Below are 55,580 nucleotides of genomic sequence, written 5' to 3'. Positions count from 1 at the left end.
TCTCGATTTCGGCGGTGGTGCTGCTGGCGATCATCGTCTTCCTGTTGATCAAGAAGTCAGGGCTGAAGGCGGGCCATGCGATCGTCTGCATGCTGCTCGGTTTCTACCTGGCGTCCTCGACCGTCGCGCCCACGATCAGTGAGCTGACGACGAACATCGCGGGCATGATCGGCAGCATCAAGTTCTGAGCCGCCCGCCCCACTCGGGCTCCGCACCCACCGGTCCGGAGCCCGCCCCACTCACCGCCCGGCGGCGTACGCCACGAACCCGGCCCAAGCCGCGGGCGTGAGCGCCAACCGCGGTCCGGCGACGTCCTTGGAGTCCCGGACGTGGACGGTGCCCGGGGTGCGGGCGACCTCCACACAGGAGTCGCCGTCGGGGCCGCTGCTGTAACTGCTCTTGCGCCAGGCCAACTCGTAGGCGTGTCCGGCGGTCTCGCGGATCATGTCTCTCCCAGCAGTCGTTCGATGAGTGCCAGTGACTCCCGCGGCGGGAGCGCCAGCGCCCGGATGGTGCCATAGCGCAGTTCGAGGACGCGGAGCTGCCTCGGGTCGGACGTCGGCCGGCCGTTGAACGCACCGTCCGAACGTCCCACGGCTGTTCCGTCCTCGAACTTGAGCACTTCGATCCGCCCGCTCAAGCCGGGATGGGCCGCGCTGTCCATCGGCATCACCTGGAGGGCGACGTTGCTGAACCGCCCGACCTCCAGAAGGCGTTCGAACTGCTGTCGCCGCACCATTGTGCCTCCCACCCTGCGGTGGAGCGTCGACTCTTCCAGGACGAAACTGAGAGCAGGGGCCGGTGAGCGGTCGAAGACGGAGTGCCTGGCGATACGCGCGGCCACGCGCCGCTCCAGGTCCTCGGGTGAGTAGGCGGGCTGCCACGATTCCAGCAGCGCCCGCGTGTGTCCGGCGGTCTGCAGCAGCCCGGCGATATTGCTGCACTCGTACACCCCGATCTCGACGGCCCGCGCCTCCGACTGGGCCAGGTCCCGCACCTTCTTCGGGTACCGGACCTTCCTCACGTCCTCCTTCATCGCGGCGAGCAGCCCGCCGGCGCCCAGCACCTCGTCCGCCAGATCCAGGTACTCGGGCCGGGGAATCCGCTTCCCGGCCTCGATCTTGTAGACCATGTCCTCGCCGTACCCCACGGCCTCCCCGAACGCGGCGGCCCGCATCCCGACCGCCTCCCGCCGCAGCTTGAGCTGCCGCCCCACGGTCGCGACGACCGCCAGACCCCAGTCGTCGTCCGGATCCACCTCCCAACCCGGCTCGTCCGCCTCGCTCTTGAGCCGCCGGATCTCCCCGTCCACCGTCATGTCGCGCCCCTCCGTCGTACGGCCGTGCCGCCCCGCTCCGTACCCGCCCGCCCGGCACCGACAAGCCCGGACACCACCGGACAGCCACCGGACAGATCACCGACCGCGACGACTCCGTCACGGAAACGGTAGACGCCGGTCGTGGACGTGGACGACGGGCCGCCCGGTGACGGCCGCCGTGGCCTCGTAGGCTGGCCCCCATGACGGAACTGCCTGCCCGGCGTCTTCTCCTCGTGCACGCGCACCCGGACGACGAGTCGATCAACAACGGCGTCACCATGGCCACGTACGCGGCCGAGGGGGCGCGGGTCACGCTGGTCACCTGCACCCTCGGTGAGCACGGCGAGGTCATCCCCGCCGGGCTGCGCCACCTCACCGGCGCCGCGCTGGGCGAGTACCGCCTCGGCGAGCTGACCGCCGCGATGCGCGAGCTCGGCGTCGAGGACTTCCGTCAGCTCGGCGGTCCGGGCCGTTACGAGGACTCCGGGATGATGGGCACCGCCGACAACGACGACCCGGCGTGCCTGTGGCGGGCGGACCTGGACGAGGCGGCCCGCGCGCTCGTGGACGTCATCCTGGAGGTGCGCCCCCAGGTCCTCGTCACCTACGACCCGAACGGCGGCTACGGGCACCCCGACCACATCCAGGCCCACCGCGTCGCCATGCGCGGCGCCGAGCTGGCCGCCGAGGCCGGCTGGCGCATCCCCAAGGTCTACTGGAACCGCGTCCCGCGCACCGCCGTGGACGAGGCGTTCGCCCGGCTCCAGGCGGACCTGCCCGGTCTGCCGTTCACCAAGTCCGCCACGGCCGCCGACGTACCGGGTGTCGTCGAGGACGAGCGCGTCACCACCGTGATCGACGGCACCGAGCGCGCCGCCGCCGCCAAGGCCGCGGCGATGCGGGCGCACGCCACCCAGATCGACGTGTCCGGCCGGTACTTCGCGCTGTCCAACGAACTCGCCCAGCCGCTGCTGACCACCGAGTACTACGAGCTGGCCCAGGGGGAGCCCGTCGGCGCCCCCGAGACCGACCTGTTCGCGGGGATCGAGGAGACGTCATGAGTTCGATGCTCGCCCGGCCGCTGAAGGCCCCCTCAGCCCTCCGGGTCCTCGCCTACCTCGGGCTCCTCGTGCTCGGCGCCCTGGTCGGGATCGCCGGGGCGCTGGTGCAGCCCGCCTGGTTCCCGGGCGGCCTGCTGCTCGCGCTCGCGGGGGAGGCCGGGCTGATGCTCGGCGCCGCCCGCGCCACGGGCAGCCGGGGCGGGGCCGTCGCCGCCGCCGCGGGCTGGGCGATCACCGTCATCCTGCTCACCGCCAGCCGCCCCGAGGGCGACTTCCTCTTCGGCACAGGCGCCTCCGCCTACCTCTTCCTCCTCGGAGGGATGGCCGTGGCTGTGATCTGCGCCACCCTTGCCCCGCTACGGCAACCGGGTGGTGACGGGGTCCGACTTGGCAAGTGACGTACCACTTCTTCATACCGTGCACGTGCGAGTCCCGTGTGGGTTTCCCAGGCGGTCGTGGGATACGCGTCAGAAGTGGCCAGTATGGTGGTGCGCGCCGCCGAGCCGCCCGACGCAGTGAGGTACGGGCGGCGGAGCCAACCGGGAGAACCTGCCTTGAGTCGTGAAACTGACACTCCGTCCTCCGGGCCCGACGGGCGCGGCGGAGCCGCATACCCTTCGGGGACGCCGCCGTACGGGACCCCCGTGGCTTCCGAGAGCGGTGCGGCCGCGGCCCGTTCGGGCGCGCCGGAGGAACGCAAGACCGAGACCACGCTGACGACCCGCATCCGGATCAACATCCCCGGATCACGGCCGATCCCGCCGGTCGTCGTGCGCAAGCCCGTCTCCGACAGCGGGAAGCCCGGCGCCGCCGCGGACACCCCGGAGCCCCAGGCGCCGGCCGCACCCGCCGCGAGCCCGGCCCCCGCCGAACCGGCGGCCGAACCCGCGGCTCCGGCGGAGGAGAAGGCCAGCGACTGGTTCGCTCCGCGCAAGTCCCCGTCCGCGAAGGGCCCGCAGAGCGGACCGTCGGGCAACGGGACGGCTGCGCCCACCGGTTCGGGACCGTCCGCCACCGGCCCCAAGGGCCCCGGCGCCGGTTCGGGACGCCCCGGTGGCGTCGTCGGCTCGGTGAACGTGCCCGGCGCCCGCACCGAGGGCGGCCCCCGCCCGTCCGGCGGCACCGGCACGGGGCTGCCCGGCGCGACCGGCGGCCCGGTGGCCCCGGGCCACGGCGGCGGCACCGGCTCCTTCGACGTCACCGAGGCGCTCGCGGCCGGACCGCGCGGCGGCACCGGCCCGTCCGGCGGTCCCGGCGCGCGTCCGCCCGCCGGTGAGGCCCGCCGCGACGACCTGCCGTACTTCTCGGAGAACGGCTCCAGCGGTCCGAACGGCCGGCCCGGCCCGAACGGCAACGGCCCCCAGGGCGGTTACAGCGGTCCCGGCAACATCGACCCGGCCGCCGACTTCAACGCCCCGGACAGCCCCGGCGGCCCCGGCGGCATCGACGACTTCAACGGGCCGAACGACTTCGGCCCCGGCGGCCCCGGCGGCGGCCCGCAGGGCCCCACGGGCCCGACGACCGGCCCCGTCACCGGCGACGGCCCGCCCGTGCCGCCGCTCGCGGGCGGCGGAGCCGGCAGGTCCCGCGGGCCCATGGGCTCCGGCCCGGCCGGTCCCGGCGCCCCCGGCATCCAGGCGGGCCCGGGCCGCCCCGGCCCCGCGGGACCCGGCACCGCCCAGTACGTCCCCGGCGGCGGCCTCAGCGACGACACCGCGATCCTCACCCCGCAGAAGCACGCCCCCGAGCCCGGGCACCCGCACTTCGGCGTCGCGGACAACGTCTCCGGGCACACCGTCACCAGCGGCATCCCGGTCGTGTCGGGCGGCCCGCAGGGCGGCTCCCGGGGGCCGGGCACCGGCGCGCCCGAGCCGGCCGCGCCGAGCACCCCTGCGGCCCGCGCGCCGAAGAAGAAGGGCCGCAGCAAGCTCGCGCTGCTCGGCGGCGGCCTGGTCGTCCTCGCGGGCGGCCTGTACGGCGCCGGTCTGCTGATGAACCACACCGACGTGCCCAAGGGCACCACCGTGCTCGGCGTCGACATCGGCGGCGGCACCCGCGACGACGCCGTCAAGAAGCTCGACGACGCCTTCGAGGACCGGGTCGGCAAGCCGCTGAAGCTGTCGGTGGGCGGCCGGACCGTCCCGCTGGACCCGGACAAGGCCGGGCTCCAGTTCGACATGCAGCAGACGGTGAGCGACGCCGCCAGCAGCGACTACAACCCCGTCTCCGTCATCGGCTCCCTGTTCGGCAACCAGCGGGTCGTCGAGCCGGTCATGCCCACCGACGAGGAGAAGCTGCACGCCGCCCTCCAGGCCGCCTCCGGCGGCAGCGGATCGGTGACCGAGGGCACGGTCTCGTTCAAGACCGGCAAGGCGGTCGCCGTGTACGGCAAGCCGGGCGCCGGCATCGACGTCGCCCGCTCGACGTCCGCCGTCGAGGCGGCGTACCGCACCCAGGTGGAGACCGGCCGGGCGGCGGCGGTCCAGGTGCCGACGACCACGCGGCAGCCGACCGTCGGCAAGGCCGAGGTCGACCGGTTCATGAAGGAGTTCGCCGAACCGGCGATGGCCACCAAGGTGACCATCCAGACGGACGCCGCCCACAGCATCCAGTTCGGCTCGCTGTCCCTGCCGAAGATCCTCGGGGCGAAGGCCGTCGACGGCAAGCTCGTCGACACCTACGACCTGAAGGCCCTCAAGACGGCCTACGGCACCACCTTCGCTGGGGTGCAGATCAACGGCGCCAGCGGCAAGCGGGACGTCCTCCCGGAGGACGTCGCCTCCGCCCTGCGCAAGGCACTGCGCGGCAAGACCCCGGCGGAGCGCACGGTCACCATCGACACCGACCCGAACTAGTCACGGCGCGGCGGGCCAGGGGGCACACGGCGGGCGCCGGGTACCCCCTGGCCCGCCGTATGACATCTGTCATCCGGCACACAGGACCGGCGGCACTGCCGGGCACCCCCGCCCGGCGGCCAGGCTGGACCCATGACAACGACAGCCGTGGAAACGGCCGCCGCGGTGGCCGGCTTCGACCGGGTGACCAGGACCTACGGGGACGTACGCGCCGTCGACGGACTGACGCTCGCGCTGCACCCGGGAGAGACCGTCGCCCTGCTCGGCCCGAACGGGGCCGGCAAGTCCACCACCCTCGACCTGCTGCTCGGCCTCAAGCGGCCCGACAGCGGCACGGTCAGCGTCCTCGGCACCGACCCGCGCGAGGCGATCGTCGCGGGCCGGGTGGGCGCCATGCTCCAGAGCGGCGGGCTGATGGAGGGGGTCACCGTCGCCGAACTGGTGCGCCTGGCCTGCTCCCTGCACCCACGGCCGTACCCCGTCTCCGACGTCCTCGCCCGCGCCGGTGTCACCCAGATCGCCGACCGCAAGGTCGACAAGCTGTCCGGCGGGCAGGCGCAGCGCGTCCGGTTCGCCCTCGCCACGGCCGGCGACAGCGACCTGATCGTCCTCGACGAGCCCACCACCGGCATGGACGTCACCGCCCGCCAGGCGTTCTGGGCGACCATGCGCGAGCAGGCCGACCGGGGCCGTACGGTCCTGTTCGCCACGCACTACCTGGAGGAGGCCGACGCCATCGCGGACCGCGTCCTGGTGCTGCACCGGGGCCGGCTCCTCGCGGACGGCACCGCCGCCGAGATCAAGGCGAAGGCGGGCGCCCGCCGGATCTCCTTCGACCTGGACGGCCCGCTCGACACGGACGCGCTGCGGGCGCTGCCCTCCCTGACGCGCTGCGACGTCTCCGGCCAGACCGTGCGCATGCAGTCCGCCGACGCCGACGCGACCGTGCACGCCCTGTACGGCCTCGGCCTGTACCCCCGCAATCTCGAAGTCGCCGGGCTCGGCCTCGAGCAGGCGTTCGTCGCCATCACCGCCGCCGAGGAGGCCCGCCCGTCGTGAACGCCCTGATCCGCCTCGAACTCGCCCGCGCCCTGCGCAACCGCAAGTCGCTGTTCTTCTCGGTGGCCTACCCGTCGATCCTGTTCCTGCTGATCGCGGGCACCGCCGACAGCACCACGAAGGTCGACGGCACCGGACTGACCCTGCCGACCTACATGATGGTCTCGATGGCGTCCTTCGGCGCCCTGACGGCCGTCCTGATGGGCAACAGCGAACGCATCGCCAAGGAGCGGGAGAGCGGCTGGGTACGGCAGTTGCGGCTCACCCCGCTGCCCGGCCGCGGCTACGTCCTCGCCAAGACCGCCGGCGCCGCCGTGGTGAGCCTGCCCGCGATCGTGATGGTCTTCCTGGTCGCCGCCGTCGGCAAGGACGTGCGCCTGGACGCCTGGCAGTGGCTCGCCCTCACCGGGGCGATCTGGACCGGCAGCCTGGTCTTCGCCGCGCTGGGCGTCGCCATCGGCTACCTCGCGACCGGTGACGCGGTCCGGCCCATCACGATGATCACCTACTTCGGTCTGTCCATCCTCGGCGGCCTGTGGATGCCGACCACGACCTTCCCGGGCTGGCTCCAGGACATCGCCGAGTGGGTTCCCACCCGCGCGTACGCTGCACTGGGTCAGGCCATCGAACAGAGTCAGGCCCCGCACGCCGGGGACATCGCCCTCCTCGCCGTGTTCTTCGCGCTGTTCAGCGGCGGCGCGGCCTGGCTGTACCGAAAGGACACGCTGAAAGCGTGAGCAGCGTCGGCATGGGGCAACGCCCGCAGAACCGCAGACAGCAGGTCGTCAAGTTCCTCTGGGTCGGGATCTGGCTCGCCTACCTGGGCGCGCCGGTCGACGACCTGCTCCACGGAGGCCACAGCGACGGGGTCGTGGTCCTCGGATGGATCGGCCTGGCCGCCTTCGTCGCCTGGTACTTCGCGCTGGTCTTCCGCGCCGGACGCGGCGAGCACAACCGCGTCGTGCTCGGTTCCGTGGCGGTGCTGGCCGCCCAGTCGACCGTGCTCAGCCTGACCCTGGGCCGGCAGTGGCTCGTGCTCTTCGTGTACGTGGCCATCGCCTCGGGCGCCGCCCTGCCGTTCCGCCTGGCCCGCTGGACGATCCCGGCCGTGTCCGCCCTCCTGACCGGCGCCGCCCTCGCCGTGCCGGGCGGCACGTCCTTCCTGACCGGGCTGCTCTTCCCGGCCCTGCTCGGCGGCTTCTCCATGACCGGCGTGCGCGAGCTGATCCGCACGACGATAGAACTGCGGGAGGCCCGCGCCACGGTCGCCCGGCTCGCGGCCAACGAGGAACGGCTGCGGCTCGCCCGCGACCTGCACGACCTGCTCGGCCACTCGCTGTCCCTGATCACGCTGAAGAGCGAGCTGGCCGGCCGGATGCTGCCGGGCCACCCGGACAAGGCGGCCCAGCAGGTCGCCGACATCGAACAGGTCAGCCGGCAGGCGCTCGTCGACGTCCGCGCCGCCGTCGCCGGCTACCGAAAGCCCCGGCTCCTGGAGGAACTGGCGGGCGCCAAGGTCGCGTTGACGGCGGCCGGCATCACCGCCGAGCTGCCCGCCGAACCGGACCTCGCCGGTGTCCCGGAGGACAGCGAGACGGCCCTGGCCTGGGCGCTGCGCGAGGCCGTCACCAACGTCGTACGGCACAGCGGTGCCCGGCGCTGCACGGTGGAGCTCCTGCGCCGCCAGACGCTGGACGGCCTCCTCGTGGAACTCGCCGTGGAGGACGACGGTCAGGGCGGTCCGGGCGGTGCTCCTGGGCATGGTCTGACCGGGCTCACGGAACGCCTGGCCCAGGCCGGCGGCACCCTGGAGGCGGGCCGGACCCGCGGCGGTTTCCGCCTGATCGCCCGGGCCCCGGCCACGGGTGTCCCGGCGGACGTAGGATCCGGCGCATGAGCCCGACGATCAAGGTCCTCCTCGCCGAGGACCAGTCCATGGTGCGCGAGGCCCTGGCCGCCCTGCTCGGCCTGGAGGACGACATCGAGGTGGTCGCCCAGGTGGCACGCGGCGACGAGGTACTGGCGGCGGCCCGCGCGCACGACGTGGACGTGGCCCTCCTCGACATAGAGATGCCGGGCGCGACCGGGATCGAGGCGGCCGCCCTCCTGCACGCCGAGCTGCCCGCCGTGAAGCTCGTCGTCCTGACCACGTTCGGCCGCCCCGGCTACCTCCGCAGCGCCATGGAGTCCGGCGCCGACGCGTTCCTCGTCAAGGACGCCCCGGCGGCCCAACTCGCCGAGGCGATCAGGAAGGTGCTGGCGGGGGAGCGGGTCATCGACCCGATCCTCGCCGCGGCGGCCCTCGCCGAGGGCGCCAACCCGCTCACCGACCGCGAGCGGGAGGTGCTGCGCGCCGCGGAGGACGGCTCCACCAACGCCGAACTCGCGGCGGCCCTGCACCTGTCGCAGGGCACGGTCCGCAACTACCTGTCGACGGCGATCCAGAAGCTGGCGGCCCGCAACCGCGCGGAGGCGGTGCGCATGGCGAGGGAGAAGGGCTGGCTGTAGTCCGGCCGCCCAGGGGTCAGTTGAGCAGGGCCCGGGCGGCGCGGGCCTCCGCGCGCACCTGCTCCGCCGCCCCCTCGTCCACCACGTCGATCAGCTCGGCGTACTCCTCCAGCTCCACGGCCCCCCGCACGAAGTCACCGCGCAGGACCAGCAGCTTGCCCCGCTCGAACCGCAGCCGGGCCGGGTGCGCCGGCAGCAGCAGCGACAGCTCCACCGCCCACAGCGCCACATCCGTCCGCTCGGGCCGGGCCGCGGCCCACGCGCGCACGTTGTTGAGGATCCGCGTCACCACCTCCAGCGGATCGGCCGGCGTCAGCATCGACGGCTCCAGCGGCGCCCCCGTCGCCCCGGCCACCAGCACCTCCGCGTCGGAGCCGGTCAGCACCCGCCCCCCGTCGAACGGGTCGGCGAGCACCTGCTCCCCGGCAGGGCCGAACCCGACGACGAAGTGCCCGGGCAGCGCGACCCCGTACACCGGGGCCCCGGCCCGCCGGGCCACCTCCATCCACACCACCGACAGCAGGATCGGCAGCCCCCTGCGCCGCAGCAGCACCTGATGCAGCAGCGACGACTCCAGCCGTTCGTAGTCCGCCGCGCAGCCGCGGAACCCGTGCCGCTCGCCGAGCAGGTCCCGCAGCGCCACCGCCCACGCGCGCGGCCCGCCCGGCCGGTACGGCAGCCGGCCCGCCAGCTCGTCCAGCTCCAGCTGCGCGGCGTCCATGCCCGCCTCGTCCAGCTCCCCGTCCGCCTCGGCCCCGATGAGCAGGCAGAGCGCGGACAGGTCGGGCCGCTCGGACCGCGCCTCCTCGGCGAACCGCCGCCGCAGCTCGGCGGAGCGCTCGGGGGTCGGGGGATACAGGGGACGCATAGCCGGCTCGTGCCCTTCCACGGTGATCGGTACCGCCGCTCAGGCGGATCGGTAGTGGTGGTACGCGTGGTGCGCGGCGAAGCCCATCCCGGCGTACAGGCCGCGCGCGCCCGCGTTGTCCGTCTCGACCTGGAGCCAGGCCGCCGACGCCCCCTCCTCCAGGGCCCGCGCCGACAGCGCGGCCATCACCCGCCGGGCCAGCCCCCGCCGTCGCATCGCCGGGTCGACCTCGACCGCGGAGAACCCGGCCCACCGGCCGTCCACGACACAGCGCCCGATCGCGGCGGGCGCCTCGCCGTCCCCGGCGGGGACGGACGCGAACCACACCGACGGGCCGCTGCCCAGCACCTTCAGGGCCACGTCGCTCACTCCCTTGCGCTGATACCGCGCAAGCCAAGCCTCGTCCGCTTCCCGGCTCAGCACCACTCCGGAGCCCTCGTGCCGGTCGGCGACCGGGGCCGGCGCCCCGATCCACAGCTCGGCGGTCACCTCGCGCTCCCAGCCGCGCCGCTCCAGCTCCGCGCACAGCCGTTCCTGGGTGCCCTCGGCGCCGGTCGCGGTCTGCAGGTAGGCAGGCAGTCCCCGGTCGGCGTACCAGCGGCGCACGGTGTCGAGCGCGGCGTCCAGCGGCAGCCCGGGATCCCCCATGGGCAGGACGGAGTTGGCGCGGCGGGTGAAGCCGGCGGCGGCGCGCAGCTCCCAGCCGCCGAGCCGCTCGCTCTCCACGGGCCGCCACGCGCGCGCCGCGACACGCGCGAGCTCCTCATAGGTCGCGGCGGGGCCGCGGCGGCGGGCCGGAGCGGCCGGCACCACCTTCCCGGCGACCAGCGAGGCTTCCGGAATGTGGACGGTCTCACCACTCTTCCGTGTGATCAGCAGCACTCCGTCGTCCCACGATGCGAGCACGCCCACCGTGTCGGTGAACTTCTCACCCGGACCAGCGGCATCGGCCAGGCGGCGTACGGAGACCCGTTTGCCCACGTCAGCAGCGGTGATACGGACCTCAAGGCGCCCGGTCGCAGAGATTTCCACAGGTCAGTTCACCCCTCCTGTTCGGATCATGCCCAAGAACGGAGATACTAGGGGCGGGCATCGACGACGCCGCGCTCCCGCGCGCCAGGCGGCGGAGCCTGAGGAGGCCCGCCAGCGCCCAATCGAGGAGGAACGACAGCGTGACCTACGTCATCGCGCAGCCTTGTGTCGACGTCAAGGACAAGGCGTGCATCGAGGAGTGCCCGGTCGACTGCATCTACGAGGGCCAGCGGTCCTTGTACATCCACCCGGACGAATGCGTCGACTGCGGTGCCTGTGAGCCGGTCTGCCCGGTCGAGGCGATCTTCTACGAGGACGACACTCCGGAGGAGTGGAAGGACTACTACAAGGCGAACGTCGAGTTCTTCGACGAGCTCGGCTCCCCCGGCGGCGCCAGCAAGCTCGGTCTGATCGAGCGGGACCACCCCTTCATCGCCGCGCTGCCGCCGCAGAACGGGTAACCCCCATCGGCGACCCGCCCAGCGTGCCGCCTCGGTCCCGTACGGCCTCGACCGCCGTACGGGACCGGGGCGTCGGCGTTTCCGGCCGTACCAGAAAGTGAGCGACATCCCGTGTCCGCAGTCTCCGACCGCCTCCCGACCTTCCCCTGGGACAAGCTGGAGCCGTACAAGAAGACGGCCGCGGCGCACCCGGACGGCATCGTCGACCTCTCCGTCGGCACCCCGGTCGACCCGGTTCCCGAGCTGATCCAGAAGGCGCTGATCGACGCGGCGGACTCCCCGGGCTATCCCACGGTGTGGGGCACCCCGGCGCTGCGTGACGCGATCACGGGCTGGGTGGAGCGCCGGCTCGGCGCCCGCGGTGTCACCCACCGGCACGTCCTGCCGATCGTCGGCTCCAAGGAGCTGGTCGCCTGGCTCCCGACGCAGCTCGGTCTCGGTCCCGGCGACCGGGTGGCGTACCCGCGCCTGGCGTACCCGACGTACGAGGTGGGCGCGCGGCTGGCCCGCGCCGGGTACGAGGTGTACGACCCGGAGACATTCGCGGCCGGCGCCTCGGGGGCCGAGCTGGACCCGCGCGGGCTGAAGCTGCTCTGGCTGAACTCCCCGTCCAACCCGACCGGCCAGGTCCTCTCGAAGCAGGAGCTGACCCGGATCGTCGCCTGGGCCCGCGAGCACGGCGTCCTGGTCTTCTCCGACGAGTGCTACCTGGAGCTGGGCTGGGAGGCCGAGCCGGTCTCCGTCCTGCACCCGGACGTCAACGGCGGCTCGTACGACGGCCTGGTCGCCGTGCACTCGCTGTCCAAGCGCTCGAACCTCGCCGGGTACCGCGCCGCCTTCCTGGCGGGCGACCCGGCCGTGCTGGCCCCCCTGCTGGAGATCCGCAAGCACGGCGGCATGATGACGTCCGCGCCGACCCAGGCGGCCGTGGTGGCGGCCCTGGGCGACGACGAGCACGTCCGCGTCCAGCGTGAGCGCTACGCGGCCCGTCGCGCCGCCCTGCGCACGGCCCTGGAGGGCCACGGCTTCCGCATCGAGCACAGCGAGGCGAGCCTGTACCTGTGGGCCACGCGGGACGAGTCCTGCTGGTCGACGGTGGCGCACCTCGCCGAGCGCGGCGTCCTGGTGGCGCCCGGCGACTTCTACGGCGAGGCCGGCGCCCGGCATGTGCGGGTGGCGTTCACGGCCACCGACGAGCGGGTGCGGGCCGCGGTCGAGCGGCTGGCCTGAGACACACGCAGCGGCGGGGTCCGGGAAGCGTCCCGGACCCCGCCGCTGTCGTCCGCGTGCGGCCGCGTCAGCCGATCGGCAGGCCCTGCACCGGCAGCGAGCCGGTGGCGGGCAGCCCGCCCTGCGTGGCGGCACCCGCGGTGTCGCCGAGGACGGTGCCGACCGACCCGGCCACGCCGCCCGCGGTCTGCTGGGCGGTCGGCGCGGCCTTCTTCGCGACCTTGCCGCCGGTCTTCGTCACCTTGCCGCCGGCCTTCTTGGCGGCCTTCGTGCCCTTCTTGGTGACCTTGTCGCCGGTCTGCGTGGCCGTCGGCAGCGCCTGGTCGACCGCGCTGTCGACGGCACCGCTCGCGAGCCCGGTGGCGTTCTGGGCGGCGCCGTCGACGACGCTCGAGCCGTCGAGGGCGGAGAGCCCGCCGAGCTTGGACGCGTCGGGCAGTTCGGGGGCCGCGCTGGCGGAGCCGGCCGCACCGACCCCGGCAGCCGCTCCCGCAGCGACGATCAGCGCGGCACGGGCGATCCGGCGGGTCAGGGGGAGGGTCATGATGCTCCTTCGACGGGTAAGTCGGATGAGAACGATGAAGTGTCCGACCAGGCCCGGCAGTTGACCGACAGGCTGTTGATCTCCGGGCTCGGCGCAGTGACTACCGCTCGAAGGCCGGGAAGGTTGCGGCGCGACAATGTAAAGAGTTGGCAATGCGTCGCATAATCGCCTGCGGACAAAAACGGGCATAACGCTCTGCGTCGAAACGGGTGCGGAACCCTTGCATCCCTTTGTTCCCAGGGGTTTTGGCCGCGCGGGACCGGCCGGGCGGAAGCCTGCCCGCCCCGGCGCCCGGCGACACCCGCGGTAACCCCGCGGAGTGAGTCCCTGAACGTCTGCCCGTACTACCGCGACGTGGTGATCCGGACCGCGTCCACCGCGCTCCCGCTGTCCGGGGCGCCCCGCGCCCCGCTCGCCCGCCACCGGCTGTCGGTGTGCCCGGCGGTCCACTCCCGCCCCGCGAACGCCACCCGCTCGATGTGCAGCCGCGACGCGTTGGCCACGGCCCAGTGCGCCAGCTGCCAGCCGCGCTCACCGGCCGCCCGCTTCTTCCCGTCCCGTCCGTCCGCGGCCACCGGCAGCACCACGGTCCGCCCGTCCCCGTCCCGCACGCCGGACGGGGAGGGCGACGCCGTGCCGCCCACCTCGGCGGCGGCCGACTGCAGCGCGTCGCGCCCGAAGTCCCGCACCAGCGCCGCCCGCACCCGGTCCGTACCCGCGGTGGGCGTGGTCTCCGGACGGCCGTCGCAGGTCAGCGTGGCGGCGGCGCGGCCGGTGAGGGCGGCGGCCAGCAGCTCCGCGTCCGCCTCGTGCTTGGCGTACGCCTCGGGGAAACCGCTGCGCTGCACGCGCTGCGCGGCCTGCGTCAGCGGCAGCCGGGTGTAGTCCGGGACCTTGACCAGGTGCTCGTAGAAGGCGCCGGCCGCGTACGTCGGGTCCATGATCTGCCGCTCGGTGCCCCAGCCCTGCGAGGGCCGCTGCTGGAACAGGCCCAGCGAGTCACGGTCGCCGTGCCCGATGTTGCGCAGCGCCGACTCCTGCAGCGCGGTCGCGAGCGCGATCGTCACCGCCCGCTCGGGCAGCCCCCGCCCGGTGCCCACCGCGGCGATCGTCGCCGCGTTCACCGCCTGCTCCGGCGTGAACTCGTACCGCGCCCCGTCCCCCCGGGCGGAGACGACCGCGCAGCCCGGCGTGCGCGCGCCACCGGTGACGTACTGCACGGCGAGGTACCCCGCGACGGCGAGCAGGACCAGGAGGGCCGCCCCCCTGCGGAGGAGGCGGCCACGGCGTGAGGAAGGCGACGTCTTCGGCACGCCTCCAAGGTAGCCGAGGCTACTGAGTGGTAGGAGGACGGTGGGAAAAGAGGGACGGGACCGCGGATCGGGGCCGCGGGTTAGGGTCGGCCCCATGGCCGACACCTCCCTTGACCTCAGCCTCGACGCCGCCCTGCTCACCGCCCGGCTGGTCGACCTCCCCTCCGAGAGCGGCTCGGAGAAGCCCCTCGCGGACGCCATCGAGGCCGCCCTGCGCGCCCTGCCCCACCTGACGGTCGAGCGGTACGGCAACAACGTCCTGGCACGCACCGACCTCGGCCGGCCGGAGCGGGTCGTCCTCGCCGGGCACATCGACACCGTGCCCATCGCGGACAACGTGCCCTCGCGGCTCGACGACGACGGCGTCCTGTGGGGCTGCGGCACCTGCGACATGAAGGCCGGCGTCGCCGTCCAGCTGCGCATCGCGGCCACCGTCCCGGCCCCCAACCGCGACCTCACGTTCGTCTTCTACGACAACGAGGAGGTCGCCGCCGAGCTCAACGGCCTCAAGCACATCGCGGAGAACCGCCCGCAGTGGCTCGAGGGCGACTTCGCGGTGCTCCTGGAGCCCTCGGACGGCGAGGTCGAGGGCGGCTGCCAGGGCACCCTGCGCGTGCTGCTGAGGACGAAGGGCGAGCGGTCCCACTCCGCGCGCTCCTGGATGGGCTCCAACGCCATCCACGCGGCCGCCCCGATCCTGGCCCGCCTCGCCTCCTACGAGCCGCGGTACCCGGTGATCGACGGCCTGGAGTACCGCGAGGGCCTGAACGCGGTCGGCATCTCCGGAGGCGTCGCGGGCAACGTCATCCCCGACGAGTGCGTCGTCACCGTGAACTTCCGCTACGCCCCCGACCGCACCGAGGAGGAGGCCGTCGCGCACGTCCGCGAGGTGTTCGCCGACTGCGGCGTCGAGGAGTTCGTCGTGGACGACCACAGCGGCGGCGCCCTGCCCGGACTGTCCCACCCGGCCGCCGCCGCCTTCATGGAGGCCGTCGGCGGCGTCCCCCGGCCCAAGTACGGCTGGACGGACGTCTCCCGCTTCTCCGCCCTCGGCGTCCCCGCCGTGAACTACGGCCCCGGCAACCCGCACCTGGCGCACAAGCGGGACGAACGCGTCGAGACGGCGAAGATCCTCGCGGGGGAGGAGCGGCTGCGCGCGTGGCTCACCGCGTGACCCGATCGGGGCGCCGGGGGTTTGGGACGACGCGGGGCGGACATGCTGACGTCCCTCGCGGGTAACCCGCGTAGATCTACGCTGAGGTGGAACGTCCTGGCACACGGAGGGAGCGCACATGGCTACCGGTAACCCCGAGGGGAAAAAGCAGCCACCCGACGAGCAGCGGCTGGGGCCGGTGCTGCGCCGGCGCCACCAGGTGCAGGCCGGCACCACCGACCAGCGCCTGCTGGACGAGCGCGCCCCCACCGACTGGGTCCACACCGACCCCTGGCGGGTCCTGCGCATCCAGTCGGAGTTCATCGAGGGTTTCGGCACGCTCGCCGAACTGCCGCCCGCGATCAGCGTGTTCGGCTCCGCGCGCACCCCGGTGGACTCCCCGGAGTACGAGGCCGGGGTGCGGCTGGGCCAGGGCCTGGTCGAAGCCGGCTTCGCCGTGATCACCGGGGGCGGCCCCGGCGCCATGGAGGCGGCCAACAAGGGCGCCCTCGAGGCGAACGGGACCTCCGTCGGCCTGGGCATCGAGCTGCCCTTCGAACAGGGCCTCAACCCCTACGTCGACATCGGCCTGAACTTCCGGTACTTCTTCGTCCGCAAGATGATGTTCGTCAAGTACGCCCAGGGGTTCGTGGTGCTCCCGGGCGGCCTCGGCACCCTCGACGAACTCTTCGAGGCCCTCACCCTCGTCCAGACCCAGAAGGTCACCCGCTTCCCGATCGTGCTGTTCGGCACCGCGTACTGGGGCGGCCTGGTGGACTGGCTGACCAACACCCTGGTGGCCCAGGGCAAGGCGTCCGAGCAGGACCTTCTGCTGTTCCACGTCACCGACGACGTGGACGAGGCGGTCGCCCTGGTCTCCAAGGAGGCGGGCCGCTGACCCCGGGCGCGTAAGGGGCGTGGCGGGGGGGCTCAGGCCAGTCCCCGCCGCGCCACGGCCGGCGGCCGGTGCCCGGCGATCGACGCCACCATGTCCAGCACCTGCCGGGTCTCGGCCACCTCGTGCACCCGGTACACCTGGGCGCCCAGCCACGCGGACACCGCGGTCGTCGCGAGCGTCCCGACCACCCGCTCCTTCACCGGCCGGTCCAGGGTCTCCCCGACGAAGTCCTTGTTGGACAGGGAGACCAGCACCGGCCAGCCCGTCTCCACCATCTCCCCGAGCCGCCGGGTCGCCTCCAGGCTGTGCCGGGTGTTCTTCCCGAAGTCGTGCCCCGGGTCGATCAGGATCGACTCGCGGGGCACCCCCAGCGCGAGCGCCCGCTCCGCCAGGCCCACGGTCACCCGCAGGATGTCCGCCATGACGTCGTCGTACGTCACCCGGTGCGGCCGGGTACGGGGCCGGGCACCCCCGGCGTGCGTGCACACCAGGCCCACCCCGTAGCGGGCCGCGACCTCCGCCAGACCGGGGTCCACGCCGCCCCAGGCGTCGTTCAGCAGGTCGGCCCCCGCCTCGCACACCGCGGCGCCGACCTCGGCACGCCAGGTGTCCACGCTGATCACGACGTCCGGGAAGCGCCGCCGCACCTCCGAGACGAACCCGACCGTCCGGCGCGCCTCCTCCTCGGCGGACACCTCCTCGCCGGGACCCGCCTTGACGCCGCCGATGTCGATGATGGCCGCGCCCTCGGCCACGGCCTGCTCCACGCGCGCGAGGGCCGGCTCGTCGTGGAACGTCGCCCCCTGGTCGTAGAAGGAGTCCGGGGTCCGGTTCACGATCGCCATGATCACCGGCTCGTGCGCGCCGAACTCGCGACTGCCCAGCCTGAGCATCCCCTGTTGACCTTCCCTCGACATTCCCGCTGCGTGCGCCCTTCGGGCCGCCTGCGACCCTAACCGTCAGCGTCGCATGGCACGATCGGACCCTGACACACCCGACCGCTCGCATCACGGACCGTGGGGGCCACAGCGATGCTCATGTTCTTGTTCCTGGTCGTCGCGCTGGCCGTCGTGGTCGGCGCGGTGACGCTCGCCGTGGTGGGCGGCGGCGAGGGCGACGGACCGCTGCCGGAGGCCGCGCCCGAGCGGCTGAGCGACCCGCTGCCGCCGGACCGCCCCGTCGGCCGCGCCGACGTCGAGAGCCTGCGCTTCCCGCTCGCCGCCCGCGGCTACCGCATGGCTGACGTCGACGACGCCCTCAGCCGCCTCGGCGCCGAGCTCGCCGAGCGCGACGCCCGGATCGCCGACCTGGAGTCCGCGCTGGCCGGCGCGCGGACCCCGCGGGGCCAGGTCTCCATGGAGAAGCCCGACCAGGAGGACCGGCGGTGAGCGACGGCTCGGCCCTCGCGGGCCCGGACGGCGCCCGGCGCTGCCCCTGGGCCCTGTCCACCCCGGACTACGTGGCCTACCACGACGAGGAGTGGGGCCGTCCCGTCCACGGCGACGACGCCCTGTACGAACGGCTCAGCCTGGAGGCGTTCCAGTCCGGCCTGTCCTGGATCACGATCCTGCGCCGCCGGGAGGGCTTCCGGGCGGCCTTCGCCGGGTTCGAGATCGCCCGGGTCGCCACCTTCACGGAAGCCGACGAGGAACGCCTCCTCGCCGACACCGGGATCATCCGCAACCGGCTGAAGATCGCGGCGACCGTGGCCAACGCGAAGGTGCTGGCCGGCTGGGCCCCGGGCGAGCTCGACGCCCTCATCTGGTCCCACGCCCCGGACCCGGCCGCACGCCCGGTCCCCAAGACCCTGGCGGACGTCCCCGCGGTCACCCCGGAGTCGACGGCCCTGTCGAAGGCCCTGAAGAAGCGGGGCCTCAGGTTCGTCGGCCCGACGACGGCGTACGCCCTGATGCAGGCGTGCGGCCTGGTCGACGACCATCTGGCGGACTGTGTGGCGCGGGGCGCCGCCTGACGCGGGCGGCGCCCCCGCGCCCGGCGGCCCGGGTGTCAGCGGCCCAGGTAGGCGGGCCTCTCCTTGTTCACGAACGCCCGCACCGCGATCGCGTGGTCCTCGGAGGTGCCCGCGCGCGTCTGCAGCTCGTCCTCCTTGTCCAGGGTCTCCTCCAGGGAGTGCGACAGCCCGAACGCCACCGCCTCCTTGATCGCCCCGTACGCCACCGTCGGGCCCGCGGCGAGCCCGCGGGCCACCCGCTCGGCCTCGGCGCGCAGCTCCGCGGCCGGCACCAGCCGGTTCGCGATCCCCAGGTCGTACGCCTCCTGCGCGCTGATGTTGCGCGGGAAGAGCAGCAGGTCGGTGGCGCGGCTCGGGCCCACGACCCGCGGCAGCGTCCAGGAGATCCCGGAGTCGGCGGTCAGCGCCACCCCGGCGAACGACGTGTTGAAGGCGGCCGTCTCCGCCACCACCCGGTAGTCGGCGGCCAGCGCGAAGCCGAGGCCCGCCCCGGCGGCGACGCCGTTCACCGCGGCCACGACCGGCTTCCGCATCCCGGCCAGCGCCCGGACGATCGGGTTGTAGTGCTCCTTGACCGTGGTCATGGTCAGCTTCGTCCCGGACTCCCGGTCGGAGGCCAGCAGCCCGATGTGCTCCTTCAGGTCCTGACCCACGCAGAACGACCGCTCCCCGGCGGCCGTCAGCAGCACGGCCCGGACGGCGTCGTCGGCCGCGGCGGCCTCCACCGCGTCCCGCAGGGCGACCTTCGCGGCGATGTTCAGCGCGTTCATCGCTTCGGGGCGGTTCAGCGTGATCGTCGCCAGCCCGTCGCTCACCTCGTAGAGCACGGTGTCGGCCATGGCGTATCCCCTCCGGTGTGGCGGCTCCGGGCGTACGCGTACTCGTCGGTACGCCCATGTCTGAGGGACAGCATGGCGGAGATCATGGTCCGCCACGGGCACGGGAGGTGTGACCTGCGTCAAAGAACGCACGCCCGGGCGTGTGCTGCCGAAGTGTGCGGGGTGGCGCAGTATGGCAGCCACATCGCCGAATTGGGTGGTTTTGCTCGCGCGCGTTGCCCAAGCGATGCCTACTGATGTTGGTCATCGGGTCCTGGCATGCGGGATAATGGCTGGGAAGCAATGTGTTCGATGCCGGTGTCGCGTGTCTCACTCGCGATGCGCGTGCCCTCCATGGGGCCGTCGGCTTTGACGATGAGCTGGTTTCAGGAAGGGGAACGAGCATGGCGGCCATGAAGCCGCGGACGGGCGATGGCCCGCTCGAGGTGACCAAGGAGGGGCGGGGCATCGTCATGCGCGTTCCGCTCGAAGGCGGCGGTCGGCTCGTCGTCGAGCTGACCCCTGACGAGGCCGACGCGCTCGGCGACGCCCTCAAGAAGGTCGTCGGCTGACGCGGACGCGACCCCACCCTTTCGGTGGCCCCGGCATTCCACGGATGCCGGGGTCACTGCTTTCCGGGTCCCGGGGAGGCCATGGGGGGGCTCAGCGCTTGACGGCGCACAGCAGGCCGTCGCCCACCGGCAGCAGCGACGGGACCAGCTCCTGGCTCTCCCGCACCGCCCGCAGCAGCTCCCGGACCCGTATGACCTCGGTGGGCTGCGGTCCGGAGTCGACGGTACGGCCGTTGGCGAAGACGCCCTCGAAGGCGACCAGGCCGCCGGGGCGCAGCAGACGCATCGATTCGGCGAGATAGTCGAGGAACTCCAGCCGGTCGCCGTCGCAGAAGACGAGGTCGTACCCGGCGTCCGCGAGGCGCGGCAGGACGTCGAGGGCGCGGCCCGGGATGAAGCGGGCGCGGTTGCTGGCGAAGCCCGCGGCGCGGAAGGCCTGGCGGGCGAACTGCTGGTGCTCCGGCTCCGAGTCCACGGTGGTGAGCACACCGTCGGGGCGCATGCCGTGCAGGAGATGGATGCCCGACACGCCGGTGCCGGTACCGATCTCCGCGACGGCCTTGGCGTCCACGGTGGCGGCGAGCAACCCGAGCGCGGCGCCCGTGCCGGGCGACACCGAGCGCAGTCCCGCCTCGCGGGCCCGGTCCCGGGCCCAGCGCAGGACGTCGTCCTCGGCGACGTAGGCGTCGGCGAACGCCCAGCTCGTCTGCCGGTTGCCGGTAATGACCCTCTCCTGTCCCCGTGGTTGCCTCGGCGTGACTGTATCCGTTGCGCCCGGGAACCCGCAGATGGGACCGCGCGTTTGGAAGGGTGGGAAGACGAGCGGGGGGACACAGTTGGATCACGATGACGAGCAGGGTCACGAGCAAGTGCTGACGCAGGCGCACCAGCCGTGTCAGCCCAGCTCAAACTCAGGGAAAACCGCTTATCCGGAGCTAACGGGCGAGGTGGCTATGGTAGGGGCTCCACTGGACACCACCAGAGCCGATAGGGGAGGTGCGGCTGCGCCTGCGGATCGGGGAGGGGTGCTGCGGCGCTTCCTCGGATCGGCGGGCAGGCCGAAATCCGTGAACGACACCGCTGACCACAGTCACGCCGGCGACTTCGCCCAGACCGCGACCTTCTCCACCGACGCGGACGGGCAGGCGTGGACTCCGCCCACCTGGGAGGAGATCGTCAGCACCCACAGCGGCCGCGTCTACCGGCTCGCCTACCGCCTCACGGGCAATCAGCACGACGCCGAGGACCTCACCCAGGAGGTCTTCGTCCGTGTCTTCCGCTCCCTGTCGACCTACACGCCGGGCACCTTCGAGGGCTGGCTGCACCGCATCACCACCAACCTGTTCCTCGACATGGTGCGCCGCAAGCAGCGCATCCGCTTCGACGCGCTGGGCGAGGACGCCGCCGAGCGGCTGCCCAGCAAGGAGCCCACGCCCCAGCAGGTCTTCAACGACGCCCACTTCGACGCGGACGTCCAGCAGGCCCTCGACACCCTCGCGCCGGAGTTCCGCGCCGCGGTCGTGCTGTGCGACATCGAGGGACTGTCGTACGAGGAGATCGCCGCGACCCTCGGCGTCAAGCTCGGCACCGTCCGCTCGCGGATCCACCGCGGCCGCTCGCAGCTGCGCAAGGCCCTCGCCCACCGCTCCCCGGAGGCGCGCGCCGAGCGCCGCTCCTTCGTGCCGCGCGTGGCCGCTCTGGGGGGAGGGGGCGCGAGCGCGTGAGCGGCCTTCGACCCGACCCCACCGAACGGCTCCTCGCCGAGCAGCACCTTGGCGACCGCCTCTCCGCCCTCGTGGACGGAGAGCTCGGTCATGAGACGCGTGAGCGCGTCCTGGCCCACCTGGCGACCTGTGCCCGGTGCAAGGCCGAGGTCGACGCACAGCGCCGGCTGAAGAACGTCTTCGCGGAGGCGGCACCCCCGTCGCCCTCCGAGAGCTTCCTGGCCCGGCTCCAGGGCCTCCCCGGGGGAGGTGACCTCGACGGCGGCGGCTCGCCGCTCGGCGGGGGCGGATTCGGGCCCGCCGGACGGCCGGGCGCCGCGGGCGTCTTCGGAGTGAGGCGGGACGACGCGTTCGAGTTCGGGTACGTCCCCTCCGGCGGGCACGCCGCCGCGTTCACCGGAGCCGACCGCGGCTTCCGCACCCACCCGGTGAACGGCCGTCAGGACCCCGACCGCCACGCGTCCTCCCGGATGCGGTTCGCCTTCGTCGCGGCCGGAGCCGTGTCGCTGGCCGCCCTCGCCCTCGGCGGGGTCACCGGCAGCGTGGCCACCGACACCGAGGCGCGCGGCGGCTCCGGCGGCAGCAATGTGACACCGGCCCGCTCCCAGGGCACCGGCGCGACCACGGCCCCGGACACCCAGCGCCGCCGGGGCGCCGGCCCGCTGTTCGCGCAGGGACAGGCGTCCGGAGCGGCGCGGACCCCGGTCGCCCCCACCAGGACGCCCGCACCGCTGCTCCCCGGGATGCCGGCCTCGTCGGCGGTCCAGGACATGCGGACGCTGACGGCCCCCGTGGTGGCGGGCGCCGCCGCCATGTCCCCGCTGATACGTCCGCTGAGCGCCACCCCGCCGCTCAGCCTGACCTCCTGGTCCAAGGACCCCGGGACCACCGCCACCCCGGGCCTGCTCGCCGCACCCGTCCCCGGCACGACCTCCTCACCCTCCGCCTCTCCGGCCACCGGCCCCTGACCCGGCCCTCTGCGCGGCGGCCCACGAACCTGGTTGAATCCGGGGTGGGCCGCGCGTCCGCGTGCCCGCCGGACGGGTGGCCGAAGTGAGTAGGAAGCAGCGCATGAACGAGGGGAAGCCCACGCGGGCGAAGTGGTGGAACCGCCCCCGGCCGCAGGAGGGTTCCCCGGGCCTGTCCGGCGGTTCCACCGACGGCGACTTCGAACTGGCCCGCCCCGCGCGGCCCGAGAACACACCGGGCACGGACGACGACTACACCCTCCCACCCGCCACCGCCGACGGCGACTTCGAACTCGCCGGCCCGCAACGGCCGCCGGTACCCCAACCGCGCGAGGCGGAGGGGGAGTCGGGGGCGGACCCGGCAGCGGAGACGCCGCTCACGCCCGCCTCGGGCCCCGAGTCGCCGGCGGGGGACGCGGGGACGGGCCCGGAAGCCACGCCCGCTCCCGTCGCCCCCGCTGAGGCTCCCTCGGTACCCCAGCCCCGAGACGGCGAGGGGAGCGCCGGGGCGCAGACGGCAGCGGAGGCGCCGGTCACGCCCGCGTCGGCCCCCACCACCCTGGCGGGGAACGCCGGCTCGGGGCCGGAGGCGGCGCCGGCTCCCAGCAGCGCCGCCGAGGCCCCGATCGCCCCCGCCGACGCCCCCGTCGCCCCCACAGCGCCCCAGGACACGAGCCGGCGGCCCCTGCACGACCCCGACCCCTACAGCACGCCGCCCTACGGTGAGCCCGGCCCCTGGGCGCCCGCGCCGCCGGTCCAGCACCCGGCGGCCACCCCGGCCCACGGCACCCCGGCAGCGCCCGGACTCCACGGGCAGGTGACCCCTGCCCAGTCGGCGCCGCCGTCGGGCCCACCCGCACCCCGCCAACACGCCGCCCCCGTCCAGGCGGCGCCCGCACCCCACCACCCGGCGCCCCCCGCTGCCCCCGCCCACGCCGTGCCCGATCCCGCGTTCGCGGACGCGCCGCCGCCTGCCGCTCCCGCGGCGCCCGGGGCTCCCGGCGCTTCCGGTGCCCCCCTCGACCCCTGGCGGAACTACGACCCCTGGGCGCGCGCGGCAGCGCCACTGCAGGAGAGCGGGGCCAAGGTGCGCCGGCGGAGGCGGGGGAAGGGGGCACTCCTCGTCGGCGCCCTCGTCATCGCCCTCGTCTCCGGCGGCGTCGGCGGAGCCCTCGGGGCCTACCTCGAACGCAACGGCGGCCTGGACACCGTGAAGCTGCCGCAGGCCGGCGCCGAGGCACCCGGCCGGGCCCCCGACAGCGTCGCCGGGATCGCCGCCCGGGCCCTGCCCAGCGTCGTCACCCTGCATGTGAGCGGCCGTTCGGAACAGGGGACCGGCACCGGGTTCGTGCTCGACGACCGCGGCCACATCCTGACCAACAACCACGTCGTCGAACCCGCCGGGGACGACGGCGAGATATCCGTGACCTTCCACAGCGGCGACACCGCCAAGGCCACCGTGGTCGGCCGGGACAGCGGCTACGACCTCGCGGTCGTGAAGGTCACCGGCGTCAGCGGCCTGCGGCCCCTGCCGCTCGGCAACTCCGAGAACGTCCAGGTCGGCGACCCGGTCGTCGCCATCGGCGCCCCCTTCGACCTCGAAGGCACCGTCACCTCCGGCATCATCAGCGCCAAGCAGCGGCCCATCACCGCCGGCGGCGAGAGCGGGGACGGCACCGACGTGTCGTACGTCGACGCCCTGCAGACCGACGCGCCCATCAACCCCGGCAACTCCGGCGGCCCGCTGCTCGACGGTGCCGGCCGGGTCGTCGGCATCAACTCCGCCATCCGTTCCGCGGGCAGCGGCGCCGAGCCCGACGGCGGCCAGGCCGGCTCCATCGGCCTCGGCTTCGCCATCCCGGTGAACCAGGCCAAGCGCGTCGCGGAGGAACTGATCAACACCGGCAGGGCCACCCACCCGGTGATCGGCGTCACCCTGGACATGGGGTACAGCGGCGACGGCGCCAGGGTCGGGACGAAGGACGGCGACGGCGGCCCCGCAGTCACCAAGGGCGGACCCGGCGCCCAGGCCGGCATCGAGCCCGGCGACGTCATCACCGAGATCGACGGGGCACGCGTGCACTCCGGCGAGGAACTGATCATCAAGACCCGCGCCCATCGCCCCGGCGACCGCCTGGAGCTGACGCTGAAGCGGGACGGCAAGGAGATCACGCTGAGCCTGACGCTGGGCTCGTCGAGCGGGCGGTGAGACTCACACCGGTCTCACACCGCCCGGCACAGTACCGGTCGTGGTGGATCGCCGGGTAACGTGGGGGCGGCCCGGACCACGGAAAGACCCGCACGCGACCACCGAGGGCCGAGGACCGAGGACATCGCAAGGAGCTTCAGGTGTTCAATGACATAGGACCGCTCGAGCTGGTGACGCTGATCGTCCTCGCCGTGCTCGTCTTCGGTCCGGACAAGCTCCCCAAGGTCATCCAGGACGTCACGCGGACGATCCGCAAGATCCGCGAGTTCTCGGAGAGCGCCAAGCAGGACATCCGCAAGGAACTCGGCCCGGAGTTCAAGGACTTCGAGTTCGAGGACCTCAACCCCAAGACCTTCATCCGCAAGCAGCTGGACAACGAGGAACTGGGGCTGAAGGAGATCCGCAACGGCTTCGACCTGAAGAAGGAGATGGCCGAGGTCACCGACGCCGTCCACGGCCGGGAGACCGAGCCGCCGGTCACGCCTGCCGCCGGGGCGGCCCCCTCGGTGGGCGGCCGGGTCGACATGACGAAGAAGCCGGAGACCCCGCGCGTCGAGCACCCGCCGTACGACGCCGACGCCACCTGAGAGACCCGGCGCCCCGCCCGTACGTGACGCTTCTCATACTCCGGCCGGACCCCCGCACGGCCTGAACCGGCCGTCCGCGCGCCTCGCGCGCCGGGCGGCTTCCCGGCTGTCAGCAGCGGTGTGGCTATGCTGCCGAGTTGTTGTGCGGACTGGACGAGTACGCCCGAAGGGGGGCGGGCCGGGCTGGTCCGGCGAGATCGAGGAGGCGTCCGGGCACATGGAGACGACGAGTCAGACGACGAGTCGGGCGGCCGCGCAGGCATCGACCGAGGAGGGCGGCCGGCCGGTCCCCTCCGCCCGGCGCACGGTCGACGGCTACCTGCTGGCGCCCTTCCCCTGGTACGGCCTCGACGAGGCGTTCACCGGGCCGCGCTGGCTGATGCAGGTCGGCACGGCGGCCGACGGGGCCGTGGAACACGGCTCGATCGGGCACGGTGACGAACCGTCCGTGCTCAACGAGGCGGCGGAGGGCCGCGAGAAGTTCGCGGTGGTCGTGACCGTCGCGGCCAACCCGTCCCGCCGCAGCGCCGACGGCACGGGCCTGCTGGAGGCCACCACGGTCTCCTCGGCGGCCTGGCTGGCCGGCGTCGGACTGCTGTCCTTCACCTGGCCGGGCCAGATGGACCACTCGCTGCGGGACGACTGGCTCGACCAGCAGACCGAGACGGCCTGGGCGCTCGCCGACGACCTCGACGGGCCGGACTGGTCGACGCTGTCCCTGCCGGTGGACGGGGTGCCGACCCCGTTCCACTACCGGGAGTCCGAGTTCGGCTGGGTCCTCGCGGGCTCCACCCAGGAGGGCGTCCACCTGGGCGCGTACGGCCGCGGGATGAGCGCGTACGGCCTGGGCTTCGCCATGATCAAGGACATCGCGTCCTACGCCTGACCCGTACGACGAAGGGGCGCCGCGAACACCGCGGCGCCCCTTCGTCACGCGTACGCCCGTGAGGGCGGGACGGACGTCAGAACTCGATCTACTTCGCCGAGAGCGACCTGATCCGCTACCGCAAGCGATTCGTGGCGCCGAAGCCCGACGAGCCGCACCTTGTCTACGACGGGGACCCCGAGTCCGTACTCAAGACTCTGCATTCGGAGCTGGACCGCTCATAGCCGGGAGCACGACGCCACCAGGGCACGAGTTACAGGTTTCTCTACCTCATCAAGGCCCGCGCACGGCGCGGGCGCGCGCCGCCTCTGCGGCGCGGCCTGCCTCCTGTCTGCGCCCCGGCTGGCCGCGCCCGGCGGCTGCGGGCACGAAGTGGGAGACACCCTCTGTGGCTGGGGCGGTCGGCTCCACGGCTTTAGGCAGCCACTTTGGGGCGAGCCTCTAAGATCATGGCCCCAACGTCGTGCTTTAACGGGCAGGTCCACAGACTGCCCGACGCGCCGGAAGCTTACGGGGCCATGATCACTCGCCCCAAAGCAGCTCCCGCCCAAAGCCGCTCCACCGACCTCACGTACTCCCGTGCGGTCCCTGTGGGCCGACCGTGGCCTCTACGAGGAACTTGTCATCAGCCGATGCCGCTCATGTCTAGCACCTTGGCCCTGTCCGGGGGCTGCACGTCCAATGGCTCATCGAAGGCGCTGAACGACGTAGTGGTGTCGAACTCGTCGTCCTTGTAGACGACCTTGAGGATGTACGGCTTACTCTCAGCAGCGACGTAGAAGGTGAAGGAGCCATCCTTCTCGTCGGTTACCTTCAACGGAATCACTGGGGCGCCGTTGACCTTGGTCGGTTCGCCCTTGTCCACCCGCCCGAAAGAGGCGAACTCATGCGTGCACTGGGAGAGCCCGTCTCCCGGCTGCGACTTGCTGGCAGGGGTTTTGACCCAACGGTCCTGCTCGTCCGCGCCGGCCATGCGCCGGCCCGACTCCTCAAGGTAGATCCGATTTGGGCGGACGTAGTCCGTCCCGTCGATCCGGATTTGTTCGAGGCTGGCACCCGTGGCCGAGGTCGACTTGAACGCGCACTTGCCCTTGAGGTCGGTCGTCAGACGGCTGGAGAAGTCATCACCCCCGGTCACCTTGGTGACCGTGTCGATGGTCACTGATTTCAGAGCACCCATCGTGGCATTCGCGTCGTCAAACATCTGATCAGCGGAGAGCGGCTCCGCCGCGCTGCCATCTGCACAGCCAGTCACGGCGATCCCCACGACCAGGCAGGCCAGGGCCGCCGTCATGGCGGTCGGTATCGTTCGCACAAGAACCCCCCTCAGGTCTGAGCCGGATCATGCTAAGGGACTCGGGCCGCCCCGCAGCCGTCGAGGGACAGTTGCGGTGTAGCAGCGCAGTACAGCAACCACCATGACCGCAGCAGATCCTCTGCGCCCTCAGGCAGCCGCCTGGCCATCCTGACAAACCTCAGCAACCGCGACGCCCATAGTTCGCATCGAGGGGGAAGGCGCGCCACGCCCCCGCTCGGGCCGTCTCTGGGCCGTGCGGGGGCGCCTAACGACCACCAACGTTGACAGACGTCGACGGCTCCGCCGCTGGTCAGAAGTTTGACCAGTGACGGAGCCGCAGACCGCAGACGTGCGAGTTCAGAACTTGTTCTTCGGCGTGATCCCCAGCGACAGACCCGACAGGCCGCGCTGCCGCCCGCCCAGCTTGCCCGCGATCGAGCGCAGGGCCGCGCCCGCCGGGGAGTCCGGGTCGCTCAGGACGACCGGCCTGCCCTCGTCGCCGCCCTCGCGGAGGCGGACGTCGATCGGGATGCTGCCGAGGACCGGGACCGTCGCACCCGTGGTGCGGGTCAGGCCGTCGGCGACCGTCTGGCCGCCACCGGTGCCGAACACGTCGACCATCTCGCCGCAGTGCGGGCAGGGCAGGCCCGACATGTTCTCGACCACGCCGACGATCTTCTGGTGGGTCTGCACGGCGATGGAGCCGGCCCGCTCGGCCACCTCGGCGGCGGCCTGCTGCGGGGTCGTCACGACCAGGATCTCGGCGTTCGGGACGAGCTGCGCGACCGAGATCGCGATGTCGCCGGTGCCGGGCGGCAGGTCCAGGAGCAGGACGTCGAGGTCGCCCCAGTACACGTCCGCGAGGAACTGCTGGAGCGCGCGGTGCAGCATCGGGCCGCGCCACACCACCGGTGCGTTGCCCGGGGTGAACATGCCGATGGAGATGACCTTCACGCCGTTCGCCGACGGCGGCATGATCATGTTCTCGACCTGGGTCGGGCGCCCGTCGGCACCCAGCATGCGCGGCACGCTGTGGCCGTAGATGTCGGCGTCGACGACGCCCACCTTCAGACCGTCGGCCGCCATGGCCGCCGCCAGGTTCACCGTCACCGAGGACTTGCCGACGCCGCCCTTGCCGGACGCGACCGCGTACACGCGGGTCAGGCTGCCCGGCTTGGCGAAGGGCACCTCACGCTCGGCCTGGCCGCCGCGCAGGGCGTTCGCCAGCTCCTTGCGCTGCTCGTCGCTCATCACGTCGAGCGTGACGTCGACCCGGGTGACGCCCTCGACGCGGGAGACCGCGTCCGTCACGCGCTGCGTGATGGTGTCGCGCATCGGGCAGCCGGAGACCGTCAGGTACACGGTGACCGCGACCGCACCGTCCGCACCGATCTCCACCGACTTGACCATCCCCAGCTCGGTGATGGGGCGGTTGATCTCGGGGTCGTTCACCGTCGCCAGTGCCTCGCGCACCGCGTCTTCCGTAGCCATAAGGACGATGGTACGGCCCGGTAGCCATGCCCCGGTAAGGCCGTCAGCGGTCGTCTACGTCACGTCCCGGCGACCGTTCCGCCGGGAATACCCCGCCCTCGCGGTGCCCGTTCTGCCGCTCCTCCAGCTCTTTCATCAGGTCCTGCAGCTCCGAGCGCATCCAGTCGCGGGTGGCGACCTCGCCCAGCCCGACCCGCAGCGCCGCGACCTCGCGGGTCAGGAACTCGGTGTCGGCGATCGACCGCTCGTTCTGCTTGCGGTCCTGTTCGAGGTTGACCCGGTCGCGGTCGTCCTGCCGGTTCTGCGCGAGCAGGATCAGCGGGGCCGCGTACGACGCCTGCAGGGACAGGGCCAGCGTCAGGAAGATGAACGGGTACTCGTCGAAGCGCAGCTCGCTGGGCGCCGCGATGTTCCACAGCACCCACAGGATGATCACGACCGTCATCCACACCAGGAACCGCCCGGTGCCGATGAACCGGGCGATCCGCTCCGACAGCCGCCCGAAGGCGTCCGGGTCCCACTCGGGCAGGATGCGGCGGCGCGGCGGGCGCGGCTGGTCCAGCCGGGTCCGCGGTCCCCGTCCGGCGGCGGTCGCGCCCGCCGTCGCGCGCTCGCGTCCGCCGCTCTCGCGCTCAGGAGCCATCCGGGCCCCTTCCCTCGCCGGAGTCCTCGTCCAGGTGGAACTCGGTCTCCCGCCAGTCGTCGGGCAGCATGTGGTCCAGGACGTCGTCCACGGTCACCGCGCCCAGCAGCGACCCCGAGTCGTCGACGACGGGCGCCGCGACCATGTCGTACGTCGCGAAGAACCCGGCGACGACCGGCAGGGTCGCGTCCGGCTCCAGGGCCTCCAGCGCCTCGTCCACCATGGAGCTGACCAGGGTGTACGGGGGGTCGCGCAGCAGCCGCTGGAAGTGGACCGTGCCGAGGTACTTGCCGGTGGGGGTCTCGTCGGGCGGGCGGCACACGTAGACCTGGGCGGCCAGGGCCGGGGACAGGTCGGGGTGCCTGATACGGGCCAGGGCGTCGGCGACGGTGGCGTCGGGCCGCAGGATGATCGGCTCGGTCGTCATCAGACCGCCGGCGGTGTGCTCCTCGTACGACATCAGACGGCGCATGTCGGCCGCGTCCGAGGGCTGCATCAGGCTCAGCAGCCGCTCCTGCTCGTCCGGGGGCAGCTCGCCGAGCAGGTCGGCCGCGTCGTCCGGGTCCATGGCCTCCAGGACGTCGGCGGCGCGCTCCTGCTTCAGCTTGCCGAGGATCTCGATCTGGTCGTCCTCCGGCAGCTCCTCCAGCACGTCGGCGAGGCGGTCGTCGTCCAGGGCGGCGGCGACCTCGGCACGGCGCTTGGGGGAGAGGTGGTGCAGCACGTTGGCGAGGTCGGCGGGCCGCAGCTGCTCGAACGTGGCCAGCAGGTTCTCCGCGCCCTGGCCCTGCTCCTCCGCGGAGAACCCGGTGACCGCGGACCACTCGACCGTCAGCGACTCGCCCTTGGCCCTCCGGAAGGCGCCGCCCCGGCCGCCCTTGCGGACGAACACCTTGTCGATCTCCCAGTCCCGGCGGGCGGGCAGCTGCTGCACCGACAGATCCAGGACGGTGACCTCCTCGTCGGTCTCCACCAGCGTGACGCGCCGGTCGAGCAGTTCGCCGAAGACCAGCCGCTCGGTGGGCCGCTGCTCGAACCGGCGCACGTTCAGCACCCCGGTCGTGATGACCTGACCGGACTCGATGCTGGTCACCCGGGTCATCGGCAGGAAGATACGGCGCCGGGTGGACAGCTCGACCACCAGGCCGAGCAGCCGCGGTGGGCGCCGGCCCACGCGCAGCATGACGACCAGATCCCGCACCCGGCCCACCTGGTCGCCGTTCGGGTCGAACACGGCGACACCGGCGAGGTGCGAGACGAAGATCCGGGGGGCGCCGGCTGCCATGACTCAGGCTCCTCTGCGTGCGGGTCGGCCGAATTGCTGATGCTGCTGTGACGGGGTGCCGCGCCGGCGGCGCCCTTTCCCCATTGCCCGCTCACGTGGGCTTCAGGCTAGCCCGTCCGTATCCGGTCCGCCCTGGTGAGCGGTCCGGACGGACTGGCTCCGTCCAGCGCCCCGCGCCCCGGTACGCTGCCGTACGCCGCTCGGGTACCACGACAGAAAGGCAGCCCCACCTGTGACTGCGATTCCCCACGGCCGCCCCCGCAAGGCCGCGCTGGTGTCCGCCATGTGCGCCCTGGTCGTGTCGGCGACGGGGCTGACGGGATGCAGCAGCGAGGACCCGGACGCGGGGACGAACGGGGTCGGGAAGCTGCCGCCGGCCGAGATCCAGCGCAAGACCCGGGCCGCCGCCGACTCCGCCCAGGCGGTGCACCTCTCGGGGAACGTGGTCACCAGCGGACGCACCTACCGGCTCGACATGCGGCTGAAGGCCGACGGTGCGACCGGCTCCGTCACCGCGCGCGGGTCCACGTTCCATCTGCTGCGCGTCGGCGAGCAGCTGTTTTTGAAGGCCGACGCCGGCTTCTGGAGCGACGCGGGCACGGACGGCAAGACGGACGCCGGGGCCGTCGACAAGCTGGACGGCAAGTACGTGAAGGTGCCGCAGGGCGACCCTTCGTACAAGAAGTTCAGCGGGTTCACCGAGAAGGACGTGCTGCTCGACGGGCTGCTGGCGCTGCACGGCGAGGTGACCACGGACGGGCACCACGAGCAGGCGGGCCTGCGCACCATCCGGCTCTCCGGGGACGGCGGCGACGGCGGCACCCTCGACGTCTCCCTGGAGGGCAAGCCCTACCCGCTGCTGCTGACCCGCGCGGGGGGCGCCGGCACCCTCACCTTCTCGGCGTGGGGCAAGGACTTCCCCCTGGAGAAGCCGAACAAGGACGACACCGTGGACTACGGCAGGCAGCTGCCGTCGTCCTGAGCTCCCTAGGTCGTGTCCGCAAAGTCCCGCCTGCCGCCCGGCGCCCGGCACGCACTCTCGCCGCACCGGCCGCCCACCCGCGTACAACCAGTACGCGGGAGTCCGCCCGGCACGCCGAGAGCACGCACCGGACACCGCTCGGCCCGCCCTACGGGCGAACGACGGGACTTTGCGGACACGACCTAGCCCCGCTTGCGGCGCTTGGCCAGCAGGCGCGGCAGCCCGGCCGGGACCGGGTGGCGGGTCGTCGCCGGTGTCGGTACGGGGACCTCGGCGAGGGAGCCGTCGGGCAGCGGGGCCGGCGCTCCCGCCGGCTCCAGACGCAGCACCCGGCACTTACGCGCCCAGCGCTCGGGCATCGCCTCGCCGTCCGGGGCGTTCAGGCGCTTGCCCTTGAGGTCGGCGACGGCGGCCTCCCACGCCTCGGTCCGCGCCGCCAGCTCGACGACCCGCGCCGGCCAGGACACCAGCCGGCCGCCCTTGTCCTTGCTGCGCACGGTGACCTCGACGGCGGCCCCGTCGGCCAGGCCGGGCAGCGGCTGCTCCCCCGGGCCGTCGCCCACGACACACGCGGCACCCTCGTGCCACACGTGCCACAGCGCGCGGGCCGGGACGCCCGGCGCCGTGACCCAGACGAGGCCGGACTTCTTCGTGGCCTCCTCGACGAGGGCCTGGTCGAGCAGCTCGCTTGTCATGGCCCAAGCCTATCCAGCGGGGCCCGGCCGGATCAGAGCCAGCCGTTGCGCTTGAGCGTGCGGTGGATGCCCAGGCAGATCGCCACCGTCACGCTGAGGATCACCGGGTAGCCGTACTTCCAGTGCGTCTCCGGCATGTAGTCGAAGTTCATGCCGTACACCCCGCAGACCATCGTCGGGACGGCGATGATCGCCGCCCACGAGGTGATCTTGCGCATGTCCTCGTTCTGCGCGACGGACGCCTGGGCGAGGTTGGCCTGGAGGATCGAGTTCAGCAGTTCGTCGAAGCCGATGACCTGCTCGTGCACGCGCGCGACATGGTCGGCGACGTCCCGGAAGTACTTCTGGATGTCGGGGTCGATCAGCCGCATCGGCCGCTCGCTCAGCAGCTGCATCGGGCGCAGCAGCGGCGACACCGCCCGCTTGAACTCCAGCACCTCGCGCTTGAGTTGGTAGATCCGGCCGGCGTCCGTGCCGCGCGGCGCGCCCTTGCGGCCCGGCGAGAAGACCTCGGTCTCCACCTCGTCGATGTCGTCCTGCACGGCGTCGGCGACGGCGATGTAGCCGTCCACGACGTGGTCGGCGATGGCGTGCAGCACCGCGGACGGGCCCTTCGCGAGCAGCTCGGGGTCGTCCTGGAGCCGGTGCCGCAGCGCCCGCAGCGAGCCCTGACCGCCGTGCCGGACGGTGATGAAGAAGTCCCGGCCGGTGAAGCACATCACCTCACCGGTCTCCACGACCTCGCTGTTGGCGGTGAGGCGGTCGTGCTCGACGTAGTGCACCGTCTTGAACACGGTGAACAGGGTGTCGTCGTAGCGCTCCAGCTTGGGCCGCTGGTGCGCCTGCACGGCGTCCTCGACGGCCAGCGGGTGCAGCCCGAACTCACCGGCGATACCGGCGAATTCCGCCTCGGTGGGCTCGTGCAGCCCGATCCAGACGAAGCCTCCGTCGCGGCGCACCTGGCGCATCGCCTCGTGGGGCGTCAGCGGCGTCGCGGTCGCCAGGCGGGCGCCGTCGCGGTAGACGGCGCAGTCGACGACGGCGGAGGGCGTCGCGGGGTCACGGGTGGTCTCGTACGGGCCGCTCTCCTTGCGCAGCGAGATGCGGGACGGGCGGACCACGGCACGCAGGTCGCGGATCATCGACATGAGCAGGCTCCTTCGCGACGGGCAACGAAGCGCGCGCGTACCGCCGCACGGGTGGAACTGCCCGGAATGAGGACGTCCTGACCTCAGGATGTTTGGTACGTCCACAAAGCGGGGAGCACCGCACCGTTGCGGTGATGGGCTTCGTTGCTGAAACAGATCAGACCGATCAGGCAAAGCGAAACGAAGTGCTCTTCCGCGTCAGGACACGAGCGTGAAAGGCGGCGGTCAGCCGGAGCCGGAACAGCCGAGCCAGCTACATCAACGGCGGGAAGAGCGAGTGGTACTGCACGGTCGACTTCGATCCATGACAGCCCCACCTCCTCCGGCCGGTCCCTCGTGAGGGACGTTCCATACCCCTAAGGGGTTCCCCGTACGGGAGTATTCAGGCGTCGGGACTCGTTCGCGATGCCTCGGCATGCTGCCCGAACACCGGGCAAGAGTATCAGCCGACCGAAGTGTCAAGGCGCTGCTTTGCCGCGTCCTGACGAGTTCTATGCTCGCGGCATGGCTGATGTTCTTCCCCTGGTCGAGGCCCGGCTCCGCACCGCCCTCGGTGAACCGGACGCCCGCGCGGCGGTCACCTTCCTCGGCACGGACCGCGTAGAGGTGCTCCGCTTCCAGGAGGGCGACATCGTCCGCTACGCGACCCTCGGCATGTCCGCGCACCCCATGACGGACCCGACGGCCGTGATCGCCGACCCCGTCAAGGGCCCCCGCGCCGAGCTGGTCCTGTCTGTCCGCGCCGGTCTCGCCGACACCGACAAGGTGCTCCGCCCGCTCGCGGTCCTCGCCGCGTCCCCGCAGGTGGAGGGTGTCGTCGTGGCGCCCGGCGCCTCCCTCGACGTCGGTGAACCCCTGTGGCCGGGCGCCCCGTTCACCTCGGTCCTGGTCGCCGAGCCGGGCGGCCTCGTGGAGGACCTGGACCTCGACGCCCCGCTCGATCCGGTGAGCTTCCTGCCGCTGCTCCCGATGACGCCGAACGAGGCCGCCTGGAAGCGTGTGCACGGCGCCCAGGCACTCCAGGAGCGCTGGCTGACGCACGGGACGGACCTGCGGGATCCCACCCGCACGTCCGTCCCGCTGACGTGAGCGCCGCCTGAACGGCACGTGAGCGATCTCACCGATCGGCCGTCGGAAAGCGTCAGTTGGCGAACACGGTGACGCTGTCCTGGGTCGCGTGCCGGGTGGCGTGCTCCTCGGTCTCCAGCGTGAGCGCCCTGCGGCGGACTAGGACGACGAGCGCGCCCAGTACCGCCGTGACGGCCGCCACCACGAACGGCACCCGGAGGCTGCCGGTCCACTCCTCGATCCGCGGGGCGAAGAACGGCGCCGCGGCCGCCGCAAACCAGCGGACGAAGTTGTAGCCGGCGCTGGCCACCGGGCGCGGCGCGTCCGACACGCCGAGGGCCAGCTCGGTGTAGACGGTGTTGTTCACCCCGATGAACGCACCCGACAGGATCGTGCAGACCACGGCGGTCGTGTGGTCGCCGTAGCCAAGGACGAGCACGTCGGCCGCGAGCAGGACGAGCGAGCCGCCGAGCACCCGCAGCGAGCCGAAGCGCTTCTGCATACGCGGGGCCACGATCACCGAGAACACGGCGAGCAGCACACCCCACGCGAAGAACACCGCGCCCGACCGGTACGGGCTCATGTCCAGGACGAACGGCGTGAAGGCCAGCACGGTGAAGAACGTGTAGTTGTAGAAGAACGCCGAGGCCGCCGCCGACGCCAGACCGCCGTGGCCGAGCGCGCGGATCGGGTCGAGCACCGAGGTCCTGGTGGCCGGCCTGGGCTGCTCCTTGAGGAACGCGGCGATGCACAGGAAACCGACGGCCATCAGGAACGCGGTGCCGAAGAACGGGTAGCGCCAGCTGGCGTCGCCGAGCAGCGCCCCCAGCAGCGGGCCGCACGCCATGCCGAGCCCGAGGGCGGACTCGTACAGCAGGATCGCCGCCGCGCTTCCGCCGGCCGCGGCTCCGACGATCACCGCGAGGGCGGTGGAGACGAAGAGCGCGTTGCCCAGGCCCCAGCCGGCCCGGAACCCGACCAGTTCGCCGACCGAGCCGGAGGTACCGGCGAGCGCGGCGAAGACGACGACCAGCGCCAGGCCGAGCAGGAGCGTCTTGCGACCGCCGATGCGGCTGGAGACGAAGCCGGTGAGCAGCATCGCCACGGCGGTGATCAGGAAGTACGAGGTGAAGAGCAGCGAGACCTGGCCGGCCGTGGCGTCCAGGCCGCTCGCGATGGACGGCAGGATCGGGTCGACGAGCCCGATGCCCATGAAGGCGACGACGGACGCGCCCGCGGTGGCCCAGACGGCCTTGGGCTGCCGGAGGATGCCGCCGGATCCCGCGTCGAGGGGGTCCATGCCGTTCTCCAATCAGGACTGAGACAGTCGGTGAAAGTGGTTGGTACCTGAACAGATTAGATTAGCTAGCCTAATTAATGCAAGCTGCATCTATATCCGTGGTCCCGCGCGTTCCGTCCGGACGGGTGATCGTCCTTGACGTGGCGCGGATGGGGTAGGACCGTGGGGCCCTATGAGGGGCGAACCCAGTTGCCCGAAGTGCGGTGGCCGGGTCAGGGCTCCCGGACTCTTCGCCGACACCTGGCAGTGCGACGTGCACGGCGCCGTGCACCCGGTGCAGCCCGTGATCCCGCCCAGCGTCGAGGCGCTCGGAGTGGTCGTGCACCGCACGCGGGTGCCCGTGTGGATGCCGTGGCCGCTGCCGATCGGGTGGCTGTTCACGGGCGTCGCCGGCGCTGGCGACGACCGCAGCGGCGGACGCGCGAGCGCCGTGGCCTGTTCCGGGCCCGGACCGCTCGGCGGCCCCGGCGAGCTGATCCTGGTCGCCGAGGAGCTCGGCGTCGGGCTCGGCGCCCGCTACGCCGGGATCGACGGACCCGACCCGGGTGCGTACATCGACGTCGAGAAACCGCCGCAGGCCAAGGTCCTCGCCACCGGCCGCCCGACCCCGCTGTGGCATGTCTCCGGCACCCCCGACGACCGTGCCGTCTTCGCCGGCGAGGCGCTCGGGGTGTGGCTGTGGGCGATCATGTGGCCCGAGCAGTCCGGGCTGCTCATGTACGACGAACTGGTGCTGACCGATCTGCGGGACGCCGGCGCCGAGGTGGAACTGGTCCCCTGCGGGGCGCTGTCCCCGCGCCTGCTCGAGCCCTAGAGGCGGACCCCCGTGTAGGGGGCGCCGGTGGTGTGCGGGTGTGACAGGCGGGTCCGGAAATACGGCTATCCTGGTGCGGTCCCTTCCGTGCCGTCCCGACTGGAGTCCGCGTCGTGCGTATCGACCTGCACACCCACTCCACCGCGTCCGACGGCACGGACACCCCCGCCGAGCTGGTGCGTCACGCCGCCGAGGCCGGGCTGGACGTCGTGGCCCTCACCGACCACGACACGACCCGCGGCTACGCCGAGGCGATCGCCGCGCTGCCGGAGGGGCTCACACTCGTCACGGGCGCCGAGCTGTCCTGCCGTGTCGACGGGATCAGCATGCATCTGCTGGCCTACCTCTTCGACCCCGAGGAGCCCGCCCTGCTCGCCGAGCGCGAGCTGGTGCGCGACGACCGGGTGCCGCGCGCCAAGGCCATGGTCGCCAAGCTGAACGAGCTGGGCGTGCCCGTCACCTGGGAGCAGGTGAGCCGGATCGCCGGCGGCGGCTCGGTCGGCCGCCCGCACGTCGCCTCCGCGCTCGTCGAGCTCGGCGTCGTCGGCAGTGTGGACGATGCCTTCACCCGGGACTGGCTGGCCGACGGCGGCCGGGCCCATGTGCAGAAGCACGAGACCGACCCCTTCGAGGCCGTTCGACTGGTCAAGGCCGCCGGGGGCGTCACCGTCTTCGCCCACCCCGCCGCGAGCAAGCGCGGCCGTACGGTCCCGGAGTCCACGATCGCCGAGCTGGCCGCCGCCGGCCTCGACGGCATCGAGGTCGACCACATGGACCACGACCCCGGCACCCGCGCGCGGCTGCGCGGGCTCGCCCAGGAGCTCGGCCTGCTGACGACCGGTTCGAGCGACTACCACGGCAGCCGCAAGACCTGCGTCCTCGGCGAGTTCACGACCGACCCCGAGGTGTACGGCGAGATCACGCGCCGAGCCACCGGCGCGTTCCCCGTCCCCGGTACCGGCGGAGTCTGAGAGCCCTCACCCGCCCGTCCGATCCACCCGGCGCCGTCCGCCGTGCCCGTCCGTCCGCGCCCGCGGGCGCCCGGTCACGGCGGCACGCCCCTGCGCAAGGCACTGCTCATCCCATGTTCGACGTCGCCGTCTTCGGCTCGCTCTTCCTCACCCTCTTCGTGATCATGGATCCCCCCGGGATCACCCCGATCTTCCTCGCGCTCACCGCCGGCCGGCCCGCCAAGGTGCAGCGGCGGATGGCCTTCCAGGCCGTCTGTGTGGCGGGCGGCGTGATCGCCGTCTTCGGGCTCCTCGGCCACCAGATCCTCGACTATCTGCATGTCTCCGTGCCGGCGCTGATGATCGCCGGCGGTCTGCTGCTCCTGCTCATCGCGCTCGACCTGCTCACCGGCAAGACGGACGAGCCCCAGCAGACCAAGGACGTGAACGTCGCCCTCGTCCCGCTCGGCATGCCGCTGCTGGCCGGGCCGGGCGCGATCGTCTCCGTGATCCTCGCCGTGCAGAAGGCCGACACCGTCGGCACCCAGGTGTCGGTGTGGACGGCGATCCTCGCCATCCATGTGGTGCTGTGGCTCGTGATGCGGTACTCGCTGCTGATCATCCGGGTCATCAAGGACGGGGGAGTGGTCCTCGTGACGCGGCTCGCGGGCATGATGCTCTCCGCGATCGCCGTCCAGCAGATCATCAACGGCGTCACTCAGGTCATCCAGGGGAGCTGAGGCGCCCCGCGCGCCCTTCACACACCAAAGGGCCCCGTACGGCGTCGTGCCGTACGGGGCCCTGAAGCTTCGCGTCGATCCGCGCGCGTTACGAGGCCGAGGTCTCGGCCGGGCGGATCCAGAGTCGCTGCCCTGTGGCGGCAGCTTGCTGAACGATCCGGTTGACGGAGGCGGCGTCTACGACAGTGCTGTCCACGGGCGTGCCGTCGAGCTCGTCGAGTCGCATGATCTCGAAGCGCATATGGCTTCTCCCTTCGTCTGGTCATCCTCCTGAGGAGAACATCTGGGTGGAGGTCCCCGTGAGCAAAGGCGCTCCCGGTTCCATAGGTATCCAACGGCTCGCGTGTTACGAACATTCCCTACGCTAAAGAAATTTTTCGAACGACTAACTACTGACCGGTAAGGGATGTGCGAACGATCAAGCAGAGACCGACCGGGACCGGTTGTGTTCGCAGCGTGACCGCCGGGACAATGGAGGCGATGAACGACGACCTGGCGGCGCTCGCCGCCCGCATCGACCACACGAACGAGCTGCTGCTGCGCATGCTCGCCGAGGTGGCGAAGACGCCCTCCACTCACGCGATCTTCGTCGACGCGGGCTACCTCTACGCCGCCGCCGGGCGCCTGGTCGCCGGCACGGAGGACCGCCGGTCCTTCGACCTGGACACCGAGGGGCTCATCGAGGCCCTCATCGACCGCGCCCGCACGATCTTCGCCGACAGCCGGCTGCTGCGCGTCTACTGGTACGACGGCGCCCGGCGCCGCATCCACACCGCGGAACAGCAGTCGATCGCCGAACTCCCCGACGTCAAGGTACGCCTCGGCAACCTCAACGCGCACAACCAGCAGAAGGGCGTCGACTCCCTCATCCGGACCGACCTGGAGTCCCTGGCCCGGCACCGCGCCATCAGCGACGCCGCCCTCCTCGGCGGCGACGAGGACCTCGTGTCGGCCGTCGAGGCGGCCCAGGGGTACGGGGCACGCGTCCACCTGTGGGGCATCGAGGCGCCGGAGGGCCGCAACCAGGCCGAGCCGCTGCTCTGGGAGGTCGACAGTCAGCGCACCCTCGACCTCGACTTCTTCAAGCCGTACGTCTCCCGGCGCACCGCCGCCGCCTACGAGGCCCCGGCCGCCCGGCCCGCCCGGGAGGACGTGCGGTTCGTCGGCGCGCAGATCGCCGCCAAGTGGCTCGCGGCGCGGGGACGCGAGTCACTGGTCGAGCTGCTGCCCGGCCACCCGTACCTCCCGGGCTCCGTCGACCAGGACCTGCTCGTCGAGGCGGAGGGACTGCTCCAGTACTCCCTGCGCGGCCAGGCCGACCTGCGCCGCGCGCTGCGCGACGGCTTCTGGGAGCACCTTCAGTCGCAGTACTAGCCCTCGGCGTCCTCGGTGACGCGGTCCCAGAAGTCGGCCGTCGCCCGGGCGGTCGGCAGGGGCTGGTCGGCGTTGGGGGAGTGCTCGGCGCCCGGGACGACGGTCCGGTGCGCGCGCAGCCGTACGGCCATGTCGTCCAGGACCGGGACCGGCCAGGTGTCGTCGGCGGCCCCGGACAGGACGTGGAACGGCAGCGGCAGCGCGGCGAGTTCGTCCACGCGGTCCGGCTCCGCGCACAACTGACGTCCCGTCGCGAGGAGTTGCGCGGGCTTGGTGCCGAGCCAGCGGCGGCGCAGCAGATCGGGGCCGCCGATGCCGCGGGCCGGTCCGCCGACCTCCTCGGGCGGTCCCATGGCGAGGATCGCCTCCCAGGTCTCGGCCATGGTCATCACCGCGAGCGCGTCGCGCAGCAGCTTCACGCGCTGCTGCTGGGAGTCCGAGATCTGCGCCGGGCCCGACGCCATCAGGGTCAGCGACCGGAAGGGCGTGTGGTCGAGGAGGACGGCCGCGCGGGCGATCTGGCCGCCCAGCGAGTGGCCGAACAGGTGCAGCGGGGTGTCCAGCGGGCCGAGGGCCGCCGCCTGGGCGAGCACATCACGTGCCAACTCGCCCCGCTCGTAGGCGGATTCGTCGTACTCGGGCCCGTCCGACTCGTGCTGGCCCCGCCCGTCGACGGCCACCGTGCGATAGCCGCGCTCCGCCAGCGGCCCCTGCATCAGGGTGAAGTCCTCCTTGCTGCCGGTGAACCCGGGCAGCATCAGCGCGACCCCGCGGGGCCGCACCCCGGGCGCGACCGGGCAGTCGACGACGGCGAAGGCGCCGCGGTCGGTGCGCAGCGGGTAGGCGCGGGAGCCGGGCGGCGGGGTGTGGACGGGTTCGGTGCTCACGAGGGGGAGGGTAGCCGGTGCGCCCCGGCACCGGACCGCACGGGAGCCCGGGAACGCCGACGGCCCGGCACCCACTCGGTGGGGCCGGGCCGTCGGCGTGACGCGGGTCAGCTCTCCGCGGGCTCCTCGGCGGCTGCCGTCGCCTTGCGGGTACGGCGGCGGGGCGCCGCCGGCTCCTGCGTGGCCTGGGCCGGGATGTCGGCCGCTTCGGCGGTCGCCGCGGTCTTGCGGGTGCGGCGGGCCTTGGGCTTGGCCTCGGCGCCCTCGGCCGTGTCGACGGCGGCCTCGGCGGTCGCGGCGGCCTTGCGGGTCCGGCGCGGCTTGGCCTCGGCCGTCTCGGCGGCGTCGGTCGGAGCCTCGGCGGCCTTGCGGGTCCGGCGCGTCTTCGGCTTGGCCTCGGCGCCCTCGGCCGTGTCGACGGCCGCTTCGGCGGTCGCGGCGGCCTTGCGGGTGCGGCGCGGCTTGGCCTCGGCGGCCGCCGGCTCCTGAGCCGTCTGCGCCGGGATGTCGGCCGCTTCGGCGGTCGCCGCGGTCTTGCGGGTGCGGCGGGCCTTGGGCTTGGCCTCGGCGCCCTCGGCCGTGTCGACGGCCGCTTCGGCGGTCGCGGCGGCCTTGCGGGTGCGGCGCGGCTTCGACTCGGTGGCCGTCTCCACGGTCTCCTCGGCGGCGGCGGTCTTGCGGGTGCGGCGGCGCGGGGCGGCCGCGGGGGCCTCCTCGGCCACCGGTGCCGCGGCGACCGGCTCGGACGCCCGCACGGCCTCCTCGGCGGCCTCGGCCACCGGTGCCGTCTGCGCCTCCGCCGACTTGCGGGTGCGGCGACGGCGCGGCTTCGCCGCGGTCTCCTCGGCGGTCTCCAGAGCCGGGCCCTCGGCGGTTTCGACGGCGGCCTCGGCCTCCTGCGGGGCCGGGGCGGCGGCCGTCAGGGACGCCTCGGCCGACGCTCCGCCGCGCGTGCGGCGACGGCGGCGGGGCGTGCGCGACTCGGTCGCGGACTCCGCGGGGGCCGTCTCCTCCGGCGTACCGGTGGCGTCGGGCGCCGCCGGGGCGTCCAGCGGACTGCCGCCGCGCGTACGGCGACGGCGGCGCGGCGTGCGCGCCGGGCGCTCACGCTCCGCGGCACGGGAGTCGTCCCGCCCGCCGCGGCCAGCCCGGCCACGGGCACCGCGGCCCCCGGTCTCGCCGAGGTCCTCCAGCTCCTCCGCCGCCAGCCCGGCGCGCGTGCGCTCCGAGCGGGGCAGGACACCCTTGGTGCCGGCGGGGATCTTCAGGTCCTCGAAGAGGTGCGGCGACGTGGAGTACGTCTCCGGCGGGTCGTTGAAGTCGAGCTCCAGCGCCTTGTTGATCAGCTGCCAGCGCGGGATGTCGTCCCAGTCGACGAGGGTGATCGCGATGCCCTTGGCGCCCGCGCGGCCGGTGCGGCCGATGCGGTGCAGGTACGTCTTCTCCTCTTCGGGCGACTGGTAGTTGACGACGTGCGTGACGCCCTCGACGTCGATGCCGCGCGCGGCGACGTCGGTGCAGACGAGGACGTCCACCTTGCCGTTGCGGAACGCGCGCAGCGCCTGCTCACGGGCGCCCTGGCCGAGGTCGCCGTGGACCGCGCCGGCCGCGAAGCCGCGCTGCTGGAGCTGGTCGGCGAGGTCGGCCGCGGTGCGCTTGGTGCGGCAGAAGACCATGGCCAGTCCCCGGCCCTCGGCCTGCAGGATGCGCGCGACCATCTCGGGCTTGTCCATGTTGTGCGCGCGGTAGACGAACTGCGCGGTGTTCGCGACCGTCTTGCCCTCGTCGTCCGGCGCGGTGGCGCGGATGTGCGTCGGCTGCGACATGTAGCGGCGCGCGAGGCCGATGACCGCGCCCGGCATGGTCGCCGAGAACAGCATGGTCTGGCGACGGGCCGGAAGCAGGTTGATGATCTTCTCGACGTCGGGCAGGAAGCCCAGGTCCAGCATCTCGTCGGCCTCGTCGAGGACGAGCGCCTTGATGTGCTTGAGGTCGAGCTTCTTCTGGCCCGCGAGGTCCAGCAGGCGGCCCGGGGTGCCGACGACGACGTCGACGCCCTTCTTCAGGGCCTCGACCTGGGGCTCGTAGGCGCGGCCGCCGTAGATGGCGAGGACGCGGACGTTGCGGACCTTGCCCGCGGTCAGCAGGTCGTTGGTGACCTGCTGGCACAGCTCGCGCGTGGGGACGACGACGAGCGCCTGCGGGGCGTCGGTGAGCGCGTCGGGACGGGCGCGGCCCGCCTCGACGTCGGCGGGGACGGTGACCCGCTCCAGGAGGGGGAGGCCGAAGCCCAGCGTCTTGCCGGTGCCGGTCTTCGCCTGGCCGATGACGTCCGTGCCGGAGAGGGCGACGGGGAGGGTCATCTCCTGGATGGGGAAGGGGTTGACGATGCCGACGGCCTCGAGGGCCTCGGCGGTCTCGGGAAGGATTCCGAGCTCTCGGAAAGTCGTAGTCAGGGTGCTGCCTCTTCTGTGTACGCGGTGCGAGGCGAGCGCGCGGGGGGTCTTGACGGACCGTGCCGGGGACGTCGGCTGCCGTACGGCGGGACCGTATGGCACGGGACCACTGCCGACGCTCTAGCGCTCGTACCGCTGAGGGTGTCCCTCCGGTCGTCGTACGCATGGTGCCGTACGGCCGGGGAGGGCTGTCGGGTCGGAGCCGATCGGGCCACCGACCGGGCATCCTCATAACGCGCGGCCCGTCGGGTACGTCGAAGTACTCAGCGGGCGCATTACCACCATACCCCGGAATCGCGCACATGCGATGGCCGAATTGGTCACGTAGTCGTCGTCACACTGATTGACCAGGGACTTCCGTCACGCACCGAGCGGGCTATTGTGCGCTTCATGACGACGCCTGACAACACCTCTGACGCCGCGGACACCGCCGACACCCCCGTCGCACGCACCGGGGTCGCCGCCCAGGACTGGGCGAAGGCCTCCGCAGATCCCCAGTACCGGGCCGCCGTCGTCGACCTGCTCGGCGCGCTGGCCTACGGCGAGCTGGCGGCGTTCGAGCGGCTGGCGGAGGACGCCAAGCTGGCGCCGACGCTCGCGGACAAGGCGGAGCTGGCGAAGATGGCGTCGGCCGAGTTCCACCACTACGAGAAGCTGCGGGACCGGCTCGCCGAGATCGGCGTCGAGCCCACGGAGGCCATGGAGCCGTTCGTGGCCGCCCTGGACGGCTTCCACCGGCAGACGGCCCCCTCGGACTGGCTGGAGGGCCTCGTCAAGGCGTACGTCGGCGACTCGATCGCCAGCGACTTCTACCGGGAGGTCGCCGCCCGGCTCGACTCGGACACCCGCGACCTGGTGCTGGCCGTGCTCGACGACACCGGCCACGCCGAGTTCGCGGTGGAGAAGGTGCGCGCGGCGATCGACGCGGACCCGCGCGTGGGTGGCCGTCTCGCGCTCTGGGCGCGGCGTCTGATGGGTGAGGCGCTGTCGCAGTCGCAGCGGGTGGTCGCGGACCGGGACGCGCTGTCGACGATGCTCGTGGGCGGGGTCGCGGACGGGTTCGACCTCGCGGAGGTCGGCAAGATGTTCTCGCGGATCACCGAGGCGCACACCAAGCGGATGGCCGCGCTGGGCCTCGCGGCCTGACCCGGCCGCGCCTACGCGTCACGCGCTCGGCGACCCCTCCGTCCGGCTAGGCGGTCGCCGAGCGGCGGCCGAGCCTTCCCGCGGGGCGCACCAGCAGGGAGAGCGAGGCGGCGGCGACGATCGCGGCGCCCGCCAGGATCACGGCGAGATGGCCGAAGTCGAGCGCGGTGTGCGTGACGAAGGCGCCGAAGAGGGCGCCGCCGGCACCGGTCGGCAGGACCAGCGAGCGGGCGGGCATGCGATGCGGCAGGCGGCTGTACGCGGCCCACGCCAGGGCCAGGCCGAGGATCGCGGAGCTGAGCGCTTCCAAGAGCATGCTGGGGTCCCTCCCACATGGCCGACCTGCTCGAAACGGTCGTACCCCGTCATACCCCTGACCTGCGGAATCCAATCCTCCTTGTGAACGGGCTGTGCTCCGCGCGTGGAGGAGGCCTGGAGGCGCCGCCCGCGGCGCGGGAACGGGAGAGGGGCCCGGCGACCGTGGTCGCCGGGCCCCTCTCCGCACGCCTTGGCGCAGCTGCCTCAGAGTGCGCCGAAGCCCACCTTGCGCGGAGCGGGCTCACCGAGCTCCACGTACGCGAGACGGTCGGCCGGGACGAGGACCTTGCGGCCGTGCTCGTCGACGAGGCTCAGCAGCTGAGACTTGCCGGCCAGCGCCTCGGACACCGCCCGCTCCACGTCCTCGGCACTCTGACCGCTCTCCAGAACGATCTCGCGGGGCGCGTGCTGCACGCCGATCTTGACCTCCACGGCTATGTCCCTCCGACGGTCAGTGAAGTGCGCGACCTTGCGCGCCGTACCCAGCACACATTAGCCCGGTGAGGGGATGTCCACGCTCCGCCGGGCCACGCCAGGAGCGAACAGCGGACGGGAACAAACGCGCACCACGCGCGCGTGCGGGCGCCTTCGGCCCGTACGCGCGCGTGGTGCGTGACGCGTGCGGCTCAGTGCGCGTCGGAGCCGTGCAGCGGGAAGCCGGCGATACCGCGCCAGGCCAGCGAGGTCAGCAGCTGGACGGCCTGGTCGCGCGGGACGCTGCGGTCGCTGTGCAGCCAGGAGCGGGCCACCACCTGCGCGAGTCCGCCGAGGCCGGAGGCCAGCAGCATCGACTCCGCGCGCGAGAGACCGGTGTCCTCGGCGATGACGTCGCAGATCGCCTCGGCGCAGTCGTTCGTGACCTTGTCGACGCGTTGCCGCACGGCGGGCTCGTTGGTCAGGTCGGACTCGAAGACCAGCCGGAAGGCGCCGCCGTCGTCCTCCACGTACGCGAAGTAGGCGTCCATCGTCGCGCGCACGCGCTGCTTGTTGTCGGTGGTCGACGCGAGCGCGCTGCGCACCGACTGGATCAGCGACTCGCAGTGCTGGTCCAGGAGCGCGAGATAGAGGTCGAGCTTGCCCGGGAAGTGCTGGTAGAGCACCGGCTTGCTGACGCCGGCGCGCTCGGCGATGTCGTCCATCGCTGCGGCGTGGTAGCCCTGCGCCACGAAGACCTCCTGGGCGGCGCCCAGCAGCTGGTTCCGTCGGGCACGGCGCGGCAGGCGCGTGCCTCGCGGGCGTGCCGCCTCTGTCTGCTCGATGGCTGTCACGCCGCCTCCCAAGATCGTCCACATGCGGTGTGCGCCGCGTCGCCATCGTACTTTTCGGTAACCCCGGTGTGCGCGGTGCGAGCGCAGAATTTCACGGACCGGACGGTGGCGAAAGTCGCACAGAGGGTTTGAAACCAGGTCGCAATGGGCATGGGCACCGGCTCTCTCCTGCTCAGCGGCCCTGTCCCGGCGCCCGGACGGGTCCTCGCCGGTCCCGGCGCCCGCGATGCCGCCCGGTCAGCGATAGTCGTCCTCGTCGAGGGAGACCACGCGCGCCTGCTCGACCAGATCCGCCTCGTTGGCCCGGTCCGGGTCCACCTCCGTCAGCGGGTCGTCGCGGTCCGGCTTGATGTCCGCCTTCTGCTCGGCGGCGTCGGCGGGCGGCGCCTCGACGTCGAACTCCTCGGCGTCCTCGGAGTCGTGCACGAAGGTCTCGGGGTCGGTGGGATCGACGGCCATGGTGGGCTCCCTTTCCTAGAACGTCCCCGTGGGGGGTGCGGTGTCCCCGGGCGAGACAGGGGTCCGTGTCCGGGTGCCCTGCGTACGAGCCTAGGAGACACCCGATCCGGACGCTATGCGATGGACGGGCCCGTCCGCGGGCGATCCGGGTGGTTTACGGACCCCTGCGCACAGAGCGGTCCTCGTGGCCGGTTCCCGCCGTTCGTGCCGTCATGTACGCGTCGTCTTGTGACGGCGAACACAATGGCGAACGCATGAATCACCGCGTGATCACCTCGTAACATTGCCGCATGTCTTCGACCGAGCTGCCCTCCGTGCCGGCCGCCCATGTGCTCCCCCAGGTGGCGACCGTCCGGGTCGCGGAGGGGGAGCGGCTGCGGTCGGTCGGGCTGCCCGGGGTCACGCTGACCGTGCGGTCGCGGCCGCCCGCGCGCGAAGGGCTGCCGCCCGCGCTGTACGTCCACGGGCTCGGCGGCTCCTCGCTCAACTGGTCGGCGCTCATGGAGCAGCTCGACGGCGTCGTCGACTCGGAGGCCGTCGACCTGCCCGGCTTCGGCGACTCGCCGCCACCGGACGACGGCGACTACTCCATCACCGCGCACGCACGCGCGGTGATCCGCTATCTGGACGCGTCCGGCCGCGGGCCCGTACACCTCTTCGGGAACTCGCTCGGCGGCGCGGTCTCCACGCGCGTCGCCGCCGTCCGCCCCGACCTCGTCCGTACGCTCACCCTCGTGTCGCCCGCGCTACCGGAGCTCCGCGTCCAGCGCACCGCCGTGCCCACCGGGCTGCTGGCGGTGCCGGGGGTGACGGCGCTCTTCACGCGGCTCACCCGGAAGTGGACGGCGGAGCAGCGCGTCCGCGGGGTGCTGCAGCTCTGCTACGGCGAACCGGGACGGGTGACACCGGAGGGCTTCCGCGACGCCGTCGCGGAGATGGAGCGGCGGCTGCAGCTGCCGTACTTCTGGGACGCGATGACGCGCTCCGCGCGCGGGCTCGTCAACGCCTACACCCTGGGCGGGCAGCACGCGCTGTGGCGGCAGGCCGAGCGGGTGCTGGCCCCGACCCTGCTCGTCTACGGCGGCAAGGACCAGCTCGTCGGCCACCGGATGTCCGGCAGGGCGGCGCGCGCCTTCCGGGACTCCCGGCTGCTGACCCTTCCGGAGGCCGGGCACGTGGCGATGATGGAGTACCCGGAGGTCGTCGCCCGGGGCTTCCGCGACCTCCTCGCGCACGCCGAGGGCCCCGCGCCCGACGCGGGCCCGCGTCCGTCCGGCACCGACGCGGGTGCCCCGACCGAGAACCCGGGGAGCTGAGGCGCGCGTGGGACGCCACAGCCGGCGCGGCCTCGCCAAGCGGGACGCCACGGAGACGACGGCACGACAGGACGCCGGACAGACGCCGCCCGAGCCGGGCGCCGGGGCGCAGCGCCGACCCTCCGTGCCGGGTCCCGGTCGCACCCCGGGAGCGCCGACGCCCCCGCCCGGCCGGCAGGGGGGATCTCCGGCGTACGGCGGACAGCCCCATCCGGCCGGGGCCACACCCCCCCAGGGCTTCCCGCACCTGCCGGACGGCACTCCCGCGCGGGGCGTCCCGCGTCTCGCCGACGGGACGCCGGCACATGGGGTTCCGCGCCTGCCCGACGGCACCCCGGCCCGCGGTGTGCCCCGCTTCGCCGACGGAACGCCCCCGCGTGGGGTGCCGATCTTTCCCGACGGGACGCCCGCGCGTGGGGTGCCGGTGTTCCTCGACGGCACTCCCGCGCGTGGGGTGCCGCGTTTCGCTGAGGCGGCTCCGGCCCAGGGGGTTCCGAGGCCGGCCGACGGGACGCCTGCGCATGGCGTTCCGCGCCTGCCGGACGGCACTCCCGCGCGTGGGGTGCCGCGTTTCGCCGACGGGACGCCTGCGCATGGCGTTCCGCGCCTGCCGGACGGCACCCCGGCCCGTGGTGTGCCCCGTTTCGCCGACGGCACGCCCGCGCGTGGGGTGCCTCGTTTCGCCGAGGGGGCCCCGGCCCAGGGCGTTCCGCGCCACCCCGACGGCACCCCCGCCCAAGGCGTTCCCCGGTTCGGGGACGGCACCCCTGCCCACGGGATCCCCAGGGCCCGTGGTGGGCACCCCGAGCAGCGGGAGCCCGGGGGCGGATGGGGGGAGTTGAGAGGGCGTACCGCCGTCGCCCACGGCACCGCGGCGACCGGTGCCCCCGTGCCGCGCCCCCGCCGGGCGCCCGGCTCCGAGGGGCCCCGGCAGGAGTTCGTCGACGCCTTCGACGCCGAGGTCGCCGCGGTCCGCTCCGCCGAGGGGGCGTACCCGCCGGCCGCCGACCGCGAGACGCCGGGCCTCACCGACGACGCGCCGCCGACCGGTGTGCCTGCTCCCGTCAAGGGCGGCAAGGGCCGGGCCTTCACCGGGGTCGCGGCCGCCGCCGTCGTCACCGTGCTGGCCGTCGTGGTCGCCGGGCAGGTGGCGCAGGGCCGGGGCGGCACCGGCACCCAGGCCGGGGCCGCCGAGGGCGGCACGCGGGACTCCCGTGACGCCGCCTCCCGCACCGACGACCGCCCGACCCCCTCGGCGACGCCGCTGACGTACGACCAGAAGATGAACCGGCGGTACGCGCTGGGCGCGGACGCGACCGGCTCCGGGAAGTTCGACGCGGTCCCGGGCACCGACAAGGCCCCCGGCGGCGGGCGGAAGTTCACCTACCGTGTGGACGTCGAGCGGGGCCTCGGACTGGACGGCGCCCTGTTCGCCGAGGCCGTGCAGAAGACGCTCAACGACAAGCGCAGCTGGGCCCACGGCGGCGCCCGTACCTTCGAGCGCGTCTCCAGCGGCGAGCCCGACTTCGTGATCACGCTCGCCAGCCCCGGCACCACCGCCGACTGGTGCGCCAAGTCCGGCCTCGACACCACCGAGGACAACGTCTCCTGCGACTCGGCCGCCACCGAGCGCGTGATGATCAACGCCTACCGGTGGGCACAGGGGTCCGAGACCTACGGCGACCACATCCACGCCTACCGGCAGATGCTGATCAACCACGAGGTCGGCCACCGGCTCGGTTTCGGCCATGTCAACTGCGACAGGGACGGCGAGCTCGCCCCGGTCATGCAGCAGCAGACCAAGTTCCTCGACCACGACGGGATCAGCTGCAAGGCCAACCCCTGGGCGTTCCCCAAGAGTTGACAGGTGATTCACAGATCACATTGACATGCGCAGTTTGATCGTTCATATTTCTGCGCATGTCGTCCCGTCCCGCCACCTGCCGCGCCGCCATCGAGCTGGCGCTCATCGGCGTGACCAATCTGTGCGTGGCCGACATCCACTGTCGCTGACGCCCGCCCTTCGGCGTACGCGTCGCGATCCCCTTTTCCCTCCGTGCTGCGGTCCCTGACCCGGCGCGGCCTCTCGACGACCCGGCGCCGGGGCAGACGTCCGTTCCAGCACGTCTCACTCCGTGTCGTTTCATCTCATGCTTCGAGATCCGAAGCGGGACCGGCACGCGTTCACCAACCGAGAGGTCGTCTCCGATGCGTCAACCGTCCGTCATAGCGCGCCGCGTGGCAGCGGCATCCGTCAGCCTGGTCGTGGCAGCGGGCGCCGCCGCCTGCGGGCCTGAGGACAACGATGCCAAGGCAGCCGGCAACGACTCCACGCCCCACAAGGGCGGCACGCTGACCGTTCTGAACTCCAACCCGCAGCAGGACTTCGACCCCGCCCGGCTCTACACCTCCGGCGGCGGCAACGTCCCCTCGCTCGTCTTCCGCACCCTCACCACCCGCAACCGCGAGAACGGCGAGGCCGGTGCCCAGGTCGTCCCCGACCTCGCCACCGACACCGGGCGCCCCAACAAGGACGCCACCGTCTGGACCTTCACCCTCAAGGAGGGGCTGAAGTACGAGGACGGCACCGAGATCACCGCGGCGGACGTCAAGTACGGCATCGAGCGCTCCTTCGCCCCCGAACTCTCCGGCGGCGCCCCCTACCTCCGGGACTGGCTGGTCGGCGCCGCCGACTACCAGGGGCCGTACAAGGACAAGAAGGGCCTCTCCGCGATCGAGACGCCGGACGAGCGGACCATCGTCTTCCATCTGAACAAGCCCGAGGGCGAGTTCCCGTACCTGGCCACGCAGACCCAGTTCACGCCTGTCCCCAAGGCCAAGGACACCGGCGCCAAGTACGAGCAGCACCCGGTGTCCTCCGGGCCGTACAAGGTCGTCTCGAACGAGAACGACGGCGAGAGGCTCGTCCTGGAGCGCAACCCGCACTGGTCCGCCGCGACGGACGCCGAGCGCAAGGCGTACCCCGACAGGATCGACGTCCGGTCCGGGCTCGACTCCTCCGTGATCAACCAGCGCCTCTCCGCGTCGCAGGGAGCGGACGCCGCCGCCGTCACCACGGACACCAACCTCGGCCCCGCCGAACTCGCCAAGGTCTCCGGCGACAAGGAGCTGGCCGCCCGCGTCGGCACCGGCCACTTCGGCTACACGAACTACATCGCGTTCAACCCCGAGGTCAAGCCGTTCGACGACCCCAAGGTGCGCCAGGCGATCTCCTACGCGCTCGACCGCTCCTCGGTCGTCAACGCCGCCGGCGGCTCCGCGCTGGCCGAGCCCGCCACCACCTTCCTGCCCGACCAGAAGTCCTTCGGCCACACGCCGTACGACCACTTCCCGGCCGGTGCGAGCGGTGACCCGGCCAAGGCCCGGGAACTGCTGAAGGAGGCCGGGCACGGCGACGGGCTGACCGTCACGCTCACCCATTCCAACGCCAAGGACTTCGAGACCAGCCCGGAGATCGCCACCGCCGTCCAGGACGCCCTGAAGAAGGCCGGCATCACCGTCCGGCTCCAGGGCCTGGAGGACAACGACTACTCCGACACGATCCACGACGTGAAGACCGAGCCCGGGTTCTTCCTCGCCCACTGGGGCGCCGACTGGCCCTCCGGCGGTCCCTTCCTCGCCCCGATCTTCGACGGCCGGCAGATCGTCAAGGACGGCGCCAACTTCAACAACGGCCTGCTCGACGACGCCTCCGTCAACGCCGAGATCGACGCGATCAACAAGCTCACCGACCTCGACGCCGCCGCCAAGCGCTGGGGCGCGCTCGACAGCAGGATCGGGAAGAAGGCCCTCACCGTGCCGCTGTTCCACCCCGTCTACAAGCGGCTGTACGGCAAGGACATCAAGAACGTCGTGATCAGCGACTGGACCGGCGTCCTCGACATCTCCCAGGTCGCGGTGAAGTAGCACCGTGAGCGAGGCAGTTCTTGCCGTCGAGACCCCCGGGGCGGACGCTCCGGGGGTCTCGGGGGCCCGTCAGTTCTGGAGGCGGCTGCGCGCCCGGCGCGCCGCCCTCGTCGCGGCGTCCGTCGTCGCCCTGCTCGTCCTGGTCGCGCTCACCGCGCCGCTGCTCACCGCGCTCGAGGGCCAGGACCCCACCACCTACCACCCGTCCCTCGTGGACTCCGCGCGCGGCGGCGTCCCCGTCGGGCCCCTCGGCGGCATCGGCGCCGACCACTGGCTCGGCGTCGAACCACAGACCGGACGCGACCTGTTCGCACGGCTCGTGTACGGCGCCCGCGTGTCCCTCGGCGTCGCCCTCGCGGCGACCGTCGTCCAGCTCGTCCTCGGGGTCGCCGTCGGCCTCGCCGCCGGGCTCGGGAACCGCTGGGTCGACCAGCTCCTGACGCGCGTCGCCGACATCTTCGTCGCGATGCCCCTGATGATCGTCGCGCTCGCCCTGCTCGCCGTCGTGCCGACCGGCTTCCCGCGCCCGGTCCTGGTGGCGCTGGTCGTCGGGCTGGTCTCCGGCTGGGCCACCCTCGCCAAGCTGGTCCGCGCGCAGACGCTCACCCTCAAGGAGGCCGACTACGTGGCCGCCGCCCGCCTCAGCGGATGGGGCACGGTCCGCATCGCCCGGCGCGAACTGCTGCCCGGCCTCGCCGCGCCCGTCATCACGTTCGCGGCCATCCTCGTCCCGACGAACATCTCCGTCGAGGCGGCCCTGTCCTTCCTCGGCGTGGGCGTACGGCCGCCGACGCCGTCCTGGGGACAGATGCTCACCTCCGCGAACGTCTGGTACCAGGCCGCCCCGCAGTACCTGCTGCTGCCCGCCGGCGCCCTGTTCCTCACCGTCCTCGCCCTCACCGTGCTCGGTGACGGCGTCCGCACCGCCCTCGACCCGCGCGCCGCCTCCCGGCTGCGTGTCGGCACGGGCCGGAAGGGCGGCGGCTCATGAACGGCTTCGGCGGATTCGTCGTACGCCGGGCGGCCGGTGCCGTCGTCACCCTGTTCGCCCTCTCGGTGATCATCTACGTGGTCTTCTACGTCACCCCCGGCGACGTCGCCCAGATCACCTGCGGCCCGCGCTGCTCACCCGCCCAGGTGCAGCAGGTCGCGGCGCAACTGCACCTGGACGACCCGCTGTACGTGCGGTACTGGCACTTCCTGCAGGGGATCGTCGCCGGCCAGGACTACTCCACCGGCACCTCGGTCCAGCACTGCTCCGCGCCCTGCCTCGGGCTGTCGTACCAGAGCGACCAGCAGGTTCTTACGCTGATCCTGGCGAAGCTGCCGGTCACCGCCTCGCTCGCGCTCGGCGCGATGGTGCTGTGGCTGATCATCGGCGTCGGCACCGGCGTGCTGTCGGTGTGGCGGCGCGGCCGGCTCACCGAGCGGGTGCTGACCACCCTCACCCTCGCGGGCATGGCCACCCCCGTCTTCGTCATCGGGCTCGTCCTGATGATCGTCGTCTGCGGACAGCTCGAACTGCTGCCCTTCCCGCAGTACGTCCCCTTCGCCGACGACCCCGAGCAGTGGGCCTGGAACCTGCTGCTGCCCTGGCTGTCGCTGGCCCTCATCGAGTCCGCCACCTACGCCCGGATCACCCGCGCCGCGATGCTGGAGACGCTCGCCGAGGACCATGTGCGCACCTTCCGCGCCTACGGCGTCGGGGAGCGGGCCGTCATCGGGCGGCACGCTCTGCGCGGCGCGCTCGCCCCGCTCATCGCCGTGAACGCCAACAACATCGGCGTCCTGTTCGGCGGTGCCGTGCTCACCGAGACGCTGTTCGGACTGCCCGGCATCGGCCGGGAGATGGTCCAGGCGGTCAAGGTCGTCGACCTGCCCGTGGTCGTCGGGATGGTCCTGGTGACCGGCTTCTTCGTGGTCCTCGCCAACGCCGTCGCGGACGTCCTGTACGCGCTGGCCGACCGACGGGTGGTGCTGACATGAGCGACAGCGTGCGGGATGCGGCGGGGAGCCTCGTCGCGAAGGACGCGGCCGGCAGCCTCGTCGAGGTCGACGGCCTGACCGTCGACTTCGGCGGCCTGCGGGCCGTCGACGGGCTCGGGTTCCGGCTGGAGCGGGGCGCCGCCCTCGCCCTCGTCGGGGAGTCCGGCTCCGGCAAGTCCACGGTCGCCTCCGCCCTGCTCGGGCTGCACCGCGGCACAGGGGCCGAGGTCGGCGGCACGATCGAGGTCGCGGGCGTCGACGTGGGACGGGCGTCCGAGGACGCGCTGCGCCGGCTGCGGGGCGGGACGGCGGCCATGGTCTTCCAGGACCCGCTGTCCTCGCTCGACCCCTACTACGCCGTCGGCGACCAGATCGCCGAGGTGTACCGGGTGCACACGCGTGCCTCGCGGCGGGCCGCACGCGCGCGTGCCGTCGAGGTGCTCGACCGGGTGGGCATCCCGGACGCCGTACGGCGGTCCCGGTCGCGTCCGCACGAGTTCAGCGGCGGCATGCGCCAGCGCGCGCTCATCGCCATGGCGCTGGCCTGCGAGCCCGAGCTGCTGATCGCCGACGAGCCCACGACGGCCCTCGACGTCACCGTCCAGGCGCAGATCCTCGACCTGCTGCACACCCTCCGCCAGGAGACCGGGATGGGACTGCTGCTGGTCACCCACGACGTGGGCGTGGCCGCCGAGAGCGTCGACGAGGTGCTGGTCATGCGGCACGGGCGGCAGGTGGAACGCGGGCCCGTCACGGAGGTGCTGGGCGCGCCCCGGCAGCCGTACACGCGCGAACTGCTCGGTGCCGTCCCGCGCGTGGACGCGCCCCGGGCGGCCCGTGCGGAGTCCGGCACCGAGTCGGGCGCTGGGAGCGACGGGCCGGGGGAGCCGGTGCTGGAGGCCGTCGGACTGCGCCGGGTGTTCGGGCGCGGGAAGAGGGCGTTCACGGCCGTGGACGGGGTGTCGCTCACCGTCCGCCGGGGGGAGACCCTCGGCGTGGTGGGGGAGAGCGGCAGCGGCAAGACGACCCTCGGCCGCATGCTCGTCGGACTCCTGGAGCCGACCGCCGGAGAGGTCCGCCACGACGGGCACGCGCGCGTGGGTGTCGATCCGGCCGTGCAGATGGTCTTCCAGGACCCCGTCTCCTCCCTCAACCCCCGCCGCAGCGTGGGCGAGTCGATCGCCGACCCGCTGCGCGCGCGGGGCGAACGGGACGAGACGCGGATCAGGGCCCGGGTGCGCGAACTGCTGGAACGCGTCGGCCTCGAGGCGGCCCATCACGACCGCTATCCGCACGAGTTCAGCGGGGGCCAGCGCCAGCGCGTCGGCATCGCGAGGGCGCTCGCGGCGGACCCGCGCGTCATCGTCTGCGACGAGCCCGTCTCCGCGCTCGACGTCACCACGCAGGCCCAGGTGGTGGCGCTGCTGGCCGAGCTGCAGCGCGAACTCGGCCTCGCGCTCGTCTTCATCGCGCACGACCTGGCCGTCGTGCGCCAGGTGAGCGACCGCGTCGCCGTGATGCGGCGCGGGCGGATCGTCGAACAGGGCCCCGCCGACCAGGTGTACGACCACCCGCAGGACCCGTACACCGGGCAACTGCTGGCCGCCGTACCGGCGCTCGACCCCGTGGTCGCGGCACGACGGCGGTCGGCGCGGCGGGAGCCGGCCACGATCTGACCGGACCCGTCGAACGAGCGTCATCGGCGTGACGATCCGTGTGCGTTTGAACTCCTAGCGCGACGGAACGCGACCCGCACGGGAAAGTTACGACCGTTCACCCCTTTTGGTGGGGGGGGGGGGCCACCGCCCAACCCCCCCCCCCCCAGGGGCCGAACTTATAAAAACAGTGAGCCCCCCCCCCCCCGCCGCGGCCCCCCACGGTCTCCTCGCCCCTGCACCCCTCCACCGTCAGCCTCCCCGCCGACGCCCTCTTACTACAGTCTCCCCCGCGTCGGCTGCCACGGACGGAACCTGCACCGAGGCCCGGCCCAGGTC

At 72.8% G+C, this 55,580-nt stretch carries 57 protein-coding genes (1 of these 57 running past the window's edge); 34 read left to right on the top strand and 23 right to left on the bottom strand.

The window, feature by feature from the left end; translation table 11 throughout:
- Positions 1–188, top strand: the 3' portion of a protein-coding gene (locus ACFV46_RS30990; protein WP_003992731.1) for a hypothetical protein. Its footprint begins 7 nt before the window's first position; 188 of the gene's 195 nt are visible here — the last part of the coding sequence; its start codon lies off the left edge, out of view; its stop codon occupies positions 186–188.
- A gap of 51 nt (positions 189–239) precedes the next feature.
- Here ACFV46_RS30990 and ACFV46_RS30985 read toward each other — a convergent pair whose 3' ends face one another.
- Together ACFV46_RS30985 and ACFV46_RS30980 are read right to left on the bottom strand one after the other, a co-directional pair.
- Entirely contained in the window at positions 240–446 is a 207-nt protein-coding gene (locus ACFV46_RS30985; protein WP_151785693.1) for a DUF397 domain-containing protein, read from the bottom strand.
- Positions 443–1,318: a helix-turn-helix domain-containing protein gene (locus tag ACFV46_RS30980; protein ID WP_385500662.1), complete on the bottom strand. Its 876-nt coding sequence runs from the start codon at positions 1,316–1,318 to the stop codon at positions 443–445. Before ACFV46_RS30980 ends, ACFV46_RS30985 begins: the two co-directional genes overlap by 4 nt.
- A gap of 200 nt (positions 1,319–1,518) precedes the next feature.
- On the opposite strand from ACFV46_RS30980, the gene mshB reads away from it, so the two are divergent.
- The 7 genes from mshB to ACFV46_RS30945 all read left to right on the top strand — a co-directional run bounded on the left by mshB (position 1,519) and on the right by ACFV46_RS30945 (position 8,801).
- A complete protein-coding gene (mshB, locus tag ACFV46_RS30975) occupies positions 1,519–2,379 on the top strand; it encodes an N-acetyl-1-D-myo-inositol-2-amino-2-deoxy-alpha-D-glucopyranoside deacetylase (protein WP_385500661.1) in 861 nt (286 codons plus the stop codon).
- Positions 2,376–2,777, top strand: coding sequence for a DUF6113 family protein (locus ACFV46_RS30970; RefSeq protein ID WP_361937028.1), 402 nt, complete (start codon positions 2,376–2,378; stop codon positions 2,775–2,777). The genes mshB and ACFV46_RS30970 overlap by 4 nt, the downstream gene beginning before the upstream one ends.
- 156 nt (positions 2,778–2,933) lie before the next feature.
- Complete coding sequence (locus ACFV46_RS30965) at positions 2,934–5,234, top strand: hypothetical protein (RefSeq protein WP_385500659.1); 2,301 nt, start codon at positions 2,934–2,936, stop codon at positions 5,232–5,234.
- 132 nt (positions 5,235–5,366) lie between these two features.
- Positions 5,367–6,293: an ABC transporter ATP-binding protein gene (locus ACFV46_RS30960; protein ID WP_361936777.1), complete on the top strand. Its 927-nt coding sequence runs from the start codon at positions 5,367–5,369 to the stop codon at positions 6,291–6,293.
- On the top strand, positions 6,290–7,030 hold the full coding sequence (locus ACFV46_RS30955) for an ABC transporter permease (RefSeq protein ID WP_385500657.1): 741 nt from the start codon (positions 6,290–6,292) through the stop codon (positions 7,028–7,030). The genes ACFV46_RS30960 and ACFV46_RS30955 overlap by 4 nt, the downstream gene beginning before the upstream one ends.
- Positions 7,027–8,190, top strand: coding sequence for a sensor histidine kinase (locus ACFV46_RS30950; RefSeq protein WP_385500655.1), 1,164 nt, complete (start codon positions 7,027–7,029; stop codon positions 8,188–8,190). The genes ACFV46_RS30955 and ACFV46_RS30950 overlap by 4 nt, the downstream gene beginning before the upstream one ends.
- Positions 8,187–8,801 (top strand): response regulator transcription factor, encoded by a 615-nt coding sequence (locus ACFV46_RS30945; protein WP_376729412.1) that lies wholly within the window; start codon positions 8,187–8,189, stop codon positions 8,799–8,801. The genes ACFV46_RS30950 and ACFV46_RS30945 overlap by 4 nt, the downstream gene beginning before the upstream one ends.
- A gap of 16 nt (positions 8,802–8,817) precedes the next feature.
- Here ACFV46_RS30945 and ACFV46_RS30940 read toward each other — a convergent pair whose 3' ends face one another.
- Both ACFV46_RS30940 and ACFV46_RS30935 read right to left on the bottom strand, forming a co-directional pair.
- Complete coding sequence (locus tag ACFV46_RS30940) at positions 8,818–9,669, bottom strand: transglutaminase-like domain-containing protein (RefSeq protein ID WP_385500653.1); 852 nt, start codon at positions 9,667–9,669, stop codon at positions 8,818–8,820.
- A 39-nt stretch (positions 9,670–9,708) separates the two neighbouring features.
- Positions 9,709–10,701, bottom strand: a complete 993-nt coding sequence (locus ACFV46_RS30935; RefSeq protein WP_376729411.1) for a GNAT family N-acetyltransferase — start codon at positions 10,699–10,701, stop codon at positions 9,709–9,711.
- Positions 10,702–10,841: 140 nt separating this feature from the next.
- Here ACFV46_RS30935 and fdxA point away from each other — a divergent pair, with 140 nt between their 5' ends.
- Complete coding sequence (gene fdxA, locus ACFV46_RS30930) at positions 10,842–11,162, top strand: ferredoxin (RefSeq protein WP_010474859.1); 321 nt, start codon at positions 10,842–10,844, stop codon at positions 11,160–11,162.
- 111 nt (positions 11,163–11,273) lie between these two features.
- Positions 11,274–12,392 (top strand): bifunctional succinyldiaminopimelate transaminase/glutamate-prephenate aminotransferase, encoded by a 1,119-nt coding sequence (locus ACFV46_RS30925; RefSeq protein WP_385500651.1) that lies wholly within the window; start codon positions 11,274–11,276, stop codon positions 12,390–12,392.
- Between the two features lie 67 nt (positions 12,393–12,459).
- On the opposite strand, the gene ACFV46_RS30920 is transcribed toward ACFV46_RS30925, so the two are convergent.
- Positions 12,460–12,936, bottom strand: coding sequence for an ATP-binding protein (locus tag ACFV46_RS30920; RefSeq protein WP_361936763.1), 477 nt, complete (start codon positions 12,934–12,936; stop codon positions 12,460–12,462).
- A 344-nt stretch (positions 12,937–13,280) separates the two neighbouring features.
- Complete coding sequence (locus ACFV46_RS30915; protein ID WP_385500650.1) at positions 13,281–14,249, bottom strand: heavy metal transporter; 969 nt, start codon at positions 14,247–14,249, stop codon at positions 13,281–13,283.
- A 94-nt stretch (positions 14,250–14,343) separates the two neighbouring features.
- Between ACFV46_RS30915 and dapE the strand changes: the two genes are divergently transcribed.
- A complete protein-coding gene (gene dapE / locus ACFV46_RS30910; RefSeq protein ID WP_385500648.1) occupies positions 14,344–15,423 on the top strand; it encodes a succinyl-diaminopimelate desuccinylase in 1,080 nt (359 codons plus the stop codon).
- A gap of 118 nt (positions 15,424–15,541) precedes the next feature.
- Positions 15,542–16,300, top strand: coding sequence for a TIGR00730 family Rossman fold protein (locus ACFV46_RS30905; RefSeq protein WP_361936758.1), 759 nt, complete (start codon positions 15,542–15,544; stop codon positions 16,298–16,300).
- Between the two features lie 32 nt (positions 16,301–16,332).
- Here the strand turns inward: ACFV46_RS30905 and folP are convergent, their stop codons facing one another.
- Positions 16,333–17,193, bottom strand: coding sequence for a dihydropteroate synthase (gene folP / locus ACFV46_RS30900; RefSeq protein ID WP_361936756.1), 861 nt, complete (start codon positions 17,191–17,193; stop codon positions 16,333–16,335).
- A gap of 138 nt (positions 17,194–17,331) precedes the next feature.
- Here folP and ACFV46_RS30895 point away from each other — a divergent pair, with 138 nt between their 5' ends.
- A complete protein-coding gene (locus ACFV46_RS30895; RefSeq protein ID WP_376729408.1) occupies positions 17,332–17,688 on the top strand; it encodes a DivIVA domain-containing protein in 357 nt (118 codons plus the stop codon).
- Positions 17,685–18,272 carry a DNA-3-methyladenine glycosylase I gene (locus ACFV46_RS30890; protein WP_151785712.1) on the top strand — a complete coding sequence of 196 codons (588 nt, stop codon included), beginning with the start codon at positions 17,685–17,687 and terminating at the stop codon, positions 18,270–18,272. Before ACFV46_RS30895 ends, ACFV46_RS30890 begins: the two co-directional genes overlap by 4 nt.
- Before the next feature lie 35 nt (positions 18,273–18,307).
- Here the strand turns inward: ACFV46_RS30890 and ACFV46_RS30885 are convergent, their stop codons facing one another.
- Entirely contained in the window at positions 18,308–19,111 is an 804-nt protein-coding gene (locus ACFV46_RS30885) for an enoyl-CoA hydratase-related protein (RefSeq protein WP_361936750.1), read from the bottom strand.
- Between the two features lie 383 nt (positions 19,112–19,494).
- Between ACFV46_RS30885 and ACFV46_RS30880 the strand changes: the two genes are divergently transcribed.
- A complete protein-coding gene (locus ACFV46_RS30880; RefSeq protein WP_003966491.1) occupies positions 19,495–19,662 on the top strand; it encodes a DUF3117 domain-containing protein in 168 nt (55 codons plus the stop codon).
- Between the two features lie 91 nt (positions 19,663–19,753).
- On the opposite strand, the gene ACFV46_RS30875 is transcribed toward ACFV46_RS30880, so the two are convergent.
- Positions 19,754–20,452 (bottom strand): O-methyltransferase, encoded by a 699-nt coding sequence (locus ACFV46_RS30875; RefSeq protein ID WP_361936779.1) that lies wholly within the window; start codon positions 20,450–20,452, stop codon positions 19,754–19,756.
- Positions 20,453–20,615: 163 nt separating this feature from the next.
- Between ACFV46_RS30875 and sigE the strand changes: the two genes are divergently transcribed.
- The 5 genes from sigE to ACFV46_RS30850 all read left to right on the top strand — a co-directional run bounded on the left by sigE (position 20,616) and on the right by ACFV46_RS30850 (position 26,036).
- A complete protein-coding gene (gene sigE, locus ACFV46_RS30870; RefSeq protein ID WP_225994466.1) occupies positions 20,616–21,386 on the top strand; it encodes an RNA polymerase sigma factor SigE in 771 nt (256 codons plus the stop codon).
- Positions 21,383–22,354, top strand: coding sequence for a zf-HC2 domain-containing protein (locus ACFV46_RS30865; RefSeq protein ID WP_385500644.1), 972 nt, complete (start codon positions 21,383–21,385; stop codon positions 22,352–22,354). Before sigE ends, ACFV46_RS30865 begins: the two co-directional genes overlap by 4 nt.
- Before the next feature lie 103 nt (positions 22,355–22,457).
- Positions 22,458–24,563, top strand: coding sequence for a trypsin-like peptidase domain-containing protein (locus ACFV46_RS30860; RefSeq protein WP_385500643.1), 2,106 nt, complete (start codon positions 22,458–22,460; stop codon positions 24,561–24,563).
- 140 nt (positions 24,564–24,703) lie between these two features.
- Positions 24,704–25,150 carry a sec-independent translocase gene (locus ACFV46_RS30855; RefSeq protein ID WP_361936745.1) on the top strand — a complete coding sequence of 149 codons (447 nt, stop codon included), beginning with the start codon at positions 24,704–24,706 and terminating at the stop codon, positions 25,148–25,150.
- Positions 25,151–25,367: 217 nt separating this feature from the next.
- Positions 25,368–26,036, top strand: a complete 669-nt coding sequence (locus tag ACFV46_RS30850; protein ID WP_361936743.1) for a hypothetical protein — start codon at positions 25,368–25,370, stop codon at positions 26,034–26,036.
- 625 nt (positions 26,037–26,661) lie between these two features.
- Here the strand turns inward: ACFV46_RS30850 and ACFV46_RS30845 are convergent.
- The 4 genes from ACFV46_RS30845 to ACFV46_RS30830 form a co-directional block, all read right to left on the bottom strand.
- Positions 26,662–27,330: a hypothetical protein gene (locus tag ACFV46_RS30845; protein WP_385500641.1), complete on the bottom strand. Its 669-nt coding sequence runs from the start codon at positions 27,328–27,330 to the stop codon at positions 26,662–26,664.
- A gap of 360 nt (positions 27,331–27,690) precedes the next feature.
- A complete protein-coding gene (locus tag ACFV46_RS30840) occupies positions 27,691–28,824 on the bottom strand; it encodes an Mrp/NBP35 family ATP-binding protein (protein ID WP_361936737.1) in 1,134 nt (377 codons plus the stop codon).
- 43 nt (positions 28,825–28,867) lie between these two features.
- Positions 28,868–29,467 carry a DUF1003 domain-containing protein gene (locus tag ACFV46_RS30835; protein ID WP_361936735.1) on the bottom strand — a complete coding sequence of 200 codons (600 nt, stop codon included), beginning with the start codon at positions 29,465–29,467 and terminating at the stop codon, positions 28,868–28,870.
- On the bottom strand, positions 29,457–30,752 hold the full coding sequence (locus ACFV46_RS30830) for a magnesium transporter MgtE N-terminal domain-containing protein (RefSeq protein WP_361936733.1): 1,296 nt from the start codon (positions 30,750–30,752) through the stop codon (positions 29,457–29,459). Before ACFV46_RS30830 ends, ACFV46_RS30835 begins: the two co-directional genes overlap by 11 nt.
- Before the next feature lie 232 nt (positions 30,753–30,984).
- On the opposite strand from ACFV46_RS30830, the gene ACFV46_RS30825 reads away from it, so the two are divergent.
- Positions 30,985–31,734, top strand: a complete 750-nt coding sequence (locus ACFV46_RS30825; protein WP_361936731.1) for a hypothetical protein — start codon at positions 30,985–30,987, stop codon at positions 31,732–31,734.
- 182 nt (positions 31,735–31,916) lie between these two features.
- On the opposite strand, the gene ACFV46_RS30820 is transcribed toward ACFV46_RS30825, so the two are convergent.
- Together ACFV46_RS30820 and ACFV46_RS30815 are read right to left on the bottom strand one after the other, a co-directional pair.
- The gene (locus ACFV46_RS30820; protein ID WP_385500639.1) at positions 31,917–32,429 is read right to left on the bottom strand and encodes a hypothetical protein; all 513 of its coding nucleotides are present in this window, start codon (positions 32,427–32,429) and stop codon (positions 31,917–31,919) included.
- Between the two features lie 32 nt (positions 32,430–32,461).
- Positions 32,462–33,577 (bottom strand): magnesium and cobalt transport protein CorA, encoded by a 1,116-nt coding sequence (locus ACFV46_RS30815; RefSeq protein ID WP_361936727.1) that lies wholly within the window; start codon positions 33,575–33,577, stop codon positions 32,462–32,464.
- Positions 33,578–34,081: 504 nt separating this feature from the next.
- Between ACFV46_RS30815 and ACFV46_RS30810 the strand changes: the two genes are divergently transcribed.
- Positions 34,082–34,666 (top strand): suppressor of fused domain protein, encoded by a 585-nt coding sequence (locus ACFV46_RS30810; protein ID WP_151785726.1) that lies wholly within the window; start codon positions 34,082–34,084, stop codon positions 34,664–34,666.
- 52 nt (positions 34,667–34,718) lie between these two features.
- Here ACFV46_RS30810 and ACFV46_RS30805 read toward each other — a convergent pair whose 3' ends face one another.
- Entirely contained in the window at positions 34,719–35,945 is a 1,227-nt protein-coding gene (locus tag ACFV46_RS30805; RefSeq protein ID WP_385500637.1) for an MFS transporter, read from the bottom strand.
- A 172-nt stretch (positions 35,946–36,117) separates the two neighbouring features.
- Here ACFV46_RS30805 and ACFV46_RS30800 point away from each other — a divergent pair, with 172 nt between their 5' ends.
- The 3 genes from ACFV46_RS30800 (at position 36,118) to ACFV46_RS30790 (ending at position 38,449) form a co-directional block, all read left to right on the top strand.
- Entirely contained in the window at positions 36,118–36,759 is a 642-nt protein-coding gene (locus ACFV46_RS30800; RefSeq protein ID WP_361936723.1) for a DUF6758 family protein, read from the top strand.
- 113 nt (positions 36,760–36,872) lie between these two features.
- Complete coding sequence (locus ACFV46_RS30795; RefSeq protein WP_385500636.1) at positions 36,873–37,730, top strand: PHP domain-containing protein; 858 nt, start codon at positions 36,873–36,875, stop codon at positions 37,728–37,730.
- Between the two features lie 113 nt (positions 37,731–37,843).
- Positions 37,844–38,449: a MarC family protein gene (locus ACFV46_RS30790; protein ID WP_151785730.1), complete on the top strand. Its 606-nt coding sequence runs from the start codon at positions 37,844–37,846 to the stop codon at positions 38,447–38,449.
- 88 nt (positions 38,450–38,537) lie between these two features.
- Here ACFV46_RS30790 and ACFV46_RS30785 read toward each other — a convergent pair whose 3' ends face one another.
- A complete protein-coding gene (locus ACFV46_RS30785) occupies positions 38,538–38,690 on the bottom strand; it encodes a hypothetical protein (RefSeq protein WP_283286377.1) in 153 nt (50 codons plus the stop codon).
- 239 nt (positions 38,691–38,929) lie between these two features.
- Between ACFV46_RS30785 and ACFV46_RS30780 the strand changes: the two genes are divergently transcribed.
- Positions 38,930–39,823 (top strand): NYN domain-containing protein, encoded by an 894-nt coding sequence (locus ACFV46_RS30780; protein ID WP_385500633.1) that lies wholly within the window; start codon positions 38,930–38,932, stop codon positions 39,821–39,823.
- Here the strand turns inward: ACFV46_RS30780 and ACFV46_RS30775 are convergent.
- Together ACFV46_RS30775 and ACFV46_RS30770 are read right to left on the bottom strand one after the other, a co-directional pair.
- Positions 39,820–40,710 (bottom strand): alpha/beta hydrolase, encoded by an 891-nt coding sequence (locus ACFV46_RS30775; protein ID WP_361937384.1) that lies wholly within the window; start codon positions 40,708–40,710, stop codon positions 39,820–39,822. The two genes, ACFV46_RS30780 and ACFV46_RS30775, sit on opposite strands and share 4 nt — an antisense overlap.
- Before the next feature lie 107 nt (positions 40,711–40,817).
- Positions 40,818–43,073, bottom strand: a complete 2,256-nt coding sequence (locus tag ACFV46_RS30770) for a DEAD/DEAH box helicase (protein ID WP_385500630.1) — start codon at positions 43,071–43,073, stop codon at positions 40,818–40,820.
- Positions 43,074–43,547: 474 nt separating this feature from the next.
- Here ACFV46_RS30770 and ACFV46_RS30765 point away from each other — a divergent pair, with 474 nt between their 5' ends.
- Positions 43,548–44,312 (top strand): ferritin-like fold-containing protein, encoded by a 765-nt coding sequence (locus ACFV46_RS30765; protein ID WP_361925812.1) that lies wholly within the window; start codon positions 43,548–43,550, stop codon positions 44,310–44,312.
- 46 nt (positions 44,313–44,358) lie between these two features.
- On the opposite strand, the gene ACFV46_RS30760 is transcribed toward ACFV46_RS30765, so the two are convergent.
- From ACFV46_RS30760 to ACFV46_RS30745, 4 genes are all read right to left on the bottom strand, one after another.
- The gene (locus ACFV46_RS30760) at positions 44,359–44,628 is read right to left on the bottom strand and encodes a hypothetical protein (RefSeq protein WP_361925814.1); all 270 of its coding nucleotides are present in this window, start codon (positions 44,626–44,628) and stop codon (positions 44,359–44,361) included.
- A 206-nt stretch (positions 44,629–44,834) separates the two neighbouring features.
- A complete protein-coding gene (locus ACFV46_RS30755; protein WP_062668721.1) occupies positions 44,835–45,062 on the bottom strand; it encodes a DUF3107 domain-containing protein in 228 nt (75 codons plus the stop codon).
- Between the two features lie 194 nt (positions 45,063–45,256).
- Entirely contained in the window at positions 45,257–45,898 is a 642-nt protein-coding gene (locus tag ACFV46_RS30750) for a TetR/AcrR family transcriptional regulator (RefSeq protein WP_361925815.1), read from the bottom strand.
- 237 nt (positions 45,899–46,135) lie between these two features.
- Positions 46,136–46,357 (bottom strand): hypothetical protein, encoded by a 222-nt coding sequence (locus ACFV46_RS30745; protein WP_385500628.1) that lies wholly within the window; start codon positions 46,355–46,357, stop codon positions 46,136–46,138.
- Positions 46,358–46,647: 290 nt separating this feature from the next.
- Between ACFV46_RS30745 and ACFV46_RS30740 the strand changes: the two genes are divergently transcribed.
- The 7 genes from ACFV46_RS30740 (at position 46,648) to ACFV46_RS30710 (ending at position 55,262) form a co-directional block, all read left to right on the top strand.
- Positions 46,648–47,673: an alpha/beta fold hydrolase gene (locus tag ACFV46_RS30740; protein WP_385500627.1), complete on the top strand. Its 1,026-nt coding sequence runs from the start codon at positions 46,648–46,650 to the stop codon at positions 47,671–47,673.
- Between the two features lie 562 nt (positions 47,674–48,235).
- The gene (locus tag ACFV46_RS30735) at positions 48,236–49,537 is read left to right on the top strand and encodes a DUF3152 domain-containing protein (protein WP_385500626.1); all 1,302 of its coding nucleotides are present in this window, start codon (positions 48,236–48,238) and stop codon (positions 49,535–49,537) included.
- 56 nt (positions 49,538–49,593) lie between these two features.
- Positions 49,594–49,686: an Ms4533A family Cys-rich leader peptide gene (locus ACFV46_RS30730; RefSeq protein WP_361925821.1), complete on the top strand. Its 93-nt coding sequence runs from the start codon at positions 49,594–49,596 to the stop codon at positions 49,684–49,686.
- A 195-nt stretch (positions 49,687–49,881) separates the two neighbouring features.
- Positions 49,882–51,600, top strand: coding sequence for an ABC transporter substrate-binding protein (locus ACFV46_RS30725; RefSeq protein ID WP_385500624.1), 1,719 nt, complete (start codon positions 49,882–49,884; stop codon positions 51,598–51,600).
- Positions 51,601–51,604: 4 nt separating this feature from the next.
- Positions 51,605–52,591: an ABC transporter permease gene (locus tag ACFV46_RS30720; protein ID WP_361925825.1), complete on the top strand. Its 987-nt coding sequence runs from the start codon at positions 51,605–51,607 to the stop codon at positions 52,589–52,591.
- A complete protein-coding gene (locus ACFV46_RS30715) occupies positions 52,588–53,586 on the top strand; it encodes an ABC transporter permease (protein ID WP_361925826.1) in 999 nt (332 codons plus the stop codon). The genes ACFV46_RS30720 and ACFV46_RS30715 overlap by 4 nt, the downstream gene beginning before the upstream one ends.
- Complete coding sequence (locus tag ACFV46_RS30710) at positions 53,583–55,262, top strand: dipeptide ABC transporter ATP-binding protein (protein WP_385500622.1); 1,680 nt, start codon at positions 53,583–53,585, stop codon at positions 55,260–55,262. Before ACFV46_RS30715 ends, ACFV46_RS30710 begins: the two co-directional genes overlap by 4 nt.
- The last annotated feature ends 318 nt before the right edge of the window (positions 55,263–55,580 follow it).

Origin of the sequence: Streptomyces sp. NPDC059852 (assembly GCF_042731455.1) — a bacterium.
Taxonomy (GTDB): domain Bacteria; phylum Actinomycetota; class Actinomycetes; order Streptomycetales; family Streptomycetaceae; genus Streptomyces.
This window is presented reverse-complemented; position numbering and strand designations above follow the sequence as displayed.

Coding starts and splice junctions, on each gene's coding strand:
- ACFV46_RS30835 (WP_361936735.1), bottom strand. CDS start 29,467: ATGGCTCCTGAGCGCGAGAGCGGCGGACGCGAGCGCGCGACGGCGGGC.
- ACFV46_RS30850 (WP_361936743.1), top strand. CDS start 25,368: ATGGAGACGACGAGTCAGACGACGAGTCGGGCGGCCGCGCAGGCATCG.
- ACFV46_RS30970 (WP_361937028.1), top strand. CDS start 2,376: ATGAGTTCGATGCTCGCCCGGCCGCTGAAGGCCCCCTCAGCCCTCCGG.
- ACFV46_RS30860 (WP_385500643.1), top strand. CDS start 22,458: ATGAACGAGGGGAAGCCCACGCGGGCGAAGTGGTGGAACCGCCCCCGG.
- ACFV46_RS30785 (WP_283286377.1), bottom strand. CDS start 38,690: ATGCGCTTCGAGATCATGCGACTCGACGAGCTCGACGGCACGCCCGTG.
- ACFV46_RS30740 (WP_385500627.1), top strand. CDS start 46,648: ATGTCTTCGACCGAGCTGCCCTCCGTGCCGGCCGCCCATGTGCTCCCC.
- mshB (WP_385500661.1), top strand. CDS start 1,519: ATGACGGAACTGCCTGCCCGGCGTCTTCTCCTCGTGCACGCGCACCCG.
- ACFV46_RS30840 (WP_361936737.1), bottom strand. CDS start 28,824: ATGGCTACGGAAGACGCGGTGCGCGAGGCACTGGCGACGGTGAACGAC.
- ACFV46_RS30725 (WP_385500624.1), top strand. CDS start 49,882: ATGCGTCAACCGTCCGTCATAGCGCGCCGCGTGGCAGCGGCATCCGTC.
- ACFV46_RS30800 (WP_361936723.1), top strand. CDS start 36,118: ATGAGGGGCGAACCCAGTTGCCCGAAGTGCGGTGGCCGGGTCAGGGCT.
- ACFV46_RS30960 (WP_361936777.1), top strand. CDS start 5,367: ATGACAACGACAGCCGTGGAAACGGCCGCCGCGGTGGCCGGCTTCGAC.
- sigE (WP_225994466.1), top strand. CDS start 20,616: ATGGTAGGGGCTCCACTGGACACCACCAGAGCCGATAGGGGAGGTGCG.
- ACFV46_RS30715 (WP_361925826.1), top strand. CDS start 52,588: ATGAACGGCTTCGGCGGATTCGTCGTACGCCGGGCGGCCGGTGCCGTC.
- ACFV46_RS30805 (WP_385500637.1), bottom strand. CDS start 35,945: ATGGACCCCCTCGACGCGGGATCCGGCGGCATCCTCCGGCAGCCCAAG.
- ACFV46_RS30815 (WP_361936727.1), bottom strand. CDS start 33,577: ATGTCGATGATCCGCGACCTGCGTGCCGTGGTCCGCCCGTCCCGCATC.
- ACFV46_RS30820 (WP_385500639.1), bottom strand. CDS start 32,429: ATGACAAGCGAGCTGCTCGACCAGGCCCTCGTCGAGGAGGCCACGAAG.
- ACFV46_RS30770 (WP_385500630.1), bottom strand. CDS start 43,073: ATGACCCTCCCCGTCGCCCTCTCCGGCACGGACGTCATCGGCCAGGCG.
- ACFV46_RS30780 (WP_385500633.1), top strand. CDS start 38,930: ATGAACGACGACCTGGCGGCGCTCGCCGCCCGCATCGACCACACGAAC.
- ACFV46_RS30895 (WP_376729408.1), top strand. CDS start 17,332: ATGCTCATGTTCTTGTTCCTGGTCGTCGCGCTGGCCGTCGTGGTCGGC.
- ACFV46_RS30880 (WP_003966491.1), top strand. CDS start 19,495: ATGGCGGCCATGAAGCCGCGGACGGGCGATGGCCCGCTCGAGGTGACC.
- ACFV46_RS30760 (WP_361925814.1), bottom strand. CDS start 44,628: ATGCTCTTGGAAGCGCTCAGCTCCGCGATCCTCGGCCTGGCCCTGGCG.
- dapE (WP_385500648.1), top strand. CDS start 14,344: ATGGCCGACACCTCCCTTGACCTCAGCCTCGACGCCGCCCTGCTCACC.
- ACFV46_RS30945 (WP_376729412.1), top strand. CDS start 8,187: ATGAGCCCGACGATCAAGGTCCTCCTCGCCGAGGACCAGTCCATGGTG.
- ACFV46_RS30920 (WP_361936763.1), bottom strand. CDS start 12,936: ATGACCCTCCCCCTGACCCGCCGGATCGCCCGTGCCGCGCTGATCGTC.
- ACFV46_RS30830 (WP_361936733.1), bottom strand. CDS start 30,752: ATGGCAGCCGGCGCCCCCCGGATCTTCGTCTCGCACCTCGCCGGTGTC.
- ACFV46_RS30940 (WP_385500653.1), bottom strand. CDS start 9,669: ATGCGTCCCCTGTATCCCCCGACCCCCGAGCGCTCCGCCGAGCTGCGG.
- ACFV46_RS30885 (WP_361936750.1), bottom strand. CDS start 19,111: ATGGCCGACACCGTGCTCTACGAGGTGAGCGACGGGCTGGCGACGATC.
- ACFV46_RS30810 (WP_151785726.1), top strand. CDS start 34,082: ATGGCTGATGTTCTTCCCCTGGTCGAGGCCCGGCTCCGCACCGCCCTC.
- ACFV46_RS30745 (WP_385500628.1), bottom strand. CDS start 46,357: ATGGCCGTCGATCCCACCGACCCCGAGACCTTCGTGCACGACTCCGAG.
- ACFV46_RS30790 (WP_151785730.1), top strand. CDS start 37,844: ATGTTCGACGTCGCCGTCTTCGGCTCGCTCTTCCTCACCCTCTTCGTG.
- ACFV46_RS30730 (WP_361925821.1), top strand. CDS start 49,594: ATGTCGTCCCGTCCCGCCACCTGCCGCGCCGCCATCGAGCTGGCGCTC.
- ACFV46_RS30905 (WP_361936758.1), top strand. CDS start 15,542: ATGGCTACCGGTAACCCCGAGGGGAAAAAGCAGCCACCCGACGAGCAG.
- ACFV46_RS30845 (WP_385500641.1), bottom strand. CDS start 27,330: ATGACGGCGGCCCTGGCCTGCCTGGTCGTGGGGATCGCCGTGACTGGC.
- folP (WP_361936756.1), bottom strand. CDS start 17,193: ATGCTCAGGCTGGGCAGTCGCGAGTTCGGCGCGCACGAGCCGGTGATC.
- ACFV46_RS30710 (WP_385500622.1), top strand. CDS start 53,583: ATGAGCGACAGCGTGCGGGATGCGGCGGGGAGCCTCGTCGCGAAGGAC.
- ACFV46_RS30985 (WP_151785693.1), bottom strand. CDS start 446: ATGATCCGCGAGACCGCCGGACACGCCTACGAGTTGGCCTGGCGCAAG.
- ACFV46_RS30980 (WP_385500662.1), bottom strand. CDS start 1,318: ATGACGGTGGACGGGGAGATCCGGCGGCTCAAGAGCGAGGCGGACGAG.